At 68.0% G+C, this 57,077-nt stretch carries 50 protein-coding genes and 1 riboswitch (1 of these 51 running past the window's edge); of the genes, 38 read left to right on the top strand and 12 right to left on the bottom strand.

The window, feature by feature from the left end; genetic code table 11:
* Nucleotides 1–227, top strand: the 3' end of a protein-coding gene (locus EFAMC2_RS04565) for a type I phosphomannose isomerase catalytic subunit (RefSeq protein WP_154027515.1). It extends 709 nt beyond the left edge of the window; only the last 227 of its 936 coding nucleotides appear in the window; the start codon falls outside the window, past its left edge; it ends in the stop codon at nt 225–227.
* A 216-nt stretch (nt 228–443) separates the two neighbouring features.
* Here the strand turns inward: EFAMC2_RS04565 and thiE are convergent, their stop codons facing one another.
* Genes thiE through thiS form a run of 3 tightly spaced genes read right to left on the bottom strand, consistent with a single transcriptional unit; the run spans nt 444 to nt 3,388 of the window.
* Complete coding sequence (thiE, locus tag EFAMC2_RS04560; RefSeq protein ID WP_154027513.1) at nt 444–1,097, bottom strand: thiamine phosphate synthase; 654 nt, start codon at nt 1,095–1,097, stop codon at nt 444–446.
* Nucleotides 1,098–1,142: 45 nt separating this feature from the next.
* Nucleotides 1,143–2,387, bottom strand: a complete 1,245-nt coding sequence (thiH, locus tag EFAMC2_RS04555; protein WP_222838521.1) for a 2-iminoacetate synthase ThiH — start codon at nt 2,385–2,387, stop codon at nt 1,143–1,145.
* A 5-nt stretch (nt 2,388–2,392) separates the two neighbouring features.
* A complete protein-coding gene (gene thiS / locus EFAMC2_RS04550; RefSeq protein WP_154027511.1) occupies nt 2,393–3,388 on the bottom strand; it encodes a sulfur carrier protein ThiS in 996 nt (331 codons plus the stop codon).
* An 84-nt stretch (nt 3,389–3,472) separates the two neighbouring features.
* Nucleotides 3,473–3,575, bottom strand: a riboswitch (TPP riboswitch).
* Between the two features lie 392 nt (nt 3,576–3,967).
* Between thiS and EFAMC2_RS04545 the strand changes: the two genes are divergently transcribed.
* Genes EFAMC2_RS04545 through EFAMC2_RS04525 form a run of 5 tightly spaced genes read left to right on the top strand, consistent with a single transcriptional unit; the run spans nt 3,968 to nt 7,475 of the window.
* Entirely contained in the window at nt 3,968–4,282 is a 315-nt protein-coding gene (locus tag EFAMC2_RS04545) for a hypothetical protein (RefSeq protein ID WP_222838520.1), read from the top strand.
* Nucleotides 4,283–4,303: 21 nt separating this feature from the next.
* Nucleotides 4,304–5,341 (top strand): selenide, water dikinase SelD, encoded by a 1,038-nt coding sequence (selD, locus tag EFAMC2_RS04540; protein WP_154027509.1) that lies wholly within the window; start codon nt 4,304–4,306, stop codon nt 5,339–5,341.
* Between the two features lie 36 nt (nt 5,342–5,377).
* Nucleotides 5,378–6,004: a sulfurtransferase-like selenium metabolism protein YedF gene (gene yedF / locus EFAMC2_RS04535; protein ID WP_154027507.1), complete on the top strand. Its 627-nt coding sequence runs from the start codon at nt 5,378–5,380 to the stop codon at nt 6,002–6,004.
* A 60-nt stretch (nt 6,005–6,064) separates the two neighbouring features.
* Nucleotides 6,065–6,319: a DUF3343 domain-containing protein gene (locus EFAMC2_RS04530; protein ID WP_154027505.1), complete on the top strand. Its 255-nt coding sequence runs from the start codon at nt 6,065–6,067 to the stop codon at nt 6,317–6,319.
* A 7-nt stretch (nt 6,320–6,326) separates the two neighbouring features.
* Nucleotides 6,327–7,475 (top strand): aminotransferase class V-fold PLP-dependent enzyme, encoded by a 1,149-nt coding sequence (locus tag EFAMC2_RS04525; RefSeq protein WP_154027503.1) that lies wholly within the window; start codon nt 6,327–6,329, stop codon nt 7,473–7,475.
* A gap of 22 nt (nt 7,476–7,497) precedes the next feature.
* On the opposite strand, the gene EFAMC2_RS04520 is transcribed toward EFAMC2_RS04525, so the two are convergent.
* Nucleotides 7,498–8,391, bottom strand: a complete 894-nt coding sequence (locus EFAMC2_RS04520; protein WP_154027501.1) for an aldose 1-epimerase family protein — start codon at nt 8,389–8,391, stop codon at nt 7,498–7,500.
* A 271-nt stretch (nt 8,392–8,662) separates the two neighbouring features.
* On the opposite strand from EFAMC2_RS04520, the gene EFAMC2_RS04515 reads away from it, so the two are divergent.
* From EFAMC2_RS04515 to cobA, 16 genes are all read left to right on the top strand, one after another.
* A complete protein-coding gene (locus EFAMC2_RS04515) occupies nt 8,663–10,492 on the top strand; it encodes an NAD(P)-binding protein (protein ID WP_154027499.1) in 1,830 nt (609 codons plus the stop codon).
* Entirely contained in the window at nt 10,486–12,354 is a 1,869-nt protein-coding gene (locus EFAMC2_RS04510; protein ID WP_154027497.1) for a [FeFe] hydrogenase, group A, read from the top strand. The genes EFAMC2_RS04515 and EFAMC2_RS04510 overlap by 7 nt, the downstream gene beginning before the upstream one ends.
* A gap of 217 nt (nt 12,355–12,571) precedes the next feature.
* Entirely contained in the window at nt 12,572–13,624 is a 1,053-nt protein-coding gene (locus EFAMC2_RS04505) for an ABC transporter substrate-binding protein (protein ID WP_261980070.1), read from the top strand.
* 86 nt (nt 13,625–13,710) lie between these two features.
* Nucleotides 13,711–15,249 carry an ATP-binding cassette domain-containing protein gene (locus EFAMC2_RS04500; protein WP_187325147.1) on the top strand — a complete coding sequence of 513 codons (1,539 nt, stop codon included), beginning with the start codon at nt 13,711–13,713 and terminating at the stop codon, nt 15,247–15,249.
* Between the two features lie 53 nt (nt 15,250–15,302).
* Entirely contained in the window at nt 15,303–16,004 is a 702-nt protein-coding gene (locus tag EFAMC2_RS04495; RefSeq protein WP_154027493.1) for a peptidylprolyl isomerase, read from the top strand.
* 291 nt (nt 16,005–16,295) lie between these two features.
* Nucleotides 16,296–17,900: a phosphoenolpyruvate carboxykinase (ATP) gene (gene pckA / locus EFAMC2_RS04490; protein WP_154027491.1), complete on the top strand. Its 1,605-nt coding sequence runs from the start codon at nt 16,296–16,298 to the stop codon at nt 17,898–17,900.
* Between the two features lie 277 nt (nt 17,901–18,177).
* Complete coding sequence (locus EFAMC2_RS04485; protein WP_154027489.1) at nt 18,178–19,422, top strand: PocR ligand-binding domain-containing protein; 1,245 nt, start codon at nt 18,178–18,180, stop codon at nt 19,420–19,422.
* 10 nt (nt 19,423–19,432) lie between these two features.
* Nucleotides 19,433–20,509, top strand: a complete 1,077-nt coding sequence (locus EFAMC2_RS04480; RefSeq protein WP_154027487.1) for an AraC family transcriptional regulator — start codon at nt 19,433–19,435, stop codon at nt 20,507–20,509.
* Nucleotides 20,510–20,548: 39 nt separating this feature from the next.
* Nucleotides 20,549–21,688, top strand: coding sequence for a 1-propanol dehydrogenase PduQ (locus tag EFAMC2_RS04475; RefSeq protein WP_154027485.1), 1,140 nt, complete (start codon nt 20,549–20,551; stop codon nt 21,686–21,688).
* Between the two features lie 489 nt (nt 21,689–22,177).
* Entirely contained in the window at nt 22,178–22,465 is a 288-nt protein-coding gene (gene pduA, locus EFAMC2_RS04470; RefSeq protein WP_154027483.1) for a propanediol utilization microcompartment protein PduA, read from the top strand.
* Between the two features lie 36 nt (nt 22,466–22,501).
* Nucleotides 22,502–23,317, top strand: coding sequence for a propanediol utilization microcompartment protein PduB (pduB, locus tag EFAMC2_RS04465; protein ID WP_154027481.1), 816 nt, complete (start codon nt 22,502–22,504; stop codon nt 23,315–23,317).
* 314 nt (nt 23,318–23,631) lie between these two features.
* Nucleotides 23,632–24,687, top strand: coding sequence for a glutamyl-tRNA reductase (locus EFAMC2_RS04460; protein ID WP_154027479.1), 1,056 nt, complete (start codon nt 23,632–23,634; stop codon nt 24,685–24,687).
* Nucleotides 24,688–24,755: 68 nt separating this feature from the next.
* Nucleotides 24,756–25,739, top strand: a complete 984-nt coding sequence (hemB, locus tag EFAMC2_RS04455) for a porphobilinogen synthase (RefSeq protein WP_222838519.1) — start codon at nt 24,756–24,758, stop codon at nt 25,737–25,739.
* Complete coding sequence (gene hemL, locus EFAMC2_RS04450; RefSeq protein WP_154027477.1) at nt 25,739–27,037, top strand: glutamate-1-semialdehyde 2,1-aminomutase; 1,299 nt, start codon at nt 25,739–25,741, stop codon at nt 27,035–27,037. The genes hemB and hemL overlap by 1 nt, the downstream gene beginning before the upstream one ends.
* 60 nt (nt 27,038–27,097) lie before the next feature.
* A complete protein-coding gene (gene hemC / locus EFAMC2_RS04445; RefSeq protein ID WP_154027475.1) occupies nt 27,098–28,024 on the top strand; it encodes a hydroxymethylbilane synthase in 927 nt (308 codons plus the stop codon).
* Nucleotides 28,008–29,564 carry a uroporphyrinogen-III C-methyltransferase gene (cobA, locus tag EFAMC2_RS04440; protein ID WP_154027473.1) on the top strand — a complete coding sequence of 519 codons (1,557 nt, stop codon included), beginning with the start codon at nt 28,008–28,010 and terminating at the stop codon, nt 29,562–29,564. The genes hemC and cobA overlap by 17 nt, the downstream gene beginning before the upstream one ends.
* A 26-nt stretch (nt 29,565–29,590) precedes the next feature.
* Here the strand turns inward: cobA and EFAMC2_RS04435 are convergent, their stop codons facing one another.
* Nucleotides 29,591–30,694 (bottom strand): DUF1015 family protein, encoded by a 1,104-nt coding sequence (locus EFAMC2_RS04435; protein ID WP_187325146.1) that lies wholly within the window; start codon nt 30,692–30,694, stop codon nt 29,591–29,593.
* 146 nt (nt 30,695–30,840) lie between these two features.
* Here EFAMC2_RS04435 and cobM point away from each other — a divergent pair, with 146 nt between their 5' ends.
* From cobM to cobK, 14 genes are all read left to right on the top strand, one after another.
* Nucleotides 30,841–31,656 (top strand): precorrin-4 C(11)-methyltransferase, encoded by an 816-nt coding sequence (cobM, locus tag EFAMC2_RS04430; protein ID WP_154027469.1) that lies wholly within the window; start codon nt 30,841–30,843, stop codon nt 31,654–31,656.
* A 9-nt stretch (nt 31,657–31,665) separates the two neighbouring features.
* Complete coding sequence (locus tag EFAMC2_RS04425; RefSeq protein WP_154027467.1) at nt 31,666–32,484, top strand: sirohydrochlorin cobaltochelatase; 819 nt, start codon at nt 31,666–31,668, stop codon at nt 32,482–32,484.
* Nucleotides 32,474–33,805, top strand: a complete 1,332-nt coding sequence (gene cbiD / locus EFAMC2_RS04420; RefSeq protein ID WP_154027465.1) for a cobalt-precorrin-5B (C(1))-methyltransferase CbiD — start codon at nt 32,474–32,476, stop codon at nt 33,803–33,805. The genes EFAMC2_RS04425 and cbiD overlap by 11 nt, the downstream gene beginning before the upstream one ends.
* 42 nt (nt 33,806–33,847) lie before the next feature.
* Complete coding sequence (cobI, locus tag EFAMC2_RS04415) at nt 33,848–34,606, top strand: precorrin-2 C(20)-methyltransferase (RefSeq protein WP_222838518.1); 759 nt, start codon at nt 33,848–33,850, stop codon at nt 34,604–34,606.
* The gene (locus EFAMC2_RS04410; protein WP_154027463.1) at nt 34,603–35,667 is read left to right on the top strand and encodes a cobalt-precorrin 5A hydrolase; all 1,065 of its coding nucleotides are present in this window, start codon (nt 34,603–34,605) and stop codon (nt 35,665–35,667) included. Before cobI ends, EFAMC2_RS04410 begins: the two co-directional genes overlap by 4 nt.
* Before the next feature lie 107 nt (nt 35,668–35,774).
* Nucleotides 35,775–36,515: a precorrin-3B C(17)-methyltransferase gene (cobJ, locus tag EFAMC2_RS04405; protein WP_154027461.1), complete on the top strand. Its 741-nt coding sequence runs from the start codon at nt 35,775–35,777 to the stop codon at nt 36,513–36,515.
* A 9-nt stretch (nt 36,516–36,524) separates the two neighbouring features.
* Nucleotides 36,525–37,880, top strand: a complete 1,356-nt coding sequence (cbiT, locus tag EFAMC2_RS04400) for a precorrin-6Y C5,15-methyltransferase (decarboxylating) subunit CbiT (protein WP_154027459.1) — start codon at nt 36,525–36,527, stop codon at nt 37,878–37,880.
* Nucleotides 37,877–39,265, top strand: a complete 1,389-nt coding sequence (locus EFAMC2_RS04395; protein ID WP_154027457.1) for a cobyrinate a,c-diamide synthase — start codon at nt 37,877–37,879, stop codon at nt 39,263–39,265. Before cbiT ends, EFAMC2_RS04395 begins: the two co-directional genes overlap by 4 nt.
* Nucleotides 39,262–40,236, top strand: coding sequence for an adenosylcobinamide-phosphate synthase CbiB (gene cbiB, locus EFAMC2_RS04390; protein ID WP_154027455.1), 975 nt, complete (start codon nt 39,262–39,264; stop codon nt 40,234–40,236). Before EFAMC2_RS04395 ends, cbiB begins: the two co-directional genes overlap by 4 nt.
* A gap of 8 nt (nt 40,237–40,244) precedes the next feature.
* Nucleotides 40,245–41,594 (top strand): pyridoxal phosphate-dependent aminotransferase, encoded by a 1,350-nt coding sequence (locus EFAMC2_RS04385; RefSeq protein ID WP_222838517.1) that lies wholly within the window; start codon nt 40,245–40,247, stop codon nt 41,592–41,594.
* Nucleotides 41,587–43,098, top strand: coding sequence for a cobyric acid synthase (locus EFAMC2_RS04380; protein ID WP_154027453.1), 1,512 nt, complete (start codon nt 41,587–41,589; stop codon nt 43,096–43,098). Before EFAMC2_RS04385 ends, EFAMC2_RS04380 begins: the two co-directional genes overlap by 8 nt.
* Entirely contained in the window at nt 43,095–43,616 is a 522-nt protein-coding gene (locus EFAMC2_RS04375) for a cob(I)yrinic acid a,c-diamide adenosyltransferase (protein WP_154027451.1), read from the top strand. The genes EFAMC2_RS04380 and EFAMC2_RS04375 overlap by 4 nt, the downstream gene beginning before the upstream one ends.
* Nucleotides 43,616–44,278 carry a precorrin-8X methylmutase gene (locus tag EFAMC2_RS04370; protein ID WP_154027449.1) on the top strand — a complete coding sequence of 221 codons (663 nt, stop codon included), beginning with the start codon at nt 43,616–43,618 and terminating at the stop codon, nt 44,276–44,278. Before EFAMC2_RS04375 ends, EFAMC2_RS04370 begins: the two co-directional genes overlap by 1 nt.
* Nucleotides 44,275–45,057, top strand: coding sequence for a precorrin-6A reductase (gene cobK, locus EFAMC2_RS04365; RefSeq protein WP_154027447.1), 783 nt, complete (start codon nt 44,275–44,277; stop codon nt 45,055–45,057). The genes EFAMC2_RS04370 and cobK overlap by 4 nt, the downstream gene beginning before the upstream one ends.
* Nucleotides 45,058–45,383: 326 nt before the next feature.
* Here the strand turns inward: cobK and pta are convergent, their stop codons facing one another.
* A complete protein-coding gene (pta, locus tag EFAMC2_RS04360) occupies nt 45,384–46,364 on the bottom strand; it encodes a phosphate acetyltransferase (protein ID WP_154027445.1) in 981 nt (326 codons plus the stop codon).
* 168 nt (nt 46,365–46,532) lie between these two features.
* Here pta and glf point away from each other — a divergent pair, with 168 nt between their 5' ends.
* Complete coding sequence (gene glf / locus EFAMC2_RS04355) at nt 46,533–47,735, top strand: UDP-galactopyranose mutase (protein WP_154027443.1); 1,203 nt, start codon at nt 46,533–46,535, stop codon at nt 47,733–47,735.
* A gap of 23 nt (nt 47,736–47,758) precedes the next feature.
* Nucleotides 47,759–48,793, top strand: coding sequence for a glycosyltransferase family 2 protein (locus EFAMC2_RS04350; protein WP_154027441.1), 1,035 nt, complete (start codon nt 47,759–47,761; stop codon nt 48,791–48,793).
* A gap of 60 nt (nt 48,794–48,853) precedes the next feature.
* On the opposite strand, the gene EFAMC2_RS04345 is transcribed toward EFAMC2_RS04350, so the two are convergent.
* The 6 genes from EFAMC2_RS04345 to ppk1 form a co-directional block, all read right to left on the bottom strand.
* The gene (locus EFAMC2_RS04345; RefSeq protein ID WP_154027439.1) at nt 48,854–49,690 is read right to left on the bottom strand and encodes an HAD-IIB family hydrolase; all 837 of its coding nucleotides are present in this window, start codon (nt 49,688–49,690) and stop codon (nt 48,854–48,856) included.
* 345 nt (nt 49,691–50,035) lie between these two features.
* Entirely contained in the window at nt 50,036–51,067 is a 1,032-nt protein-coding gene (locus EFAMC2_RS04340; protein WP_154027569.1) for a P1 family peptidase, read from the bottom strand.
* Nucleotides 51,068–51,135: 68 nt separating this feature from the next.
* The gene (locus EFAMC2_RS04335; RefSeq protein ID WP_154027567.1) at nt 51,136–51,720 is read right to left on the bottom strand and encodes a Maf family protein; all 585 of its coding nucleotides are present in this window, start codon (nt 51,718–51,720) and stop codon (nt 51,136–51,138) included.
* 57 nt (nt 51,721–51,777) lie between these two features.
* On the bottom strand, nt 51,778–52,329 hold the full coding sequence (locus tag EFAMC2_RS04330) for a DJ-1 family glyoxalase III (protein ID WP_154027437.1): 552 nt from the start codon (nt 52,327–52,329) through the stop codon (nt 51,778–51,780).
* Between the two features lie 105 nt (nt 52,330–52,434).
* Nucleotides 52,435–53,751, bottom strand: coding sequence for a 23S rRNA (uracil(1939)-C(5))-methyltransferase RlmD (gene rlmD / locus EFAMC2_RS04325; protein WP_154027435.1), 1,317 nt, complete (start codon nt 53,749–53,751; stop codon nt 52,435–52,437).
* Nucleotides 53,752–54,202: 451 nt separating this feature from the next.
* The gene (gene ppk1 / locus EFAMC2_RS04320; RefSeq protein WP_154027433.1) at nt 54,203–56,929 is read right to left on the bottom strand and encodes a polyphosphate kinase 1; all 2,727 of its coding nucleotides are present in this window, start codon (nt 56,927–56,929) and stop codon (nt 54,203–54,205) included.
* Nucleotides 56,930–57,077: the final 148 nt, after the last annotated feature.

The following is a 57,077-nucleotide window of genomic DNA, read 5'->3' as shown; positions in this document are numbered from 1 at the left end:
GCGCCACACTGCTCAACTCCAACGACCGCTATACCGTGGAGCGCGTGCGCATCGAGGGCGGCAAAGTCCTTGCGCAAGACCACGACTTCATGTGTGTGAGCATCATCGAGGGCGAGGGCTCCGTGAATGGCCACGAGCTGCACAAGGGCTCGCACTTTGTGGCACCGGCCGAGAGTGGAGACCTCAAGTTCGAGGGCGACATGACCCTCATGTGCTCCTGGGCGTAACTTCGGTCCTGAAGGACGGCGGGCCGCACTCCTGCTTTTTGCGTTCGGGCAGCCCTGGGCTCGCACGGAGGCGACGTTTAGCCGCCTCCGGCTCGTGCGGAATCTCGCGCGCGACGCGACAGGCACGGCCCGCCTGCCAGCTCCTCGTAACGTCGGATGACCTAGATTTTGGCCCCGTCGCGCCTTTCATTTGAGGGCGCGACGGGGCCAAAAGCGTTAGCGCTGGCCTGCCGCAAGCTGTTCGCGGATGGCGGCTACCTTGGCGGGGATGTCCTCGGTACCGACGACGTCGGAAACGAGGCAGACGCAGCGGGCGCCGTGGGCCGCCACCTCGGCCACGTTGTGCTCCTTGACGCCGCCGATGGCCACGAAGGGAATCGTGAGGTGGGCGACGGCCCAGTCGAGGTATTCGAGGCCCACCGGCGCGCAGACATTGGCCTTCGTGTGCGTGGCAAAGAGCGGCCCCACGCCGGCGTAGTCCGCGCCGTCGGCCATGGCCGCCAGGCCTTGCTCGGGTGCGTGCGTGGACACGCCCACGATGCGGTCTCCTACAACATGGCGTACGGCGCCAACGGGCAGATCGTCCTGCCCCACGTGCACGCCGTCCGCGTCCACGGCCACGGCGAGTGCCGCGTCATCGTCCACGATGAGCAAAGCATTCGCCTCGGCCGTGATGCGCCGCAGCTCCAACGCGGTCTTCCAGCGCTCGCGCTCGGTCTGCTCGGTCTCGTTGGGACGCGGCTTGTCGCGGTACTGCACCACGCGAATGCCTGCTGCCATCATGGCTCGCACGTCGGCCACGGTGTCGTGCGAGCGGGAGAGCCAGCGGTCCGTGATGCCGTAGAACGTCGCAGGAGCGCAGCACCTCAAGTGCCTGGGTGCGCGGCATGCGGGAGCGAGCCATATCACCCCAGCTCACGACGCCCTCCTCGCCAGCGACTCCCAGTCCTTGTAGACCGGCTGGTAGCCGCGGGCGCTCACGGCGGCGGCAAACTCGTCGATCTCGCGCGGGTCGCTCGTCTCGAACTGCCCCTCGGTCTTGGCCGCATCTGCGTGCCCGCCCACCTCGGTGACGGAACCGGCGCTCATCTTCGTGACGCCCAAGCCGATGATGTTGCTCCTGAACTCCGGCGTCTCGCGCGTGGACACGGTGATGCCCAGGTGTGGCAGGCACAGCCTCAGCGCCACCATCGCCTGCACGATGGACGGGTCGTCGACGGGATGGTGGATGTGGAAGTTCACCTGCCCCGCGCACGGTCGTATGCGCGGCAGCGACACGGCCACGTCACAGCCCGGGTAGTTCTCGATGAGGTAGCGCGCGTGCATCATCGTGAAGAACGCGTCGTGGTGCCAGTCGTCCAGCCCAAGCAGGGCTCCGATGCCCACGGAGTGCATGCCGGCCCGCGCCGCGCGCTCGGGCGTGTCCAGGCGCCAGCGGTAGTCGTGCTTAGGGCCAATGGGGTGCAGGTCGGGGTAGATGTCCTCGTTGTACGTCTCTTGGAACATCGTGAACCCGTCAACGCCGGCGCGCCCCATCATGCGGTACTCGTCCTCGGTGAGCGAGTACACCTCCACGCAGATGGAGTCGATGGTCTCCTTGAGGATGCCCGCCGCCTCGGCGATGTAGGCGGGCGGCGTGGCGCGGCGGCTCTCGCCCGTGAGGATGATGATGTGGTGGAAGCCCTCGGCCGCTATGGCCTTGCCCTCGCGCGCGACCTCGTCTGGGCGAAGGATGGCGCGCGGCACCTTGTTGTCCTTGTTGAACCCGCAGTACACGCAGCCGTTGTCGCACACGTTGGCGAGGTAGAGGGGCGTGAACAGCGAGATGGTGCGGCCAAAGTTGCGTTCCGTGAGCGCGTGGGCCTCCCACGCCGTGGCCTCGAGCTGCTCCGGCGTGGCCGCGGCGGGGGAGATGAGCGTCAGGAAGTCAAGCGGGCCCTTGGCGCGCGCGGCACGGGAGCGCGCGACGTCTGCCGCCGTGCGGCTCGCGAGAAAGCCGTCGAAGTCGAAGCCCTTCCACTGCCGGTAGACGTCGTAGAAGCTCGTGGGCGCCGTGGATGAGGGGTCGTGCCAGGTGCCATCGGCCGCCTGCACGGGCGCCGTTGCCTGCCAGCGGGCCTCCATCTGGCGAAGCTGGTCTGCGTAGGTCTCGGATGCCACGGTGGCTACGCCTCCTTGCGAAGGAAGCCGGTGAGCGGGGAGCTTGCGCTTGCGTGCCCGCTCACGGCGCCGGGACCGGCAAGGTAGGCCTCTCGCCCGGCCTCGATGGCCTTCGCGAACGCGGCGGCCATGCGCACCGGGTCCGCTGCCGTGGCAACGGCCGTGTTCACGAGCACCGCGGAGGCACCTGCCTCCATGCACTCGGCGGCCTCGCTGGGCTTGCCGATGCCGGCGTCCACCACGATGGGCACACCCTCCAGCTCGTCGATCATGATCTGCACGAGCTCGCGCGTGCGGAAGCCGCGGTTGGTGCCGATGGGCGCGCCCAGCGGCATGACGGCGGCCGCGCCCGCCTCTGCCATGCGGCGCGCGGCATAGGGGTCGGGCAGCATGTAGGGGAGCACGGTGAAGCCCTCGCGCACGAGTGCGTCGACGGCCTTGAGCGTCTCGTCGTTGTCGGGCAGGAGGTTGGCCGAGTCGCTCACCACCTCGATCTTCACCCAGTCGCCGCAGCCCGCAGCGCGGCCCAGGCGGGCGATGCGGATGGCCTCCTCGGCGTTGCGGGCGCCCGAGGTGTTGGGCATGAGGGTGCAGGACTTGGGAATCTGCTGGACGATGTTGCCCTGCGGGGCGCCAAAGTCCACGCGGCGCATGGCCACGGTCACCACGTCAACGCCGGCGGCCTTGACGCAGCACGGGATGAGGGCGTCGTTTCCAAACTTGCCGGTGCCGAGGAACATGCGGCTGCCCAGGCGCTTGCCGCCAATGACGAGGGCGTCGTCATTGGCGGCCGCGGCGCCCGAGCCGCCGCCCACGAAGTGCACCACCTCAACCTCGTCGCCCTCGGCAATCGCCGCGCCCGCGAACTCGGGCTCGCGCAGGATCGTACCGTTGAGCTCCACCACCACGGTCTTGGCGTCCACGCCCGCGTTTGCGAGCAGGCTCGCCACGGTGTGGACTCCCTCAAGCGAATGGTCCTTTCCGTTGAGCTTGACGTGCATCCGGTCTCCTCTCCGGACCCTCGGCGCTCTGCTTTGCCCCGAACGCAAAACGGGGGCACAGCCGCATGCGCAACCGTGCCCCCGCCTGAGGGTTTGCTTGCTTCCTACGACAGCGTGAACTGACAGGTTCAAAGGGTTGGGCGTCTGCCCTCTCAGCCCCCATGTGGGGACACCCCTGCAAAGCCTAGTGATGCACCAGACATGAGTGCCTGGCGCTTTTTTGTCAACGTGGGCACAAGCCACATCGTGTGACGATAGGACACCGAATCTCTCCTGTCCAGCTTCGATTCGTGTGTCGTCGCGCATACGCTCGCTTTGGCCTCTGGGTCCGACGATGGCGCCTGCTATGCGTTCGATCATGATTGGTTTCCCGTTGCGAGGCGGCTACCCGTTATCTGAGTGGCGAACAAGGGGCTGCCGTCTCTTTACCGTTTGCAGGTTGTTGTATGCCTCCGGGCATAACGAGTACCAAACAAAAAATAAGTATGTCAAACCAAATGCTATGGTTGATGAAATGCCCCTCGAGGTCGGAGTTGGTGGGCCGCGAGGACGTCGGCGCGGAGAGGCGAGGGAGAGACAATGGCCGAAAAGCTGGCGCCTGAGATAGGGGCTGGTAAGGGGTGCCTTCAGCGCATCTTCGAGAAGCTCTACGAGGAGCGCAGCGCTCAGGCGGCGGCTGGTGAGTCCACAGCTGACCCCAAGGCCGAAGGCGTGCACGAGGTGGCTACCGGCTACGGGCGTGTGGCGGAGCCGTGCTTTCTCACGGGCGGGCTCTGCGACAATGCCTATGTCGTGGAGCGGCTGTTCGCGGCGCTGGGATCGCAGGTTGCGACCTGTCCCGAGGCGCGCTATGCGGGTGCGTTCGGAGCGGCGCTCATGGCGTCGGAACTCTAGGGGGGCTAAGGGGATATGGACATGACGGGCGTGCGACTCACAGAGCTTGTCGAGGCGGCGGGATGCGCGGCCAAGCTGCCGCCAGAATCTCTCGCCAAGGTGCTCGCGGACCTGCCCAGGCTCGAGGACGAGCGGCTCGTCGTGGGCTTCGACGCCTCCGACGACGCCTGCGTCTACGACCTGGGTGACGGCCGCGGCCTCGTGGAGACCACGGACTTCTTCCCACCGATGGTGGACGACCCGTTCCTGTTCGGCCAGGTGGCCGCCGCCAACGCCCTTTCCGACGTCTGGGCCATGGGAGGTGCGCCTACGCTCGCGCTCAACCTGCTGTGCTTTCCCAATTGCCTCGGCATAGAGGTGGCGGGCGAGATCCTCGCCGGCGGCGCGGACAAGTGCCGGGAGGCGGGCTGCATCGTCGCGGGCGGCCATTCCATCAACGGCCACGAGCCCAAGTACGGCCTTGCCGTCACGGGCTTCGTCGAGCTCGATCGCCTGCTTGCCAGCGGTGGCGCGCACGTGGGTGACGCCCTCGTGCTCACCAAGGCCCTGGGCACGGGCATCCTCACCACGGCGCACAAGGCCGAGCTGCTCGACGATGCCGGCGTGAGGGTGGCGACCGACTCCATGACCACGCTCAACAAGGCGGCGGCCGAAGCCCTGCGCGACCTCGACGCCCACGCGGCAACGGACGTCACGGGCTTCTCGCTCATGGGGCACGGCTGCGAGATGGCCGAGGCGAGCGGTGTCACGCTCGAGGTGGACGCGACGGTCGTCCCCGTCATGGCGCGCGCCCGCGAGATGGCGCGGCTCGGTCTCATCCCGGCGGGCGCCTACCGCAACCGCGACTTCTTCGGCCCGCGCGTGAGCCTGGCACCCGGGCTGCCGCTCGACCTCGCCGATGTGCTGTTCGACCCGCAGACCTCGGGAGGCCTGCTCGTGGCCCTGTCCGAGGCGGATGCCGAGGCGTATGTGGCGAGGTTGCGCGACGCGGGCCATCCTGCCGCCCGCGTCGGCACGGTTCGCCCGCGTGGCACAGCATCTGTCATCGTGGGGTATTAGGCTGGGAGTACCGCATCCAACCGGAGGGAGCTTTCCATGTCCGAGAACAAGCTTGTCGTCGATGCGCGCGGCGATGCGTGCCCCATCCCCGTCGTGAAGACGCTCAAGGCCCTCGGCGCGCTCGAGGGCGCCGGCGAGGTCGAGACGATCGTCGACAACAAGATCGCCGTCGAGAACCTCACCCGCATGGGCGAGAACAAGGGGTGCACGGTCGCGGCGGACCAGACGGCCGAGAAGGAGTGGCACGTCACCGCGAGCACGGACAAGGCCGTCGGGGTTGCCGAGGGCGAGCCCGAGGCCGTCACCTGTGACGTGCCTGCCGGCCCGCGCCGGGTGGTCGTGCAGGTGGCCTCGGATGCCATGGGCATCGGCGACGACGAGCTGGGCCACAAGCTGCTCAAGGGCTTCATCTACTCGCTCACGCAGCTCGACCAGCTGCCCGCCACAATGCTCTTCTACAACAGCGGCGCCCGCGTGACCTGCGAGGGCTCTGCCTCGCTCGAGGACCTCAGAAACCTGGCCGACGTCGGCGTGGAGATCCTCACCTGCGGCACCTGCCTCGACCACTACGGCCTCACCGACAAGCTGGCCGTGGGCGAGGTCACCAACATCTACGTGATCGCCCAGAAGCTCACCGGTGCCTCTGTCGTCGTGAGGCCCTAGCGTGACAAGTAACCGTATCGTTTGTCACAGTTTCCAAGCGCGGCGGCGGGGAGACACGCCATGAGGCGCGAGCGGAGGCCGGCGCTCGTCATCACCTTTCCGACGACGAGCGCGGCCATGGCGTGCGAGGAGACCTGCTCCAAGCTCGGACTTCCCGGTCGCATGATTCCCGTCCCCGGCGAGATCTCTGCCGGCTGCGGGTTGGCGTGGAAGGTCTCGCCTGCCGATCGAGACGCGCTCTCATCCGGTCTCGAGGCAGACCACGTGCCGGTGGAGGCCATGACCGTCATCGACATGATCGAGTTCGTGAGGTAGGGACCCTATGATCTATCTGGACAACGCCGCCACCACGATGCGCAAGCCGCAGGAAGTCATCGACGCCGTCGTGGGGGCCATGGGGTCGTTGGGCAACGCGGGCAGGGGAGCGGGCGCCGGCGCCATGGGCGCGGCCCGCGTCGTCCACGGTTGTCGCGAGCTCGTGGCAGGACTCCTCGGATGTCCAGATCCCGACCACGTCGCCTTCGCGCCCAACTCGACGGCCGCTCTCAACACGGCCATCAACGGGTTCGTGCGTCCTGGCGACCGTGTCGTGACGACGGTGCTCGAGCACAACTCGGTCCTGCGCCCCCTCAATCGCCTGGCGGCCGAGCGGGGCGTCCGCGTGGAGCATGCGGGTTGCGACGAGCTCGGCAACCTCGACATGGATAGTCTCGCCCGCCTTCTCGAGCATGGCGCCCGCGCCGTGGTGGTGACGCACGCCTCTAACGTTACGGGCAACGTCGTGGACGTGGCGGCAGTGGCCCGCATAGCCCACGAGGCAGACGCCCTCTGCATCGTCGACGCCTCGCAGACTGCCGGTGCCATCCCCATCGACATGGGGGCCATGGGCCTGGACGTCGTGTGCTTCACGGGTCACAAGGGGCTCATGGGCCCCCAAGGCACGGGCGGTCTCGCCGTGGCAGCGGGGATCGACGTGCGCCCCTGGAACGTGGGTGGCACCGGCGTCCACAGCTTCGACCCCCTCCAGCCCGAGGAGTGGCCCACGAGGCTCGAGGCCGGCACGCTCAACGGGCACGGCATTGCGGGCCTTGCCGCCGGCATTGACTTCATCGGGCACGAGGGCGGGGTCGAGCGGGTCGGTTCCCGTGAGCTCGCCCTCGCACGGCGTCTCTACGAGGGCGTTCGCTCGCTTCCCGGCGTGCGCGTCTACGGGGACTGGCGCGAGGGTGTTCGGCGCACGGGTGTCGTCGCGCTTAACATAGGGGATCTCGGCTCCTCCGAGGTCTCGGACGCCCTCATGGACGGCTGGGGCATAGCAACGAGGCCGGGCGCACACTGCGCGCCGCTCATGCACGATGCCCTGGGGACGCGCAAACAGGGCATCGTGCGTCTGAGCACGGGTTTTTTCACTACAAAACAGGAGGTTGAGGCAGCCGTCTCGGCAATTCACGAGATTGCGCTCGCGTCGTGAGCCGAGGCAGCCGTCACCTCGCCTACAGCAGCGTCACACGGAACGTGCGCGTCACGGTCTCGCCGGGGGCGGCCGTCAGGCAGTTCTGCTTGTGTTCGAAGACGTCGTCCTCGTCGGTGCGCGTGGCCGTGCCGCACCAGGGCTCCAGGGCCACGAACGGCGCGGGGACGCCCTCTGCGTCGGGAGCCGCGCTCCACACGCCGATGTGGTCGAACTCGGCAAAGTCCACGCGCACGCCGTGGCCGGCGGGGCCCGCCATCGTGAGCGTGCCGCCCGGCACGCCCTCGAGCACTAGGGCGTCGCTGGCGAAGAGCTCGTGGGTGAGTGGCAGGCGGTCTGCGTCCTCAAGCAGCGTCACGGGCGATCCGTAGTCCAGAAGGCCGCCCTCGGCGATGACGGGGCTCGTGGCCGTCCAGGGGCGCTCGAACGCGAGCGCGTAGTCCTCGAACGCCTCGCCCTCGACAAGCGGCGCGTTGAAGGCAGGGTGGCCGCCCAGGCCAAACGGCATCGGCGCCTCACCTGTGTTCGTGACGGCGAAGGTCTGGGCGAGGGTTGCCTCGCCCTCGAGCGCATAGGTCATCTCGAGGCGGAAGCGGTAGGGGAACTTGGCGAGCGTCTCGTCTGTGCTGTCCAGCCGGAAGGTGACCGAGGCGCCGGTGTTCTCCACCGGCTCGTGGTCGTAGTCGCGCGCGAGGCCGTGGCGTCCCATGTGGCAGGTGCCCGCCGCGCATGTGGCGGTTTCCGCGCGCAGCGACCCCACCATTGGGAAGAGCACCGGGGCAGACTTGCCCCACCAGCGCGCGTCTGCCTGCCACAGGTACTCGCGCCCGTTAAGCGCAAGGCTCCTGAGCTGGGCCCCGTGGGGGTCTATCGCTGCGGTGAGCTTGCCGGCCTTGATGGCCTGTACGTCTGCCATGGCTACTCCTTCGTGTGAGAACGTCACCTGGCAACGATTCTAGTCGCTGCCTTGCCGTGGCCCTGCGGGTAACGTTTACGTGTCGTCGCGCGACACTTTGGCCCTTTGGCCGGAAAGAGGTTTACAGATGGTCGCACTCTATGGCAGCTTGAAAAGTTGACTACAAATTAGTAGGCATTTGAAGCTGGCCTTCGGCGTTCCGGGGAGGACGTCGTCGGATCGGAGAGGGGTCGCGCGCATGGCGCCGGCCAAAACCAGAAGGTGGTGACCCATGGCACGACTGCATGTGATGGAGCGCAGCCATGCCCAGGCCGTCATGGACGACCTGCACGATGCGCTGGGGCGGCGTCTGGCGGTGAGCTCGCTCGCACCCTGCCCGGTGGAGTTCGCGGCGGCCCTCGTCAACCTCTGCGCCACGCAGAGCTGTGGCAAGTGCACGCCCTGCCGCGTGGGGCTCAAGGCGCTCTCGGGCCTGCTCGAGGACGTGCTCGAGAACCGCGCCGAGGACTCGACGCTCGACCTCATCGAGCGCACGGCCGAGACGATCTTCCTGTCGAGCGACTGCGCCATTGGCTACGAGGCGGGCTCCATGGCACTCATGGCCATCCGGGGCTTTCGCGACGACTTCGAGCACCACATCCACAAGCACAGCTGCGGCTTCGACCGCGCCGAGCTCGTGCCCTGCGTCAGCGGTTGCCCCGCGGGCGTGGACATCCCCGGCTACATCTCGCTCGTCGAGGCGGGGCGCTACACGGACGCCGTACGCGTCATCCGCAAGGACAACCCGCTGCCCGTGGTCTGCGGCCTGGTGTGCGAGCATCCCTGCGAGATGCACTGCCGCCGCGGCATGGTGGACGACCCGATGAACATCCTCGCGCTCAAGCGCTACGCAACCGAGCACATGGAGCGCGAGTACCGTCCCTGGATCGCCGAGGAGACGGGCAAGCGCGTCGCGATCATCGGTGGTGGCCCCGCCGGCATCTGCTGCGCCTACTACCTTGCCCTCATGGGGCACAAGGTCAAGGTTTTCGAGGCGCGCAAGCACCTCGGCGGCATGCTGCGCTACGGCATCCCCAGCTATCGCCTGCCGCGCGAGAGGCTCCAGGAGGAGATCGACTGGATCTTGGACTGCGGCATCGACGTCGAGCTCGAACGCTGCGTGGACGGGCCCGGACTCGAGCGCCTGCGCGGGGAGTACGATGCGGTCTACCTCGCCATCGGCGCCCACAACGACAAGAAGCTCGGCCTGGAGAACGAGGGCGCGCCCGGCGTGGAGAGCGCCGTCAGGATGCTCCGTGCCATCGGCGACGAGGAGCCCCCGGATCTCACGGGCCAGCGCGTGGTGGTCATCGGCGGCGGCAACGTGGCCATGGACGTGGCGCGCTCGAGTGTGCGCCTGGGGGCGGAGAAGGTCTCGATCGTCTACCGCCGCCGCACCGCGGACATGACGGCCCAGGATGCCGAGATTGCCGGCGCCCAGGCCGAGGGTTGCGAGGTCCTTGAGCTCACGGCGCCCATGGGCATCGAGGTGGGCGAGGACGGCCGCGTGCACGGCGTGCGCGTGCAGCCGCAGATCATCGGCGGCCCGCGCCGCGGGCGCCCCGCACCCCGCGCGGCAGATGAGCCCGAGCACGTCATCGAGTGCGACCGCGTGTTCGTGGCCATTGGCCAGGACATCGACTCCGCGCCCTTCGAGGCGATGGGCATCGCCTGCAAGTGGGGGCAGATCCAGACGGCCGCCGACGGCTCCGTGCCCGGCTTCGACGGCCTGTTCTCGGGCGGCGACTGCCAGACCGGCCCCGCCACCGTCATCCGCGCCATCAACGCCGGCAAGGTGGCAGCGGCAAACATCGACCACTACCTCGGCTTCGACCACAAGGTCTCGCTCGAGGTGGAGCTGCCGCCCGTGAAGTTCAAGGGCAAGCGCCCCTGTGGCCGCTGTGAGCTGGGCGAGCGCGAGGCGGGCGAGCGCATCCACGACTGGACGCTCGTTGAGCAGGGCCTCACCGAGCAGGAGGCGAAGCAGGAGGCGTCGCGCTGCCTGCGCTGCGACCACTTTGGCCTGGGGGCGTTTCGCGGGGGAAGGATCACGCAATGGTAGACGAGCTCATCGCCGAGGGCGGCGGCAGCCGCGTCGTGACAATCGTGGGGGAGTCCGTCTCCGCCGCCATCCCCGGGGTCGTGCGCCTCATCATCGACGACCACAAGGTGGACGTGCCCGAGCACACCACCATCCTGGACGCCGCCCGCATGGCTGGCGTTCAGATTCCCACCCTGTGCTACCTGCGCGGCCTCAACGAGGTTGGCTCGTGTCGCGTCTGCGTGGTGGAGGTGGAGGGCATCGACCAGCTGGTGGCTGCCTGCAACAACTACGTGCTGGACGGCATGGTGGTGCACACCAACAGTGCCAAGGTCCGCGCCACTCGGCGAATCAACGTGGAGCTCATCCTCTCGCAGCACGACTCACAGTGCACGAGCTGCGTGCGCTCGCAGAACTGCTCGCTCCAGAGCCTCGCCAACGACCTCAACATCTACTATTTGCCCTACGAGAAGCGCCTGCCGCACGACGAGTGGGACCGCAACTTCCCCCTCATTCGCGACAACGACAAGTGCATCAAGTGCATGCGCTGCATCCAGGTGTGCGACAAGATGCAGGCCACGGGCGTGTGGGACCTCGTGAGCCGCTCGAGCCACTCGGCGGTGAACGTGGCCGGCATGCGGCCCATCGCCGAGACCGACTGTGCCCTCTGCGGCCAGTGCATCACCCACTGCCCGGTGGGAGCGCTTCGCGAGCGCGACGACACGGAGCGCGTCTTTGACGCCATCGCCAACCCCGAGAAGATAACCCTCATCCAGGTGGCACCGGCCGTGCGCGCCGCCTGGGGCGAGGAGTTTGGGCTGCCTCCCGAGGTGGCTACGGTGGAGCGCCTGGCGGCGGTGCTGAGGCGCATCGGCTTCGACTACGTGTTCGACACGGACTTCTCGGCTGACCTTACCATCATGGAGGAGGGCTCCGAGCTGCTCGAGCGCCTGGGCAAGGTTGCCGAGGCAAAGGTGGCGGAGGCTGCAGGCGAGGCCGTGCCTGGCGCGCCGCACGGCCCCATGTTCACTTCCTGCTGCCCGGGCTGGGTGCGCTACGTGAAGGCGCATCACCCCGAGCTCGTGGACCAGGTGTCCACCTCCAAGAGCCCGCAGCAGATGTTCGGAGCGGTGGCCAAGACCTGGTACGCCGATGCCCTGGGCGTAGAGCCCGAGCGCATCTACTCCGTCTCCGCCATGCCGTGCCTGGCCAAGAAGGCAGAGGCCGCACTGCCCACGATGGTGGGGGAGACGGGCGAGCCCGACGTGGACGTGGCGCTCACCGTGCGCGAGGTGGTGCGCATGATCCGCGCCTCGCACATCGACGTGGCGAGCGTGGAGCCCGAGCCGCTCGACACGCCGCTGGGCTTTGGCACCGGCGCCGGCGTGATCTTTGGCGCCACCGGTGGCGTGATGGAGGCAGCCGTGCGCACGGCCTACTACCTCGTCACCGGCAAGGCGCCAGACCCCGAGGGGTTCACCGACGCCCGTGGCCAGGACGGCTGGAAGGAGGCTACCTTCGACCTGGACGGCACGCCGCTGCACGTGGCGGTGGCTCACGGCCTTGCCAACGCCGAGCGACTCATCCAGGCGCTCGAGGCAGGCGAGGTCTCCTATGACTTCGTGGAGGTCATGGCCTGCCCCGGCGGCTGCGCGGGCGGCGGTGGCCAGCCCATCCACGACGGCCAGGAGCTGGCAGAGGCCCGCGGCGAGGTGCTCTGGTCGCTCGACCGCGGCGCCAAGCTGCGCGCCTCCTACGAGAACCCGAGCGTCAAGGCCTGCTACGAGGAGTTTCTGGGCGAGCCTTTGGGCGAGCTTGCGGAGGAGCTGCTCCATACGGACCAGCACGCCTGGCAGGTGCCGGGGGAGGTTGCGCGGGCGTAGGCGCAGGGCCGGTTGTCGTCGCGCGTTGGGCCTCGTGGGCTTGCCGCCCGCGGGGCCCTTTCTGTTCGGTCCTGCTCGCGCGCGGCGGGTCTGGCCGTGCGATTTGGTGCCTGGCCCGGGCTGGAGGCTGCGCACGGAAATCGGGCGTCAACGTGGGCGGCGGAGCGGCCCGGCGGGGCTACTATCAGTCTGTCAATCGTCATGATGGAGGTATCACATGAACGGAAACATGCATCGTCCCATCTCCCGACGGGCCTTCCTCGGCGGCTCGCTCGTGGCCCTGCTCGGCCTGGGGCTCGTGGGTTGCGGCGGCTCGCAGCCGGTCGCCTCGGGCGAGTCGTCTGCCACCACGGCGGCCACGCCTGAGGCCGTGAGCGTCCGTGTCGCCTCGCTCAAGGGCCCCACGTCCATCGGGCTCGTCCAGTTCATGGACCAGGCCAACTCGGGCAAGACCGAGAACTCCTACGAGTTCTCCATCTCCGGTTCCCCGGATGAGGTCACGCCCAAGCTCATCTCCGGCGACGCCGACATCGCGCTCGTGCCATCCAACGCGGCGAGCGTGCTCTACAACAAGACCAAGGGCGCGGTCGAGGTCATCGACATCAACACGCTCGGCGTGCTCAACGTGGTCACCGGCGACGCCACGGTCAAGACCTTCGACGACCTCGCCGGCAAGACCATCTACCTCACGGGCAAGGGCGCCACGCCCGAGTACTCCATGAACTACCTGCTTGGGCAGGCCGGCATCAAGGACCAGGTGACGCTCGAGTTCAAGAGCGAGGCCACCGAGGTGGTCTCCGTGCTGGCAAGCGACCCCACTGCGGTGGGCATCTTGCCCGAGCCCTTCAAGACGGCCGCCCTCGCCAAGAACTCCGCGCTAGCCTCGCCCGTCGACCTCACGGACGTCTGGGACGAGTTTGCCGGCGAGTCTGGCTCCAAGCTCATCACGGGCGTGACGGTGGTGCGCAAGGAATTCGCCGAGCAGAACCCTCAGGCGGTGCTGGAGTTCCTCTCGGGTCACGCCGCAAGCGTCGAGGCCGTGAACGCCGACCCCGCCACGTGGGCCCAGGCCGTGGTGGACGCGGGCATCGTCGACAGCGCCGCGGTTGCCGGGAAGGCCATTCCGGGCTGCCACATCGTCTGCACCACGGGCGACGACATGAAGAAGGCCCTCTCCGGCTACCTGAAGGTGCTCTTTGACGCCGACGCGAGCTCCGTGGGCGGGGCGCTGCCCGCAGACGACTTCTACTACGTGCGGCAGGGCGCCTAGGCTTGGGGTGGTGTCCGTATAGGGGGTGCGGCTTGGCCGAGTGCTCGGATGGGTACCCGGATTCGACGGGTGCGGGGGAGCGCGGCGTGAGTGGCGGGGAGGCTGCGCATCCCGCTGTGCCCCCGCATCCGGCGGCGCCCCCGCGCTCGGCCTCGCCTCGCCGGGGAAAGGTACTTTCCTTTGCCGCCGCGGCCCTCTGGCTCGCCGTGTGGCAGCTCGCGAGCTGGGCTGTGGCCCAGCCGCTGCTGCTCCCCGGGCCGGTGGAGGTCGCGCGGGCGCTCGTCGCGCTTGCCACGGAGCCGGCGTTCTGGGGCAAGGTGGGCTTCTCGGCCGCCCGCATCACGGGCGGCTGCGCCCTCGCGTATGCGGCGGCGCTGCTGCTTGCGGCCGCCTCGCGTGCCTCGGGCGCGTTCGAGGTGCTCGTGCGCCCGCCGCTCGTGGCCATCAAGTCCACGCCGGTGGCGTGCTTCGTGGTGCTGCTGCTCATGTGGCTTGGCGCGTCCAACGTGAGCATGGCGGCGGTGTCCCTCATGGCGCTGCCTGGCGTGTACTTTCCCGCGCTCGAGGGGCTGACCGGCGTCGACGCGGGCCGCTTGGAGATGTTGCGCGTCCACGGGGTCCGGGGCGCGCGCCGCCTCCTGGCGCTCACCTGGCCCGAGGCTCTGCCGTTCCTCCTGGCCGCCAGCAAGACGGTCTTGGGCATGAGCTGGAAGTCCGGCGTGGCGGCCGAGCTCATCGGCATGCCGCTCGGCAGCATCGGCGAGCGCATCTACCAGGCCAAGCTCCTGCTGGACACGCCAAGCCTCTTTGCCTGGACGCTTGTGGTGATTGCCCTTGCCACCGTGTGGGAGCGTGCGTGCCTCTGGCTGCTTCGGGCGAGCGGGCCCGCGGCCATTCGCCTTGCCGTGCGGCTGCGTCCGAGGGACGAGGCTGAGTTAGGGTTCGGCGTCGCGGCCCGGTCCGGCTTTTGCCCTGGCGGAACCGGGGGCGCGGTCGAAGCCGGGGACGACCTCCCAGGGGGAGTGCCCGAACCTGGGGCCGACGCCTCGAGGGGTGCCATTGTCGCAGACGGCCTCGTGTTGCCGCATGGTGCGGCAGGGGGTTGGCCGGTCTTGCTCTCGGTTGTGCCGGGCGGCCGCCTCTGCCTCATGGGGCCCTCGGGCGTGGGTAAGACCACGCTGCTCCGCGTGCTCGAGGGATTGGAGACGCCAATCTCCTCCGAGCGCCTCGAGGTTCCCGCCCGCATCTCGGTCGAGTTTCAGGATGCCAGGCTCATCGAGGGTGCCTCCGCGTTCGCGAACTGCGCACTTGTCGCGGCCCCGGACAGGTCAGACGCGGAGATTCGCCGCCTGCTCGAGCGGGCCATCCCGGGCATCGACCCTTGCGTGTCTGTTAGCGAGCTCTCCGGTGGGCAGCGCCGGCGTGTCGAGCTCGTGCGTGCCCTGCTCGCGCCGGGGGACTGCATCATCCTCGACGAGCCCTTTGCCGGCCTGGACGATGGGGCCCACGCGGCCGTGTGCTCCCTGGTGCGCTCCGAGCTCCGTGGCCGTTCCCTAGTGATTGCCACGCATGACGCTCGCGATGCCGGGCTGCTGGGCGCCGCGGTCTATCATGTGGGCACTTGAGCGCCGGGTGCTCGGTGCCAGACTCATCACACGACCAACCGGAAGGCACTTCCATGAAGCTCGCTCCCATGTCCCGTCGCACGTTCCTCGCCGCCGCCCTCGGTGCCGCCGGCTCGCTTGGCCTCGCCGCATGCGGCAGCGCTCATTCCGACAAGTCCGCGTCGACCGCCGCTGCCACGAGCGCTGCCTCGGCCTCCGCTTCTGCCACCACGGACGCCGATGCCGCCACCTCGGCCGAGACCGGCGTCGACTACTCCCGTGGCACGCACCACGCCACCCTCGAGATTGCCGACTATGGCACCGTCAAGCTCGAGCTCTTTGCCACCAACGCGCCCAAGACCGTGGCCAACTTCGCCAAGCTCGTCAATGAGGGCTTCTACGACGGCCTTACCTTCCACCGCATCATCAAGGGCTTCATGATGCAGGGCGGCGACCCCAACGGCGACGGCACGGGCGGGTCCGGCGAGACGGTCGAGGGCGAGTTCTCCTCCAACGGGCATCCCAACCCCATCTCGCACACGCGGGGAACCATCTCCATGGCCCGCTCGAGCGCTCCTAACTCCGCCAGCTCGCAGTTTTTCATCATGCAGGAGGACTCCGTCAATCTCAATGGCAACTACGCCGCCTTTGGCCACGTGACGGACGGCATGGACGTGGTGGACGCCATCTGCAACTCCGCCGAGCCCACGGACAGCAACGGTACCATCGCAAAGGACAAGCAGCCCAAGATTTGCTCGCTGCGCATGGACGACTAGCGCTCAGCCCCCTCGTTTGGTAGCGGGGCTCCGGCGGTGGAGCTGCCGTTTGCCTGGGCCACCGGGGTTGTTGGGTAAAGGCAGATGGCAGCAGAGCCTCCCCATGAGGGGAGCTCAAAAGGTGCCCTACCACGTTTTGCTGCATTTTGCCTGCACGCTCCACCCACACGCTCAGGCCCACCGTCCGCCGATTATTGTCCGCACCATTCACGGAAGTGCGGGCTCCGGGCGGTGGGCTTGCGGTATGACCTTCTTGTCGGAGATTGGAAGAACCACGACAGGAGGTCCATCATGCGTCACGCGTTTACGAAGAAGCTCCTCGCACGTGAGAATGTGACCGGCGGCCCGCAGATCTACGAAGATCTTGCACCTGCCAAGCTCGTCGAGGCCGCCCTTGCCAATGGCGAGGGCGTTTTGGCGTCTAATGGCTCGCTGGTAATTGACACGGGCGAGCGCACGGGTCGCTCGCCCAACGACCGCTTCGTCGTGGATGACCCCGCCATTCATGACAACGTCTGTTGGGGCAAGACGAACGTCCCCATCGACCGCGAGGTCTACGAGAGCATCGTCCATGGCGTCTCCGGCTACCTTTACGGCCGCGACCTCTACGTCGTCCACGGTCTTGCCGGCGCCAACCGCAACCACACCCGCAGGGTCTGCGTCGTGTGCGAGCGCGCCAGCCAGGCGCTGTTCATCCGCCAGATGCTCATCCGTCCCACAGCCGAGGAGCTCGCGAACTTTGGCGAGCCCGACATCTGCATCCTCGCTGCCCCCGGCTACCACCCCGACCCCGAGGACGACCACGTCAACTCCGACGCGGCGGTCATGCTCGACCTCGCGGGCGGCTGCATCGTGGTTGCCGGCACCGGCTACTCCGGCGAGATCAAGAAGGGCGTCTTCTCCTTCATGAACTACCTGCTGCCGGTCGAGGACGACGTGCTTTCGATGCACTGCTCCGCCAACGTGGACCCGCAGACGGGTGAGACGGCCGTGCTCTTTGGCCTCTCCGGCACGGGCAAGACGACCCTCTCCGCCGACCCGACGCGTCAGCTCATCGGCGACGACGAGCACGGCTGGTCCAAGCACGGCGTCTTCAACATCGAGGGCGGCTGCTACGCCAAGACCATCGACCTCTCTCCGATCACCGAGCCCGACATCTACAATGCCATCCGCTTCGGTGCCGTGTGCGAGAACGTGGTCCTGGACAAGGAGACCCGCGAGCCGGACTACTCCGACGGCTCCAAGACCGAGAACACGCGCGTGGCGTATCCGGTCGAGCACATCAGCTCCGTGCGCCTCGACGGCCGCGGCGGCGTGCCGAGCGTCGTGCTGTTCCTCACCTGCGACGCCTTTGGCGTGCTCCCGCCGATCTCTAAACTCTCCCGCGAGGGCGCGATGTACCACTTCATCACCGGCTTCACCTCCAAGGTGGCCGGCACGGAGGAGGGCATCAAGGAGCCCACGCCCACGTTCTCCGCGCTTTTTGGCGAGCCGTTCATGCCGCTTGACCCGATGGTCTATGCCGACATGCTTGGCAAGCGCATCGACTCCACGCACTGCCGCGTGTACCTCGTGAACACCGGCTGGCAGGGTGGCGGCTATGGCGTGGGCGCCCGCTTCAGCCTGCCCGCGACCCGCGCGCTCGTCTCCGCGGCGCTCTCCGGCGAGCTCGATGCCGAGGGCTACACGCACGACGACCGCCTCAACCTTGACATCCCCGTTGCCTGCCCGGGCCTGGACGCCAAGGTCCTCAACCCGCGTAACAGCTGGACGAGTGGCGAGGCCTACGACGAGGCCGCCGAGAAGCTGGCCGAGATGTTCGCCAACCACGCCGCCGAGCGCTTCGCCACCGTTGACGAGAACGTGCTTGCGGCCGGCCCGCATCCCACGAAGTAGCACTTTTTTGCCCACCTTGGGCGAGGACGGCTGTGCGGCATGCGTCGTGCAGCCGTCCTTTTTTCGTAGAAACCTCTATATAGCGCGTCTAATCGACCTATAGTGTTCATACATTGTGGGTTACCACCAGGAAGGGTCCCTTAGTTGTATTGGTCTAACGTGGCATTTTTTTATTGACAGCAAATATTTACCCGTACCATACTTTTGAGTAATGGTTTTCTGTGCGTTCGTTAACACTTGAAACCAGGTTTACATCTCACGCGAAGGGAACCTCCACATGGCCGGGACGAAAGCCGGGGGCATCACCGACTACGTCGATACTGAACATCTCCAGAAGGTTATGGACGCCTGTTCCAAGGCTTTTGGCGTCGCCCTGGTTGCCGTTGACTATCACGGCACGCCTATCACGCGCAGGAGCGGCTTTACCGAGCACTGCCGCATAGGACGCAGCAACCCCGAGTTCTGTGCCATGTGCGAGCGCTGCGACGCCTTCGGCGGCATTCGCTCTGCGATGTCGTCGGAGCCCTGCATCTATCGCTGCCACGCAGGGCTCGTCGACTTCGCGGTGCCCATCGTGGCGGGCGACACCTATCTCGGCGCGGTGCTTGCCGGCCAGGTCAAGGTCATCGATGAACCCGACGGCGGCATTCAGAGCGTCGTCCCGGAGGACCGCGAGGTCTACAGCTCCGTCGAGCTGCTCGCGGCCAGGGACCAGATTCAGCCCATCGAGTTCGACCGGCTCGTTGCCATCGCCGAGACCGTGCGCAACATCATCTCCTCCATCGTCGGCGGTGAGCTCGCGAAGACCGCGGCCGAGCTCGACGAGGTCGTGCGCGACAAGGACCAGGAGCTTATGAGCCTCCATGCCCAGCTTGGCGACGCCCAGCGGAGGCTGCGCAGCAGGGTCGAGGGCGCACGGAGGCTCGAGGAGGTCTTCCGCTGCTTCTTCCCCGTTCTAAGCGAGCTGCACGCCATGGCCATCGAGGAGCAGGCCGCGTCCACCGACTCCTTGCTGCTCGACTTCGTCGACGCCTCGCGCTACGTGCTCGAGACCGAGTGCTCGCTCGTGACGCTGGGGGAGGAGACGGCGCACGTCAAGATGCTGTTGCACCTGCTGTCGACGCGCCTGCCGACCCCCATTGACTATGCCGTGCGCTCTCCCGAGCGCCTGTCGCTCGTGCCGTGCCCCTTCATGGTCTTGCGCCCCATCATCCTAACCGCCCTCGACGACCCTTGGGACGCCACGGCCGAGAACCCTTGTATCGTGCTCGTTGACTGCACCGAGGGCGACAAGTGCGTCGAGGTGCGCGTCGCCCAGAACCGCATGGGCGTCTCAGCCATGCGCCAGGCCATCGACGGCAGGCTCGAGGGTCTCAACCTCAGTTTCACGCTCGTCGACGCCGACCGGCACCTGCGTGACCTCGGGCTCGGGGCCTCAGGCTTCGTCGTCTCTCCGAGCGCCAATGACGATGAGCGCGGGTGTGTCGTGAGCTTCAAGTTGCCGCTTTCGAGCGGGGAGTGAGGTGGCTTCGATGAGTAGCGTCCTGCTGTTTGCCGAGAACCCGCGCGAGCTTCGCTTGATGAAGAACACCCTGACGCCGTCGCTTGAAGACAACGCGCCCGCGTGTGCGGACACCTTCGACCATGCCTACGCACGTCTCAAGCTCAACGGGGCCGATCTGCTCGTTGCCGATGTGCCCTGCTTCACCTATGCGTACTGCACGTTCCTCTCGAAGTGCCTCAAGCTCTGCCCTGGCATGGCGGTGCTCGTCACCTCAGCGGCCGCCAACAAGGAGGTCTCGAGCAGCGTTTGGCGCCTGGGCGCCACCGACTACCTGCTCAAGCCCTACCGGCCCGACTGGCTCGTCGCGGCCGTGCACGTCATCCTCTCCAAGCCCGGCAGCGACATCCAGGAGTCGCGCATGGACTGGCGCCGCGAGCGCAGCGTTCGCTGGATAGGCGAAAATTTGCGAGCGTATAAGTACAAAAAGTGCTTTCAAGCCACAAGAGAGTACGTTGATTCGCTCTACGACAGCTTGGAGAATGCTCAAGAAATAGCGGATAGCATGCTTGCCTTCGCGGCAGGTGTCGTGGGACTCGCGGGTGAATATGGGCCTACGTGCGCCTACGACGCAAAGACCTACCTCGGGCGCGCGACCTTCCGCTTCGAGCAGGTACAGATGGGATATCGCTACGATGCGTACGCGGTGTTCGAGAAACTCATCGGCAGGTTGTTCGACCTTGTGGAGAAGGAGGGGCTTTCGGGCGTGAGCCCGATGCAGCGGATCGTCACGAAGCTCGACCGCAGCGTCCATGTCGACTTCACGCTTGTGGAGGCTGCACGCTACGCGAGCATGTCTCCGAGCTACTTCAGCAAGTACTTCAAGCGTGAGACCGGCGTGAGCTTCGTGAACTATATGACCGAGAACAAGCTCGAGTACGCAAAGCTCATGCTGAGCGAGAGCGACGCCTCGGTCACGGTCATTGCGCGCGAGCTCTCCTACAACGGGGCCAACTACTTCAGCAAGGTGTTCAAGAAGCACCTGGGCATCACGCCGAGCGAGTATCGAGAGCAGAACGGCACGCACAAGAGATTGTCCTTGGATTAGACATCGGCTGCGACGCAGCCAGGCTCGAGAGGGGACAGAATGCAGGATTGCAGCGTCAAGACGAGCGTCTACTTTGGTTCGGGTGCGCTCGGCAGGCTTGCCGATATCAGTGACAAGCGGGTGCTCATCGTCACGGACGGCTTCATGGCGAGCTCTGGAACGGCGGACAAGGTTGCGTCCCACCTCACCAACTGCACCACCAAGGTTTATGACAAGGTTGTGCCCGAGCCTCCCATCGACGTTGTCGCCCAGGGCGTCAAGGCGCTCGAGGAGCTCGACGCCGAGGTTATCGTTGCGCTTGGTGGCGGCTCGTCGATCGACGCCGCGAAGGCCATCCGCGCCATCTACCGCGATGCCTCCGGCGCCGCGGAGCAGCTGCCCCTCATCGCTATTCCCACCACGAGCGGCACGGGCTCTGAGGTGACCGACTACGCGGTCATCACCAACCCTGCCCAGGGCGTCAAGTACCCGCTGGCCAACCCCGACCTCGCGGCCACCGAGGCCATCCTCGACCCCGAACTCACCGAGTCGGTCCCGCCGGCGATCACCGCCGACACGGGGCTCGACGCGCTTACGCACGCCATCGAGGCCTACGTCTCGACCGACGCGAGCGACTTCACTGACGCTTGGGCCGAGAAGGCCGCCCAGCTCATCTTCGAGTACCTCCCGCGCTGCCACAAGGACGGCAGCGACCTCGAGGCGCGCGAGAAGATGAGCAACGCCGCCTGCCTGGCGGGCCTTGCGTTCAACCGCGCGGGCCTCGGCGTCAACCACGGCGCCGCCCACGCCATTGGCGCTCGCTTCCATCTGCCTCACGGTCGCTGCTGTCAACTGCTTCTGCCCCATGTTATTGCGTTCAATGCCGATCTTGAGGGCGCACGCAATGGGCAGTACAGCCGTGCGGCCATCAAATATGCCCACCTTGCGAAGATTCTTGGGTTTAGCGCGGCAACCGTCCGTCTGGGCGCGAGTAGCCTTGCCCGCGAGGTGGACAGGCTGTGTCGTTCCGTTGGCGAGCCTGCGACCCTTAAGCAGTGCGGTGTCGACGTTGCCGAGGCAAAGGCACAGCTTCCCGAGTTGGCGAAGCTTGCCGTGGCAGACCCCACCACGGCTACCAATCCTCGTGATGTAAACGAGAATCAGGCTTCTGCTTTGCTCGAGAAGCTGTTGGTCCGATAGTCCCTCTCCTGCTATCGTACCTCACGACCTAGACGGTCCTTGCGTGTTTCTCTGCTATTCAGGGCCCTTTGCCCGTGGCCATGCGTTCGCCCGCATAGCCACGGGTTTTTTGCATTGGCGCCCGCTCGCGGCGTCCGTCGACGACCACGTGCCGTCTGACGGCAGCCGCCCGCCATCTACCGGATGCCATACCTTATCCACTGGAGACCACGTGTCGGTCATACGCCATCTGCTGGCGCCTGTGCCCCGTCAACCCCTGGAGCCGTGGGTTTTATACCGTCTCCCCTTGCCCTTTCGAGGGAGCGGGATGACAAGGGGTACTTTCATGGCACAAAATGACACTCTTATGCGCCAGAAGTTGCCCTGTGGCGACAAATTTTCCAAGTGGTTACAGATGCAAACTTATTGGTGAAGGGACCTGTGCCTTGGGGACGCGAGAGCGACGGAGGGCGCGGGTAGGTATTGGTGCATGTCACAAGGAGGTTCTATATGCAGAGTGAAGCTCTGGGCATGGTCGAGACCAAGGGTCTCGTCGGCGCCATCGAGGCCGCCGATTCCATGGTCAAGTCCGCCAACGTCTCGCTGGTCGGCTACGAGAAGATCGGCAGCGGCCTGGTGACCGTCATGGTCCGCGGCGACGTGGGCGCGGTCAAGGCTGCCGTCGACGCCGGCTCGGCCTCGGCCGAGAAGGTTGGTCAGGTCGTGTCGACGCACGTCATCCCGCGCCCGCACACTGACGTCGAGAAGATCCTTCCGCACCCTGAGGTCCAGGCCTAGCACATGGCTTATCGCCTTTCTTAAGAAGGGAATGCAATGAACGAAGAGCTTGTAAACAAGGTCATGGCCGAGGTCGCCAAGCAGCTTGGCTCCGCCGCCCCCAACACCGCCAGCAGCTCCACGGTCGCCAAGGGCGCCCCGAAGCCGGCCGGCGCCTGCAACCTCACCGAGTTCGTGGGCACCGCCATCGGCCACACCATCGGCCTCGTGATCGCCAACGTCGACCGCCAGGTCCACGAGAAGTTCGGCCTGGACCCGAAGTACCGCTCCATCGGCATCGTCGGCGACCGCACCGGCGCCGGCCCGCAGATCTTCGCGGCCGACGAGGCCGTCAAGGCCACCAACGTCGAGGTGCTCAAGATCGAGCTGCCCCGCGACACCGAGGGCGGCGCCGGCCACGGCTCGCTCATCGTCTTCGGCGCCGAGGACGTCTCCGACGCCCGCCGCGCCGTCGAGGTGACGCTGGCCGACGTCGAGCGCACCATGGGCGATGTCTACGGCAACTCCGCCGGCCACCTGGAGTTCCAGTACACCGCCCGCGCCTCCCACGCCCTGGCCAAGGCCTTCGGCGCCCCGGAGGGCAAGGCCTTCGGCATCACGGTGGGCGCCCCGGCGGCCATCGGCGTGCTGCTCGGCGACACCGCCGTCAAGGCGGCCACGGTCGACGTGGTCTCGGTCTCCAGCCCCGCCCACGGCACGAGCTTCTCCAACGAGGTCATCACGACCTTCTCCGGCGACTCGGGCGCCGTCAAGCAGGCCATCGTCGCCGCCCGCGAGGTCGGCAGGCAGGTGCTGGGCGCCATGGAGCCCTCCGAGCCGCTCGAGAGCACCACGACTCCGTACATCATCTAGGCGATCACCGCCGCCGGGCCGTGCGTGCCCGGCGGCGCCCGCACCAGAGCAGCCACGGCCGGCCGTCGCATTGCGCCCAATGCGCCGGCCGATTGTGACTGCTTTTGCGTTAATCCGTCAAAATGAGACGTGTGCGGGTAATAATATGTCGCCCTCTCGGGGGAATATCGTGCTCTGGTACCCGGTAGAATATAGTTTTCGAAGATTGTGAACCTAGTAGCCCGAGGTGTCGGCGCGTCTGGTGCCGCGCCTCGGTCTTGTCTTGACTCTAGGTCGTCTGGCGGGCCAAGGGTCCGAGAAAGCGAGGTAGTGCGGTGGTTGTGGCTGTTGGCATCGACTGGGAGTCGGCCTCCATGGAGGTGCGCGAGCTGTTCGCCATCCCCAAGTCGGCCGAGACTACCTTCATGGAGGCGGCCATCGCTCGTCTCGGCGCGCGCGGATGCGTGCTGCTCAAGACGTGCAACCGGTTCGAGACCTACTTCGACATGCCTGCAGGTCAGGACTTCACCGACGAAGCATTTCTCGTCAGGGCCACTACCGCCGTGCGCGACCTGGCCCTCTCGCTCCACGGCGAGACGCAGCGGCCGATGGTGCCCAAGCTGTTCGCCCTCGCAGGCGCCGAGGCCTGCAGGCGGCTCATGACCATCTCCTGCGGCCTGCGCTCCCAGGTGCTGGGGGAGGACCAGATCATCTCTCAGGTGCGCCGCGCCCAGACGGCGGCGCGCGAGGCCGGCTGCATAACGCCCGAGCTCGAGACCCTCTTCCGCCTCGCCGTGACCTGCGGCAAGGCCGTACGAACGCAGGTGCAGTTCCACCAGGAGGGCACATCGTGCGCCCGCACCGCCATCGACCTCGCCGAGCGCGAGCTCTCGGGCCTGCGCGGCCTGCGCGCGCTCGTGATTGGCAACGGCGAGATGGGACGGCTTGCCGCCGAGCTGCTCGTGGCGCGCGGTGCCGACACCGCGATCACCCTGCGCACCTACCGCCATGGCATCACCCTGGTTCCCCGCGGCTGCAAGACCATCTCCTACGACGACCGCATGTCGTTCATGGAGGGCTGCGACCTTGTTGTGAGCGCCACCAGAAGCCAGCACATCACTGTGTCGCGCGCGGCGTTCGAGGCGCTCGCGACGCGCCCCCGTGCCCTCGTTGACCTCGCCATGCCCAGGGACATCGAGCTCGCCTGCGGCGAGGTGGAGGGCGTGCGCCTGTTCAACCTCGACGACATGCGCGACGGCTCCGAGGCCGACCTTAACGCCTCCGCGCGCAATGCCGCCCATGACCTCATCAAGGAGCATCTGACAGACTTCGAGACCTGGTGCAGCGAGCGTGCCCGCCGCCTTGGGCAGGCCCAGGCCATCTCAGCCTGAGGCACCAGTCGTCCCGTCCACCCGGGGCCCGCGACATCCCAGGACCCCTCGGCTGAAAGAAGGATTTTGTGATAGAGCCCATTCGCCCGCGCCGCCTACGCCGTACCCCCGCCCTTCGCGCCCTGACGCGCGAGACGCGCCTGTCGAGCGCGAGCCTCATCTACCCGCTCTTCGTCGTGGAGGACACCAACGTCAAGAGCGAGATCACCACGCTCCCGGGCCAGTACCACTACTCGCCCGACCGCGTGTGCGAGGCCGTCGAGGAGCACCTGGCGGCCGGCGTCGACAAGTTCATCCTCTTTGGCCTGCCGGCCCACAAGGATCCCCTCGGCCGCGGCGCCTACGACGAGAACGGTGTCGTGCAGCAGGGCCTGCGCGCCATCCGCGAGCGCTATCCCGAGGTCATGCTCATCGGCGACGTGTGCCTGTGCGAGTACACGAGCCACGGCCACTGCGGCGTGCTCGTGGGGGATGCCCCCGACAACGACCAGACTCTGCCGCTGCTTGCACAGACCGCCGTCTCCCAGGTGGCGGCCGGCGCCGACATGGTGGCTCCCTCGGCCATGATGGACGACCAGGTGGCGGCCATTCGCTCCGCTCTTGACGAGGCGGGCTACGACCAGGCCCCGATCATGAGCTACTCGGCCAAGTACGCCTCGGCCTTCTACGGTCCCTTCCGAGGCGCCGCGGACTCCGCGCCGGCGCACGGCGATCGCAAGGGCTACCAGATGGACCCGCACAACGTGCGCGAGGCCGTCAAGGAGAGCCTCATCGACGCCGAGCAGGGCGCCGACATCCTCATGGTCAAGCCCGCGCTTGCCTACCTCGACGTCATCAGCCGCGTCAAGGAGGCCACCGACCTGCCGCTTGCCGCCTACTCGGTGAGCGGCGAGTACGCGATGGTGAAGGCCGCTGCCGTGGCCGGCCTCGTGGACGAGGACACAATCGTCTCCGAGAGCGCCGTGTCGATCTTCCGCGCCGGCGCTGACATCCTCATCACCTACTACGCCAAGCGCATCGCTGGCGCCATCGCCGAGGGAAGGATCGGATAATGAGCCTCACCTACGAGACATCGCATCGCCTGTTCGCCGAGGCTCGCCAGGTGCTTCCCGGGGGCGTCGACAGCCCGGTTCGCGCCTACCAAAGCGTGGGTCTTGAGCCGCCGTTCATCGCTCGTGGCGAGGGGTCGCACATCATCGACGTCGACGGCAACGACTACGTGGACTACGTCGACTCGTGGGGCCCGCTCATCCTGGGGCACAACCACCCCGCGATTCGCGAGGCCGTGATCTCGGCCGCCTCGCGCGGACTGTCCTTCGGGGCGTCCGTGGCTGGTGAGGCTGACCTCGCCAGGCTCATGTGCCGCATGGTGCCGGGCCTGGAGATGGTGCGCTTCGTGAACTCCGGCACCGAGGCCGTCATGAGCGCCCTGCGCCTCGCGCGCGCGGCGACGCGCAGGGACAAGGTCATCAAGTTCGAGGGCTGCTACCACGGCCACGTCGACAGCATGCTCGTCAAGGCCGGCTCGGGCGCCCTCACCGGTGGCGTGCCCAACTCGCCGGGCGTGCCCGCGGCCGTGACGGCCGACACCCTGCTCGCCACCTATAACGACCTCGAGAGCGTCGAGCGCCTGCTTGCCGAGAACACCGGCGAGGTGGCCTGCGTCATCGTCGAGCCCGTGGCCGCGAACATGGGTGTCGTACCGCCCGAGGCGGGCTTTCTCGAGGGCCTGCGCAAGCTGTGCGACGCGTCTGGCGCGCTGCTCATCTTCGACGAGGTCATCACGGGGTTCCGCCTGGCTGCGGGCGGCGCCCAGGAGCGCTTCGGCGTGCATGCCGACCTGGTGACCTACGGCAAGGTCATCGGCGCCGGTATGCCCGTGGGTGCCTACGGCGGCTCGCGCAAGCTCATGGAGCTCGTGGCGCCGGCCGGCCCGGTCTACCAGGCCGGCACCCTCTCGGGCAACCCCGTGGCCATGGCTGCGGGCGCCGCGCAGCTCGAGATCATCTCCTCCGACGCCGGCTTCTACGACCGGCTCGACGAGCGCGCCGCGCGGCTGACGCAGGGGCTTGCCCAGGCATGCGCGCGCGCCGCCGTCGTGCAGGGCGTGGGCTCGCTGGCCTGCGTGTACTTCAGCGCGGGAGAGCCCGTGCGCTGCTACGCCGACGCTCTTGCCTGCGACACGGACGCCTTCTCCGCCTACTTTGCGGGCATGCTCGACCGCGGCGTCTACCTTGCCCCCTCGCAGTTCGAAGCCTTGTTCGTCAGCGCCGCCCACACCGACGCCGACATCGACGCGACGATCAACGCTGCACGTGAGGTATTTGGAGGACTTCGTGAGCGCGACTAAGATTCGCATGCCACGCGCCTGCGCCGTGTCCGCCGCACCGGCCGAGGGGGTGGGCGAGCGGTGACGACCCTACGCATCGGAACCCGGGCGAGCACCCTCGCGCTCGCCCAGGCTCAGCTGTTTGCGCGCTCGGTCGTCACGGCCGACCCGAGCATCACGTGTCGGCTCGTGCCCATCACCACGACGGGCGACCGCATCCTCGACCGACCACTCACCGAGGTGGGCGGCAAGGGCCTCTTCGTCCGCGAGCTCGACCGTGCCCTGGCCGCCGGCGAGGTCGACGTGACGGTTCACAGCTGCAAGGACCTCCCCATGGATACACCCTCCGAGCTGCCGCTCGTTGCCTTCTCCGCTCGCGAGGACCCACGCGACGCCGTGGTGCTCCCGGCTGGCGTCGACGCCACGGCACCTGGCTTCGACCTCGAGGCATACCTGCGCGAGAGCGAGGCTCCCGTGGGCTGCTCGAGCCAGCGGCGCCAGGTGCAGCTTGCCGGCGTGTTTGGCGGCGTGCGGGTGGAGAGCGTGCGCGGCAACGTCAACACGCGCCTCGCCAAACTTGACGCTGGAGAGTACAGCGCCCTGTTGCTCGCCGCTGCGGGCCTCGAGCGCCTCGGCCTTGCCGAGCGCATCGCCCGCTGCCTCTCCGTGAGCGAGATGCTGCCCGCGGCAGGCCAGGGCATCATCGTCGCGCAGGCTCGTGCTTGCTCTGACGTCTCGTGGGCGCAGCCCTTCGACTGCCTCTCGTCGCGCGCCTGCGCCCTGGCAGAACGCGCCTTCGTGCGGGCGCTTGACGGCGGCTGCACCAAGCCCTGCGCCGCCTATGCCACCTACGACGCGTCGACCGGGGGCGTAGCCCTCACGGGGATGTATGCGAGCGATGACGCGACCTCCGTCGCCTACGGCGCGCGGGAGCTGGGTGCCGACGACATCGAGAGCGCCGCTGCGGCGCTCGCTGTGGAGGTGAGAAGCGATGCCAACAGAGGCTAGGCTTGCTGAGAGAACGCTGGGCATGGTCGCGCTCGTGGGTGCGGGCCCCGGCGACCTCGGACTGCTCACACGCCGCGCGGCCGAGCTGCTAGGCCGCTGCGACGTGGTGGTCTACGACCGCCTCATCAACGACGAGCTGCTGGGCCTGTGCCCGCAGGCGAAGCGCATCTACGTTGGCAAGCGGGTCGCCTGCCACCCCGTTCCCCAGCACGAGATCAACCAGATCCTCGTGCGCGAGGGGCTGGCGGGCAGGCGCGTCGTGCGTCTCAAGGGCGGGGACCCCTACATCTTCGGTCGCGGGGGCGAGGAAGCGCGCGAGCTCGCCGCCGCCGGCGTGCCCTTCGAGGTGGTCCCGGGCGTCACGAGCGCCGTTTCCGCGCTGTCATACGCGGGCATCCCGGCAACCGACCGAACCTGCGCCGCCTCGGTCCACCTCGTGACGGGGCACCGGCGCGAGAACGGCGAGCTTGGCATGGACTTTGACGCGCTCGCGCGCGTTGGCGGCACGCTCGTGTTCATGATGGCCGTCTCGACCACGCCCGAGATCGCCCGCGGCCTGCTCGCCGCGGGCATGGACCCCTCGACGCCGGCGGCCATGGTCGAGCGCGGCACGACGGCGCGCCAGCGCCGCGTCGACGCCACCCTTGCCACCGTTGCCGACGCCTCCCGCGACGCCGGCGTTACGAGTCCGGCCATCCTCGTGGTGGGCGAGGTCTGTGCGTTCGCCGAGACCCTCGACTGGTATGACAAGCTTCCGTTGCGCGGCCTCACCGTGGCCGTGACGAGGCCGGCCGATCGCTTGGGAACGCTTACGAGGCGCTTGCGCGAGCTGGGTGCCGACGTCATCGAGGCTCCCTGCATCGAGACGCGGCCCGTGCCGAGCGAGACGCTTGTGGGCGCCATCGAGGGCCTGCGTGAGCATGCTTGGGTGGTCCTCACGAGCACGGTGGGCGTGCGGTGCCTCTTCGACGCGCTGCGCTGCGCCGGCCGGGACGCTCGCTGGCTCGCCGGTGTGGGCGTTGCCGCCATCGGATCCGCCACGGCCGACGAGCTCAGGCGCCACCAGATCGAGCCCGACCTCGTGCCCGACGTCTTCGACGGGGCGCACCTCGCCGTCGACATCGCGGCGCGCAGCAGGGCCGGCGAACGAGTCTTGCTGTTCCGCTCCGCCATCGGCTCTCCCGAGCTATCCGAGGGACTTGTCCAGGCTGGTCTTGTTGTCGACGACGTTGCCTGTTATGAGACGGTGCTCGTCGGCGACGCCGTTGACGAGCACGAACGCGCTCGTATCGAGGCAGGCGAGGCCTCGCTCGTGACCTTCACAAGCGCGAGCACCGCCGACGGTTTCACCAAGGCGTTCCCCGAGCTCGATGCGGCGGTGCTTCCCGCCGTCTGCATAGGTCCCATGTGCGCCGCCGCGGCGCGCGCCCATGGGTTCTCATGCGAGGTGTCGGCGCGGGCCACGATCGACAGCCTCATTGAGGCTGTGGTTGCGCGCTGGCGCGAGCTGCGTGGACCCGTGACCCCCGAGAGGCCCTAGGAAGCCCCATGGGTTCGCGCAGGTGGCTATATGAGGCGGGCGAACAGGCCCCCTCTGGGCTTGGGCTCGAACCAGGTGGACTTGGGCGGCATGACGAGGCCCGCGTCGGACACGCAGAGCACCTCGTCGATGTTGGGGGGTCGCAGCGCAAAGGCAACGTCATGCGTGCCGCAGGCCCGCTCGAGGCCTGTGAGGCCAAAGATGCCTCCCACGAACGCCATGCGCGCGTCGCGGCGCGGGTCGTCCACGCCGAGGACGGGCTTGAGGACGCGGTCTTGGAGGAGCGTGGCGTCCAGCGCGGCGAGCGCGCCTCCTGCCGGCGCGGGCCCAAGGCACACGTCAAACCACGCGCCCTCGCACAGGACGCTCGCATGGCCCCTGCGCTGTGTGGCAGGCCTGCCGGGGAGTTCCGTGACGCCGAGCCTCGCCGCGCGGAGCTTGCCTACGAGGCCGTCGGCTGCGCCGCGCACGATGCGGTTGCAGGAGAGCAGCGTGAAGTCGTGCGCGTCGAACAGCGCCGCGAGGAACGCCCCCGCGCCGCCGGCCTCGCCTCGTGCGCGGCGCGCGCGGGCGACGGAGGCGCTTGCTGCCATGCGGTGGTGGCCGTCGGCGATGTAGGCACGGGCGACGTGCGCAAACGCCCGCAGCACCGGCGCCTGGTCGCTCGGCTCCTCGAGACGCCAGACACGGTTGCGCGCTCCGAGGGCATCGGTGAGGTCGAGCTCTGGCGCACCCTGGGCAATCACGCGGCCCACCGCGGCGCCCACGTGGGCGCTGGGGCGGTGGGCGAGCAGCACCGGCCCGGTCTGCGCGCCCAGGGCCTCGATGTGCGCCGCGCGCGTCTGCTCCACCGCGGTGCGCGTCTGCTCGTGGCGGCGTATGACGCCGCCCAGGTACTCGTTGACGTCGCAGCACCCGACGACCCCGGTGAGGGCGCCTCCCTCGGCCGCGTCGATGCGATAGACGTACAGGCAGGGGCGCTCGTCGGCCACGAGCTCGCCATTCGCGAGGCGGCGCGCGAGCTCGCGCCGCTCGCCGGCGCCCGAGCCGTGTGGCCAATCGATGCCCGCCTCGTGCCGCTCGTGCTCTGCGGCCGGCGCGAGCGCGAGGTCCTCGTAGGGCAGCGTCATGAGCGCTGGCGCGGAGACGGCGGTTGGTCGCAGGCATGTAAAGGGGAAGAGTTTCATGCCGCCCAGTATACAGACAGCCGCCGGGTGGGGAAACATCACAGCATGACCGAGCGCCCGCATGCGGCGGGCGAGGAAGCGAGGAACGCATGATCCACTTCGTTGGCGCCGGCTCTGGCGCCCCCGACCTCATTACCGTGCGCGGACAGCACCTGCTCTCCGAGGCCGACGTCGTGATCTGGGCCGGAAGCCTCGTGAACCCACAGCTGCTCGAGGCCTGCAAGCCCTCCTGCGCCATCCATGACAGCGCGCGCATGACGCTCGAGCAGGTCATCGAGGTCATGGCGGCGGCTGATGCCGAGGGCAAGGAGGTGGTGCGTCTTCACACGGGCGACCCCTCGATCTACGGCGCCCACCGCGAGCAGATGGACGAGCTCGACCGCCTTGGCATCTCCTATGACGTGTGCCCGGGCGTCTCGAGCTTCTGCGGGGCGGCAGCGGCGCTGCGCGCCGAGTTCACGCTCCCGGGCGTGAGCCAGAGCGTCATCCTCACGCGCCTCGAGGGCCGCACGCCCAAGCCCGCCGGTGAGGCCACGCGCGACCTCGCGGCCCACGGCGCCACGATGGTCGTCTTCCTCTCGGCGAGTATGCTCGACAAGCTCCAGGCAGAGCTTTTGGCGGGCGGGGCATACACGCCCGGCACGCCGGCGGCCATCGTCTACAAGGCCACCTGGCCCGACGAGCGGGTGCTACGCTGCACCGTGGGCACGCTCGCCCAGACCGGCGCCGACAACGGCATCCGTCTCACGGCGCTCGTGGTGGTGGGCGGCGTGCTCGCGGGGCCCCACGACCGCAGCAGGCTGTACGACCCCACCTTCACCACCCTGTTCCGCAAGGCGAGCCACGCTGCTCCGGCGCAGGGCGAGGCCCCCGGGGACGCGGGCGTGGCGGACGACGACAACTAGGAGGAGACCATGCGCGGCATCCTGTTTGCGAGCTTTGGCACGAGTCACGCCGACGCCCAGGCGAGCTGCCTGGACGCGGTGGCCAACGCGCTCTTAGAGGCCGAGCCTGACGCCCTGCTCGGCCAGGCCTACACGAGCTCGATCATACGCCGCGTGCTGCGCGGGCGCGGCCAGGACGTCCCCGACGTGCGGCAGGCACTCGTGCGTATGGCCGCCGCCGGCGTGGACGACGTGACTGTGCAGCCGGGCCACCTCATGCCCGGCGAGGAGTTCGACAAGCTGCGCAGCCAGGTCGTCGATTGCGCGGCCCTGTTCGACCGCGTCTGCGTGGGCGAGCCCCTGCTGTCGGGCACCGCCGCCGCCGAGCGCGTGATGCGCGTGATGGCCGGGCACTACCAGACCGAACAAGGGCGTGCCGTCGTGCTCATGGGACATGGCACCGACCGCTTCTCCAACGTGGTGTACGCGGCCATGAACTTCCACGCCATGCTGCTGGGCCGCACCGACCTCTACGTGGGCACCGTCGAGGCGCAGCCCGACCTCGACTGCGTCATGGGCCTTCTGCGCGAGCGCGACTACTCCCGCGTGACGCTTGCGCCCCTGATGCTCGTCGCCGGCGACCACTCGAAGAACGACATGGCCGGAGACGGCGAGGACTCGTGGGCGAGCCGCCTGCGCGCCGCGGGCTACGAGGTGACCTGCAACCTCGAGGGCCTGGGCCAGCTCCCCGACATACGCGCCATGTACGCCGAGCATGCCCGTGACGCCGAGCAGCTCACGGTTGCCGCGCCGCGCGAGCTCAGGCGAGGGGTGCGCCATGCGGCCTAGTGACGAGCCGGGGTCGGTGGCCGGGGCGCCGAGGCCCCTGGGCCCCGCGCCGTCTGCCGCCGACGACGCGCTCGCCGAGACGCATGCGGCCGGGACCTCGCAGGCAGACGCCGCCGGCAGCCACTACATCTTCAACGGCACGAAGCGCCTGCGCTGCGGCTACACGACGGGCAGCTGCGCGGCCATGGCCGCGCAGGCGGCAACGCGGGGCCTGCTGAGCGGCTCCGTTCCTGCGCGTGTGGGCCTCGTGACCCCGAGCGGGCTTCGCGTCGACGCCGACGTGCTTGACGCGGACGTTGCCGAGGGCGGCTCGGCCGCCCGTGCGGCCATCCGCAAGGACGGGGGAGACGACGCCGACTCCACCGACGGGATGCTCGTCTACGCTCGCGTCGGGCGCGCCGCGCGCGCGGAGGGCGAGCCTCGGGTGCGCATCGAGGGCGGGCGGGGGATAGGCATCGTGCGCAAGCCGGGCCTCGACCAGCCCGTGGGTGCGGCAGCCATCAACTCCACGCCGCGGCGCATGATCGCCGAGGAGGTGGTGCGCGCCTGCGACGAGCTCGGCTACGACGGGGGCATCGACGTCGTCATCTACGCCCCCACGGGCGCCGAGGTGGGGGCAAAGACCTTCAACCCACACATGGGCGTCGAGGGCGGCATCTCGATCCTGGGCACCTCGGGCATCGTGCGGCCCATGAGCGAGCGGGCGCTCGTCGCCAGCATCGAGCTCGAGATCCGCCAGAAGGCCGCAGAGGGCGCACGCGACCTCGTGCTCGTTCCCGGCAACTACGGGGCCGACCATGTGCGCGAGCTCGCCGAGCTCGACGGCCTCGCAGAAGTCTCGTTCTCCAACTTCCTCGGCGAGGCGCTCGACGCCGCGGCCAACCACGGCTTTCAGCGTGTGCTCGTGGTGGGGCACTCCGGCAAACTCGCCAAGGTTGCCGGCGGCGTCATGAACACGCATTCGCGCGTGGCCGACTGCCGCTGCGAGATCGTCTGCGCGCACGCGGCGATCGCCGGCGCCTCGACGGCCTGCTGCCGTGCGATCATGTCGGCGGCCACCACCGATGCCTGCATGGGGATTCTGGCCGACGAGGGCCTGCTCGAGGCCGTATGCCGCTCGCTCATGGACGCCATCGGCGAGCACATCGACCACAGGGCCGCAGGCGCCTTCGAGACGGGCGCGATCATGTTCTCGAAACGCTACGGGGAGTTCGGCCGCACGCGCGGCTGCAACGAGCTCATAGCCGCCATGCGCGCCTCGGCCGGCCTGCCGCCCGTTGGCCCCACGCACCCCGCGTCGCCTGCCGCGGCCGCACAGTAGGCCGCCGGCAGCCCGCTCCACACATTCGCGAAAGGATACGCTATGGATATGGTTGAGACCCCGCTCGCGAGCCGCGCGGAAGCTGCTGCGCCCGCCGATCCGCAGGGTGGCGCCAAGGGAACGTTTTGGGGCGTGGGCGTGGGACCTGGCGACCCGGAGTTGCTCACCCTCAAGGCCGTGCGCGTGCTGCGCGAGGCAGACGTGCTGGTGGCGCCGCAGACCTCGGGCGGGGGCACCTGCGCCCTCGACATCGCACGGCGCGCCGTGGACCTCAGCGACAAGCGCGTGCTCGAGCTGCGCTTCGAGATGAGCCGCGATGCGGCCGTGCTGCACGCGAGCCACGAGCGCGCGGCCGCCGCCATTGCCGTCGAGCTTGACGCCGGTCACAACGTTGCCATGCCCAACCTCGGCGACGTCTCCATCTACTCCACCTTCAACTACATGAAGGAGCTGCTGGAGCCTGAGGGCTACGCGGTGAGCATGGTGAGCGGCGTGCCGAGCTTCTGCGCCATCGCGGCGCGTCTCGACACCACGCTCACGCCCTCGATGACGAGCCCGCTCACCATCGTCCCCTCGGGCTATGGCGAGCTCGCCGAGGCGCTGGCGCTGCCGGGCACCAAGGTGATCATGAAGGCCGGCAAAAGCCTGCCGCGCCTGCGCGACGAGCTCCGCAGTGCCGGGGTCTACGAGCGAACGAGTCTCGTGCAGGACTGCGGCATGCCGAGCGAGGTCGTTGCCGAGAGCCTCGATGACGCCCCGGAGCGCGGTGGGTACTTCACCACACTCGTGGTGCGGCCGTGAGCGCGCGAGCGAAGCGCATCGCCTGCATCGCGTTCACGCGGGCCGGCGAGCGCCTCGTCAACGACGTCATGGCGACGCTCATGAGCGGCGCGCTCGCGGCAGACCTCGACGAGCCCTGGTGCCACAGCGTCACGGGGTGCTACGGCGAGGGGCACGAGTCGCTCTCCGCCTGGACTGCCTCGCACTTCTCCTCCGACGACGCCCTGCTGTTCGTCGGCTCGACGGGGATCGCCGTGCGCGCCATTGCCGCCCACGTGCATGCCAAGACCTCCGACCCGGCAGTGCTCGTTATGGACGAGGGCGGCCACTGGGTGGTCTCCTTGCTCTCGGGCCACATCGGCGGGGCCAACCGCCTGGCTACCCTCGTTGCGGCCGCCGCCGGTGCCACGCCCGTGATCACCACCGCCACCGACAACCGCGGCCTGTGGGCCGTCGACACCTGGGCCACACGGGCCGGCCTCTCCATCCCCAACCCCCACGCCATCAAGGCCGTGAGTGGCAAGCTCCTGGCAGGCGGCACCGTGCGCGTGTGGGCGGACGAGGGCGTGCGGCTTGACGGCGCGCCGCCCACGGGCGTCGAGCTCACGCACGACGCCCGCGAGGCTGACGTCGTGGTGTCGCCCTGGGCGGTGCCTGCGGCGCCCCAGTGGGCGCTTCGCCTCGTGCCGCGGTGCGTGTCGGTGGGCGTCGGCTGCCGGAGGAACATCCCCGAGGCCGCGCTCGAGCGCGGCTGGGTCGGTGCGGCGCAGCTTGACGGGCGCACGCTCGACGAGCGCGCCGTCGTGTCCATGGGCTCCATCGACCTCAAGGCGCACGAGCCGGGGTTGCTGGAGTTCTGCGCACGCCGTGGCTGGACGCTTGAGACCTGGCCTGCCGAGCGGCTGCGCCAGGTGCCGGGATCGTTTACCGCGAGCACCTTCGTGTCGAGCGTCACGGGCGTCGATAACGTATGCGAGCGTGCGGCGCTTGTGGGCGGCGGCAGGCTCGTGGTGCCTAAGCGCGCCGGCGGGGGCACCACCTTCGCGCTCGCGCAGCGCCCCGTGTGCTATTCCTTCGACTAGCGCTCCCGGGGTCGCCTCCCCTCGGTTCTTCGGGGCGGGAGGGGCCCGCGGGGGATATGCACCCACTAACTTGACTGACGAGATTGACTGACGAGAGGACGGACACTATGAAGCTGGTACGCGTGGTGGGCATCGGGGCCGGCGGTGCCGAGGGCATGACGTTCGAGGCTCGTGAGGCGCTCGACGCTTGCGAACTCATCGTGGGCTACACCGAGTACATCCGCCTCGTGGAGCCGCTGTTTCCCGGCAAGCCCACGCTGGCTACGCCCATGATGCGCGAGGTCGAGCGCTGCCGCATGGCACTCGACCGGGCTCAGGAGGGCCAGAGCGTGTGCATGGTGTGCTCAGGTGACGCGGGCGTCTACGGCATGGCGAGCCCCATGCTCGAGCTCGCTGAGGAGTATCCCGAGGTCGACATCGAGGTCGTTGCCGGCGTGACCGCCGCGCAGAGCGGCAGTGCCGTACTCGGCGCCGCCCTCTCGCACGACTTCGCATGCGTCTCGCTCTCAGACCTGCTCACGCCCTGGGAGCTCATCGAGCGCCGGCTCGTTGCCGTGGCGCAGGCAGACTTCTGCCTCGCGCTGTACAACCCGCGCAGCAAGAAGCGCGCAGGCCACCTCGCCCGCGCGGCGCAGATCCTCATCGACGCCGGCAAGCCTGCCTCATGCGTGTGCGGCTGGGTTCGCAACATCGGCCGCGAGGGGCAAGAGAGCGGTCTCACGACCCTGGAGGGCCTCAAGACGCTCGACGCCGACATGTTCACGACAGTCTACGTTGGCAACGACCGCACACGTGTGGTCCGCGGCAAGATGGTGACGCCGCGCGGCTACCGTCAGATCGCCGAGTAGGAGGAAGCCATGGAGCAGGCCGAGACGATTGCGCCCGAGCACCGTGTGTGCATTGCAGGAATGGGCCCGGGCACCTCTTCGCTCATGACGGCCGAGGCCGCCCGTGTGGTGGCCGAGGCCGACATCGTAGTAGGTGCTCCGAGGCTCATCGAGGGGCTTGAGGTGGCCGAGCATGCCCGGCGCGTGCCGGCCGTGCTCTCGGCCGACATCGTGGCGGCGCTGTCCGAGGGCAGCTGGCGGCGCGCCGTCGTGGCTATGAGCGGCGATGTGGGCATGTTCTCGGGCGCCCGCGGGCTGGCTGCGCGCCTGCGCGACGCGCTTGTCGACGTCGAGGTGCGCGCGGTCCCGGGCATCAGCTCAATGCAGTGCCTCGCCGCGGCTCTCGAGCGTCCGTGGCAGGGATGGCGCTTCCGCTCCGCACACGGCGTGGAGCTCGACGTGGCTGCGGAGGCCCGAGAGGGCGGCGAGCTCTTCCTCGTGACGGGCGGCGCGCGCACGTCCGTCGGCGAGCTGTGCGCGCGGCTCGTGGACGCCGGCCTGGGCGACGCTCGCGTGAGCGTGGGGGAGCGACTGGGCTATCCAGAGCAGCGTGTGGTGTGCTCCACGGCGTCAGAGCTCGCGGGAGAGCCTTTCGACACCCTCTCGGTCATGCTCGTGGAGGCTGCGAGCCCCGGTACCGGCGCCGTGGAGGCCGGGTGGCCCTGGGCCACGCCGGGTATCCCCGACGAGCTCTTCGTGCGCGCCAAGGTACCCATGACCAAGCAGGAGGTGCGTGCTGCCGCCGTCGCGAAGCTGCGCGTCGCGCGCGGCGACACCGTGTGGGACGTGGGCGCCGGCACAGGCTCGGTCTCCGTGGAGTGCGCGCTGCTCTCGCGCACCGGCGACATCTGGGCCGTCGAGCGCAAGGCCGAGGCCACAGAGCTCGTGCGTGAGAACGCCCGCCGCTTTGGCCTGTCGAACCTGCACGTGGTTGAGGGCAGGGCGCCCCGGGCGCTCGAGGGCCTGCCCGCGCCCGACGCTGTCTTCGTGGGCGGCTCGGCCGGCACGCTCGCCGAGGTGCTCGCGGCCGCCCGTGCGGCCAACCCGCGCGTGCGTGTGTGCGTCTCGGCCATCACGCTCGAGACGCTGGCCCATGCCACCGAGCTGCTCGCGGGTGCGGAGTGGGAGGGCTTCGACGCCGCGCAGGTCCAGGCCTCGCGCGCCGACAAGATCGGGCCCTACCACCTCATGCGAGCGCAGAACCCGGTGTTTCTCGTGAGCGCCCAGGGCGTCGCGGGCGCGCCTGAGGCTGGCGAGGAAGCGCGGGGTGCCGCCTCGGCTGTTCCTTTCGAGGGCCAAGGGTCCCCAGAGGGGGTGTGCGCATGAGCACGAGCTGTGCGAGGCTCATGCTCGCCGCCGCCGCATCGGGCTCGGGCAAGACGACGCTCACGTGCGGGCTCGTGCGGCTGATTGCGCGTCGCGGCCTCTCGGTGGCTGCGCTCAAGTGCGGGCCAGACTACCTCGACCCGACGTTCCACCGACGCATGGCCGGTGCCCAGACGGGCAACCTCGACCTGTTCTTCTGCGACGAGTCACGCGTGCGCTCCCTGATCGCGCGCGACGCAGAGGGTTGCGACATAGCGGTGCTCGAGGGCGTCATGGGCTACTACGACGGCATCCTGGGCGAGGGGGCGCGCGCGAGCAGCTACGACGTGGCGCGCGCCACCTCCACGCCGTGCGTCCTGGTGCTCGACGCCCGTGGCGCCTCGGTCTCGCTCGCGGCACAGGTGAAGGGGTTTGCAACGTTTCGCACCCCCTCACAGGTGGCGGGCGTCATCCTGAACCGCTGCACGAAGGCGGTCTACGATGTGCTCGCCCCCATGATCGAGGCCGAGTGCGGCGTGGCCTGCGTGGGCTACGTGCCCTCAGACGAGCGCTTTGCCCTCGAGAGCCGCCACCTGGGGCTCGTCGACGCCGATGAGGTGGCAGACCTCGCCGCGCGCGTGGACGCCCTGGCCGACACGCTTGCCGAGACGCTCGACGTAGGGCGCCTGCTCGCGCTCGCGACCGAGGCTCCGGCCATGGCCGAGCCCCCGTTTGTGGTGGAGCCCGTGACGGACCGCTCGCCCGTGGTGGCCGTCGCGCGCGACGCCGCATTCTCGTTCTACTACACCGAGAACCTCCGACTGCTCGAGGACCTCGGCGCGCGCGTCGTGGCGTTCAGCCCACTTGCCGACGAGGCGCTCCCCGAGGGCACGTGCGCGCTCTACCTGGGCGGCGGCTACCCCGAGCTCCATGCCGCACGCCTAAGCGGCAACGCGGCGATGCGCACGGCCCTGCGCGAGGCCATTGCCTCGGGGCTCCCGACCGTTGCCGAGTGCGGCGGCTTCATGTACCTGCAGGAGTCGCTCGAGGATGCCGGCGGCGCGGCCTGGGACATGGTGGGTGCCCTGCCGGGGACCTGCGCCAATGAGGGCAAGCTGCGCCACTTTGGCTACATCGACCTCGAGCCTCGCGGCGACGGCCTCATCGCGCGGGCGGGCGAGCGCCTGCGCGCCCACGAGTTCCACTACTGGCACTCGACGCATGAGGGCGACTCCTTCGTGGCCTCGAAGCCCGGGCGCGCCCGGCGCTGGGACGCGGCCGTGAGCACGGCCACGCTCTATGCGGGCTATCCGCATCTCTTCTGGCCGGCAGACACGGCGCCGGCCGAGCGCCTCGTGCGGGCGGCAGCGCTCTGGCAGGAGCGCCGGGGCGGTGGGGCGGCATGACGACGATACTCGCCCTCGTCACCGGCTTTGTGCTCGACGCCGTGCTCGGCGACCCGCGCTGGCTGCCGCACCCGGTGGTGCTCATGGGGCGTGCGATCAGCGCCCTCGAGCCGAGGCTGCGCGCAGCCTTCCCGTCCACGCAGCGCGGCCTGCGCGCGGCTGGCAAGGTGCTGGTCGCCATTCTCGTCATCTCGACGTTCGTGCTCACGAGCGCCGTGCTGTGGCTCTGCGGGCTCGTGAGTCCCTGGCTGCGGCTTGCCGTGGAGAGCTGGCTGTCGTACCAGGCGCTTGCCGCGTGCGAGCTCAGGCGCCAGACCATGGCCGTGCGTGCCGAGCTGCTGCGCGGCGACCTGCCAGCCGCCCGCAAGGCGGTCTCGATGGTGGTCGGGCGCGAGACCGCCCGCCTTGACGAGGCGGGCGTGGCCCGCGCGGCCGTCGAGACGGTCGCGGAGAATGCGAGCGACGGCGTCATTGCACCCCTCGTATTCCTCGCCGTGGGCGGGGCGCCGCTGGGCCTCGCCTACAAGGCCGTGAACACCATGGACTCCATGATCGGCTACAAGAACGAGCGCTACCTTGACTTTGGCCGCGCAGCCGCCCTCACCGACGACGTGGTGAACTGGCTGCCCGCGCGCTTCGCCGGCGTCTGCATCGTTGCCGCCGCGCCCCTCGCGGGCCTCGACGGCGCGGGGGCCCTCAGGGTGTGGCGCTCCGACCGCCACAAGTCGGAGAGCCCCAACGCCGCCCAGACCGAGTCGGCCATGGCGGGTGCCCTGGGCATCCACCTCAACGGCGACGCCACCTACTTTGGCAAGGTTGTCCACAAGCCACAGCTGGGCACGGACACGCGGCCCATCGAGCCCGATGACATCAGGCGCGCCGCCCGGCTCATGTACGTGGCCTGCGCGCTCGCCCTCGTGGCCTGCGCCTGCGCGCGCATGGCCGTGCTCCTTGCCCTCGGACGCATGTGAGGTGTGACGTGACAACAGGATCAGTCATAGGCTCCCCCGACGCGCGCGTGCTGGAGGCGCTTCACGCCTCCGGTGCGCTTGGCGGCGCCGAGGTGGTCCCCGGGGAGCTTGGGCACGTGTGTGCGAGCGGGTTCGGTGCTCCGGACACCTTGCGTCCCTCGATGCCGCTCACGGCCCACGGTGGCGCCGTGGCGGAGTACGAGGAGCGCTTTGGAACGCACCCTCTCGACTTCTCTGCCAACGTGAACCCTTATGGCATGGCCCCCGCAGCCCTGCGCGCCGCTCGCGAGGCGCTCTCGCAGGCGACGGCCTATCCCGACCCGGAGAGCCGGGAACTCAGGCGTGCCCTTGGCGCTCACTTTGCGCTCGAGGCGTCCTGGGTGCTGCCCGGCAACGGCGCGGCCGACCTCATCTGGCGCCTCGCGGCCGCCTTGCGCCCCCGGCGCGCGCTCGTGCTTGCGCCCACGTTCTCGGAGTACGAGCTTGCGCTGCGTGGCTCGGGTTGTGGTGACATCCGCCACTATGCGCTCTCACGTGAGGCGGGCTTCGTGCCCGATGCGGGCTTGCTTGAGGCGGTTGCAGGGTGTGACGTGGCCTTTGTGTGCAACCCGAACAACCCCACGGGCGTGACAGCTCCCACGGAACTACTTGAGCGCCTCGTGCGACGCTGCCGTGACGTGGGGTGCGTGCTCGTTGTGGACGAGTGCTTCAACGGTTTTCTGGACGACCCGGGCGCTCACACGCTGCGGCCCCTCCTCGGTGAGCTCGACAACCTTGCCGTGCTCTCGGCGTTCACGAAGCTCTACGGCATGCCCGGCCTTCGCCTCGGCTACCTGCTGAGCTCAAACGAGCGCCTGCTTGCGCTCGTACGTGCCGCCGGCCAGGCCTGGCCCGTCTCCAATGTGGCACAGGCCGCCGGCGTGGCGGCGCTTGGGGAGGGTGCGTGGGTTAGGCGCACGCGCTCGGCCGTGTCCCGGGAGCGCGCGCGCTTGCGGGCGGAGCTTGCGGGGCTTGGCCTTGCCGTGCTTCCGGGCGAGGCCAACTACCTCTGCTTTTCCGGGCCCGCCGGCCTGTACGAGGCCATGGCCCAGCGCGGTGTCATCATCCGGGACTGCCGTGCCTACGAGGGGCTCGACGAGGGTGACTATCGCGTCGCGGTTCGCCTGCCCGACGCCAACGACCGACTCGTGCGCATCCTGCGCGACGCGCTCGGGGCTCTGAGGGCCAACCAAGACCTGCCACGCAACTGGGAATCATCATGCAAGTCAGGCCCGCCGCGCAACCGGGAATCGTCACGCACTCCTGACCCGTCACGCAACCAAGACCCGTCACCTGAGGAGGGATCGCCACATGCCTAGGGCAAGGTCGATCATGGTCCAGGGGACCATGTCCAACGCCGGCAAGAGCGTGCTCGTTGCCGGCCTGTGTCGCATCTTTAAGCAGGACGGCTATTCCGTCGCCCCGTTCAAGAGCCAGAACATGGCCCTCAACTCCGGCGTCACCGCAGACGGCCTCGAGATGGGGCGCGCCCAGGTCATGCAGGCCCAGGCATGTGGCATCGAGCCCGAGGTGGGCATGAACCCGGTGCTGCTCAAGCCCGAGAGCGACCGCGGCAGCCAGGTCATCGTCGAGGGCAAGCCCGTTGCCACGATGCAGGCAACCGAGTACTACCGTTACAAGGGCCGCCTCAAGGCCGGCATCCAGCACGCCTATGACGACCTCGCGGAGAGGTTCGACATCGTCTGCATCGAGGGCGCCGGCAGTCCGGCGGAGATCAACCTGCGCCAGGACGACTTCGTCAACATGGGTCTTGCCCACATGGTTAAGTCTCCCGTGCTGCTTGCCGGAAACATCGACCCGGGCGGTGTGTTCGCCCAGATCTATGGGACCTACGAGCTGCTTGACGAGGCCGACCGCTCGCTCGTGAAGGGGTTCGTGGTCAACAAGTTCCGTGGCGACGTGGGCATCCTCAAGCCTGGCCTCGTCGACCTCGAGCGTCTGTGCGGCGTTCCCGTGCTGGGCGTCGTGCCCGTGATGCCGCTCGACCTCGATGACGAGGACAGCCTCTCACAGCGCCTCGAGGCCTCGCGGGGCGGCTCGGGCCTGCTCGACGTCGCGGTGCTGCGCCTGCCGAGGCTCTCTAACTTCACGGACTTCAACCAGCTTCAGCGCCACCCCCTCATCAACCTGCGCTACGTTCAGGAGGCTAGGGAGCTTGGGCGGCCTGACCTCGTAATCCTACCGGGCACCAAGAGCACCATGGCCGATCTCTCGAGTCTGCGCGAGCGGGGCCTCGACACCTGCGTACGCGCGCTCGCCGAGACGGGCACGCTGATCATCGGCGTTTGCGGGGGCTATCAGATGCTCGGCCAGCGCCTGCTCGACCCGCGGGGCGTGGAGGGCGGCGGCGAGGCCGAGGGTCTGGGCCTGCTTCCCTGCGAGACCACGTTTGCCGGCGACAAGTCGCTCACGCACGGCGTCGGCCACCTCGACCTCGCGGCCTCGAGTGCGTTTTCGTCGCTTGGCGCCCTCGCCCTCACGGGTTACGAGATTCACATGGGCCGCACGAGCCTCGTGCCGGGCGCCGAGACGGACGGGCGTGTGCGGGTGGGCGACCAGCGCTGCGTGGGGTACGTCTCGCAGAACGTGCTCGGCACCTACCTGCACGGCTTCTTCGACGCCGATGGGGTGGCCGACGCGCTTGTCAACCTCATGCTCGCCCGTCGCGGCCTGCCGGGCGTCGCGGCCATGAGCGAGCCCTACGAGGCCTATCGCGAGCGGCAGTTCGACCTTCTGGCCGACGGCCTGCGCAGCGCGCTTGACATGGAGGCGGTCTATCGCATCCTGGAGGAGGGCGTATGATCCACGTCTACTGTGGCGACGGCAAGGGTAAGACCACCTCGGCCATGGGGCTGGCCCTGAGGGCCCTCGGGCGGCACTGGCCCGTTGCAATCTGCCAGTTTCTCAAGGATGGCACGAGCGGCGAGGTGGGGATGCTCGAGCGTGAGGGCGCGCGCGTGTTCCACGTGACGCCGCCCGCCAAGTTCACGAGCCGCATGAGCGCGGCCGAGCGCGAGGCCGCGCGTCGGGAGCACGATGCCAACCTGCGCGAGGCCATCGGCCTCATGCGGGACGGCCACGCGCGGCTGGCCGTGCTCGACGAGCTTTGTGCCGCGCTGCGAGCCGACCTTGCGAGCCCCGAGCTTGCGCGCGAGGCCCTCGCCCTGGCCGCGGGCGTCGAGGAGGGGCCCGAGCTGGTCATCACCGGTCGAAATCCGCCCGAGTTCGTGCTCGACGCGGCCGATTACATCACTGAGATGCGCTGTGTCCGCCATCCGTTTGAGCATGGCGTCGTGGCGCGAGAGGGAGTTGAGTACTAATGGCACACGAGAGCCTTGCAAGCGACGTTGCCGGACGCCCTTCCGACATCGAGTCGCGCAGCTTCGAGACCATCACGCGGGAGCTCGCCGAGATGGGCAAGAGCGTAGACCCCGCCGTCGCGCACGTGGTGAAGCGCGTCATCCACACGACGGCCGACTTCAGCTTTGCCGACACGCTCGAGTTCAGACCGGGTGTCGAGGTGGTGGCCAAGACGACGGAGGCGCTGGCCACAGGCGGCGTCACAATCGTCACGGACACGAACATGGCGCTCGCCGGTATCTCGAAGCCGGCGCTCAAGAAGCTTGGCGACGCCGCCCTGTGCTACATGGCAGACCCCGACGTGGCCGCGGCCGCGAAGGCCAACGGGACCACGCGCGCCGTGGCGAGCATGGACAAGGCCTGCGAGCTCGAAGGACCCGTCATATTCGCCATCGGCAACGCCCCCACGGCGCTGCTGCGCATTCGCGAGCTCGTGGAGGCCGGCAAGCTTGACCCGCTGCTCGTGGTGGGCGTTCCCGTGGGCTTCGTCAACGTGGTCGAGGCCAAGGACGAGATTGCCGCGAGCGGCATGCCCTCGATCCTCGCCCATGGTCGCAAGGGCGGCTCCACGATCGCGGCGGCCATCATGAACGCCATGCTCTACAAGGTCACGCGGGCATGATGCGCCTAGCGGTGTTTGCAGGGACAACGGAGGGGCATGAGCTGCTCGCGCTTCTTTCGCGCCATGGCATGCCGGCAACGGCGTTCGTGGCGACCGAGTATGGTGCTGAGCTTATCTGCGACCTGCCGGGCATCGAGGTCCGACAGGGTCGGCTCGACGCCGACGAGATGCGCGTGGCGCTTGCCGACTTCGAAGTGGTGGTCGACGCGACGCATCCCTATGCCACGATCGTGAGCGCCAACCTGCGCGACGCGGCCCGACTCACGGACACGCGCTACATCCGCCTGCTACGCCCCAGCTTGCTTGACGAGGAGCTCGCGGACGCAGACGCCCCGCGCGTCATCGAGGTGGCCGACGCGCAGGAGGCCGCCGAGCGGCTCTCTGGGCTCGAAGGCGGCGTACTGCTCACGACGGGAAGCAAGGACCTCTCCATATACACGCAGGTACGCGACTATGAGGAGCGCCTGTTTGTGCGCATCCTACCCGTCGCGTCCGGTCTGGAGCGCGCGCTTGCGCTCGGGTATCCCGCGAAGCACATCATCTGCATGCAGGGGCCGTTCTCGCGCTCCCTCAACGTGGCCATGCTGCGTCAGGTCGACGCGCGTTGGCTGCTCACTAAGGACACCGGCGCGGCGGGCGGTCTTCCCGAGAAGCTCACGGCGGCCCACGAGGCTGACTGTGGCGTCGTCGTGATCAGGCGCCCCGACGTCAACGAGCGCGGCATCGGTGTGTCGGATGTCTTCGAGCTCCTGAGCTCGATCTCTTCGAATTGCTGCTGACGGCAGTGTGGCCGATTCCGCAACAACTCCGCGTGCGAATACCGGAGTCTGCCCCTATGTAAGGGATGGACTGACTCCAGCTTTCACACGCGGAGTTCATTTCGAGGCATAGCCTCGAAAAACTGCTTAAGCCATGGCTATAGGCACCCAATTCAGGCGCATGGCCTCGCAGCTTGTCGGTCTAGGGCTCAAACCAGAAGCGCCGCCGCCCTGTGCTCGTTGGGCGGCGGCGCTTACGTCAGAAGTTAGAAGCTCCCGTATTGTGGGGGCGCCCGTTGTGGCTACCCTGCGGACAGCCCTAGGCGCATCTCAGAACAGCAGACGGCCTACGCGCTCATCTGCTGGGCCTGGGCGCAGGTGATGGCGACGACGCCCACGATGTCGTCGGCAGAGCAGCCGCGCGACAGGTCGTTGACCGGGCGGGCGATGCCCTGGAGCAGCGGGCCGTAGGCATCGGCGCCGCCGAAGCGCTGCACGAGCTTGTAGCCGATGTTGCCGGCGGCAAGATCGGGGAACATCAGGACGTTGGCGTGGCCGGCAACGTCGGAGCCCGGGGCCTTGGAGGCCGCGACGGTGTCAACGATGGCGGCGTCGAGCTGCAGCTCGCCGTCGACGGCGAGCTCGGGGGCCTTCTGCTTGGTGAGCTCGGCCGCCTCCTTGGACTTGGCCGCGGAGTCGCCGCCCGCAGAGCCCTTCGTCGAGTAGGAGAGCATGGCGATCTTGGGCTCGGCGCCCACAAGGTTGCGGAACGAGTCGGCGGAGGACAGCGCGATCTCGCTCATCTCCTCGGCGGTCGGGTTGATGTTGAGGCCGCTGTCGGCAAAGATCAGCGTTCCATTCGCGCCAAACTCCGGCGTCTTGGTGCACATGACGAAGAAGGCGGAGACCAGCTTGGTGCCCGGGGCGGTCTTGAGGATCTGCAGGGCCGGACGGAGAGTGTTGGCCGTGGAGTGGCAGGCGCCGGAGACCAGGCCGTCGGCGTCGCCCATCTTGACCATCATGGTGCCGAAGTAGGTGTTGTCGTTCATCTGCTCGCGGGCCTGCTCGATGGTGACGCCCTTCTTGGCGCGGAGCTCGGCGAACTTGGCCGCGTAGGCCTCGTGCTTGTCGGAGGTCCTGGGGTCGATGACCTCGACGCCCTCGACGTCAATCTCGTCCGGGTTGCCCAGGATAACGAGCTTGGCCAGGCCCTCGGCCACGATCTTCTTAGCGGCCTCGATGGTGCGCGGATCCTCGCCCTCGGGAAGGACGATCGTCTTGACGTCGCGCTTGGCGGCGTCCTTCATGCGCTGCAAAAAATCGCTCATTTCGCTCCTTTTCTGGCGTTTTCAGGGCTTATGTTCACCCTGTGGCCATTATAGGTTCGGCTGATATAGAATCACCTAAAAGATTTGTCTGGCGCGTGTCCTCGCTGTGTACGTAGTGGTGGGTGCGCGCCTTCTGTGTGCTTCTGCAGGCGATTCGAGAGGATCCGTATGGGTATCGCAAGTGGGCTCCCCGCTGGCTTCAACGCCGATTCGTATGACATGCTCGTCGTCGGCGCGGGATACGCGGGGTCGGTCTGCGCCCGTCGCCTTGCCGAGGCCTGCGGGTTTCGCGTCGCCGTCTTCGAGCGTCGCGACCACATCGCTGGTAACGCCTACGACTACACCGACGACGCCGGGGTTCTCGTTCACAAGTACGGCCCGCACATCTACCACACCCAGAGCGACCGCGTGCACCAGTTCCTCTCGCGCTTCACGGAGTGGACGGACTACCAGCACAAGGTGCTCGCCAATATCCACGGCACGCTCATGCCGGTGCCCTTCAACCACAAGAGCCTGCGTCTTGCCTTTGGCGAGGAACGCGGCGAGGCCCTCTACCAGAAGCTCGTGGAGACCTTTGGCGAGAACAAGAAAGTGCCCATCCTCGAGCTGCGCGAGAAGAACGACCCGGACCTCCAGGAGGTCGCGGACTACGTGTACGAGAACGTCTTCCTTCACTACACCATGAAGCAGTGGGGCAAGACACCCGACCAGATCGATCCGTCCGTGACCGGCCGCGTGCCAGTCTTCGTGGGCGACGACGATCGCTACTTCCCGCGTGTTGCGCACCAGGGCATGCCGACGGAGGGCTACACGAAGCTCTTCGAGCGCCTGCTTAACCACGACCTCATCGACGTGTTCCTCGACGTTGACGTGCGCGACTTCCTCACCATCGACGGCGACTACGCGAAGGTCAACGGCAAGCCCTACGGCGGCGAGATCGTCTACACGGGCCCGCTCGACGAGCTCTTTGGCCTGGATTTGGGCGCGCTGCCGTATCGCACGCTCGACATGGTCTTCGAGACGTTGGATGAGGACCAGTTCCAGCCCGTGGGCACCGTGAACTACACCACGAGCGAGGACTTCACGCGCATCACGGAGTTCAAGAACATGACCGGCCAGGTGGTGCCGGGCAAGACCACCATCATGAAGGAGTACTCAAAGGCCTATACGCCCGAGAGCGGGGAGACTCCCTACTACGCGATCCTCGAGGACGACAACAAGGCGCTTTACCAGCGCTACCTCGACCGCGTGAGCCGCGTCACCAACTTCCACCCGGTGGGAAGGCTCGCGGAGTATCGCTACTACGACATGGACGGCGTCGTGGCGAGTGCGCTTGACCTGTCTGACGAGCTCGTTCAGGCACACAACTAGCGCCTCGCGGAGGAAAGGTGACAATGGGCAAGACCATTACGTTTGGCATTCCGTGCTACAACTCTGCCGCCTACATGGACCACTGCATCTCCTCGATCCTCGAGGGCAGCTACTATGCGGACGACGTCCAGGTTGTCATCGTCGACGATGGCTCCACGAAGGACAACACGCTCGCCAAGGCACTGGAGTGGCAGAATCGCTACCCTAACATCGTCAAGGCCGTGCACCAGGAGAACGGCGGCCATGGCATGGCGGTGCTCAAGGCACTCGAGAATGCCGAGGGCACGTACTTCAAGGTCGTCGACTCCGATGACTGGCTCGATGGCGAGGCCCTGCGCAAGCTGCTCGATACGCTGCGCGGCTTCCTCTATCGCGACCTGCGCGTCGACCTCGTGATTACCAACTATGTATACGAGCACGTCGAGGACAACACGCACAACGTCATCGACTACCGCTACGTACTGCGTCGCAACAAGATCATCACGTGGGACAAGATCGGCCACTTCAGCATGGCCCAGAACCTGCTGATGCACTCGCTGAGCTACCGCACGGACGTCCTTCGCGACGGCGGCGTGCCTATGCCGGCACACACATTCTACGTGGACAACATCTACGCCTACGTGCCGCTGCCGCGCTGCAAGACCCTTTACTACCTCGATGTGGACCTCTACCGCTACTTCATTGGGCGTGAGGACCAGAGCGTCAACGAGAAGGTCATGGTGGGTCGCATCGACCAGCAGCTGCGCATCACGCGCATCATGATGGACGCGTACCACCTCTATGATGACATCGAGAGCCCCAAGCTGCGTAGCTACATGGTGGGCTACTTTACCCTCATGATGGCTGCATGCTCCATCTTCTCGCGCATGAGCGACGCGCCGGACGCCATGGACAACTGCGAGGAGCTGTGGCGTCACCTCAAGGCGTATGACAAGCGCATGTATCGCCGCGCACGTATGGGCGTGGTGGGCATTGCCACCAACATGCCCACGAAGGTGGGCAAGAAGTTCACGCTGGGCATCTATCGCGTAGCGTCGAAGCTCGTGAAGTTCAACTAAGACGACAGGTAAGCCGGGGCGCCGCACTTCTAGGGCGCCCCGGCTCGTATGCGGCGACTGTTACCGCGCAGGCTCCACGAAGTGGGATATGACCTCGGGAAGCGCGCCTGCCATGCCGGTGGTCTCGAGTACGGCGTCGCAGCTCGGACGAACGTCGGGTGTCACGTTGGCCACGCCCAGGCCCAGGCCCGCCACCTCGATCATCTCGCGGTCATTGGCCGAGTCTCCCATGCCGATGGTCTCGGCCGCGGGAACGCCGAGTATGCCGGCGAGCTCCACGAGGCCCGTGCCCTTGTTGACGCCCGCGGGAATAACCTCGAGGTAGCGTCTGGAGGAGAACGTTATGTCCGCGGCGCCTGACATGCCGAGCTCCTCGAGTCGGGTGCCCACGACGTCAGCCCAGCCGGTCTGGACCCAGTCGAAGTCGTCGCTCATGAAGAGCATCTTTGAGACCTCGGGCAGGGCGGAGAGGGTCGGCTCGTCATAGGTCTCCACGCGCTTGAGGCTGGAGAGGTAGGCCATCTCGGAAGGCGGGCAGTCGCGCACGAGGACGCGGCCGTCCGGCGTGTAGGCGTGCATGCACACGCCATGCTCCACGCCAAGGCGCCACATGGCATCGGCGATCTCGTGGCCGAGGGCATGCCGCGTGAGCGGCGTGGGGTCACCAAAGCGATTGATGGTGCCGCCGTTGTAGGAGATGACGTAGGAGCCCTCCATGAGCGCCGGGTCTATCTCGGCAAAGTTGTCCATGATCGAGTCATAGCCACGGCCCGAGCTCGGCACGAAGAGGACGCCAAGCTGCTTGAGCGTGGCAAGCGCCTCGAGGTTGGCGGCTGGGATGCGGTGGGTCTTGTCCAGGAAGGTCTCGTCCATGTCCGAGGCTATGAGCTTGTACATGTGGCTCCTGTCGGTATGTCGCACGTTAACACCGCTCCTATTTTGCTACAGGTGCCGCGCATCTGAATGGCCAATCTTGGGATGGCTAAACCTCGCTGGCGCCCGTTATCCGGCTCCGATTTGTCCTGCCACGTGAGCCTTTCGGGGGATTGCAAGAGGTTCCGCCACCAATGGCGGTCTCATGTCCCCAACCCTTTCAGGAAGCTCGCAAGAGGCCCCACCACCAATGGCGGTCTCATGTCCCCAACCCTTTCAGGAAGCTCGCAAGAGGCCCCACCACCAATGGCGGTCTCATGTCCCTAGCCCTTCAGAAAGCTAGTGAAAGGGTCTGTCCCCAATGGCACCTTAGAGGGAGGCGGCGCCAGGGACACCGTGGAGGGTCTTGGCGCTGCGGCAGCCGTCGGCGATGGCGCGCTCGAGGGCGCGGGTGGCGAGGATGCCCACAACGTCGAGCGGCATTTCCACCTCGCCCGTGGCCATCACGAAGACGGTGTCGCCGTCGTTGGTGGTGTGCGTGGGGCGAATGGCGTGGGCGTAGGCGTCCGCCGCCATCTGGGCTACCTTGGTGGCCTGGGCCTTGGTGAGCTTGGCGTTGGTGATGACGCACGAAATGGTCGTGTTGGTGCGCGCCGGCGGCTGGGCGGCGCCGGGCGTGCCGGCGTCGAGCGGCATGTGGGCCACCATTCCAAGTGCCAGGGCGCACTCGTCCACGATGCCCGAGCCGTCCTGGGCTCGCATACCGGCGATGGCCTCGCCCGTGTCCGGGTCATAGACGTTGCCGCAGGCGTTCACGGCAGAGATGGCGCCGCAGGTGAGCGGACCCGCCTGCTCCACGTCGGTGCCCAGGCCGCCCTTCATGGCAAGGGTCGGGCTGCCGAGCTTGCCCACCGTGCAGCCGGTGCCGGCGCCCACGTTGCCGCGGGGAAGGGGGCTGGGGGCGTCGTCCAGGGCGAGCGCGGCCGCATGTGCGCCGTTCTTGGCCGTGGGGCGCACGGCGGGGTTGGCATAGGCGAGGTCGAACAGGCAGGCAGCGGAGACGATGGGCACCTTGCCAACCTGCACATCGAGGCCGATGTCGCGACGCTCGAGCTCCTCCGCCACACCACAGGACGCCGCGAGGCCAAAGGCGCTGCCGCCGGAGAGCACGATGGCGTGGAGCACGTCCACCGTCTCCTCGGGGCGCAGGAGGTCCGTCTCGCGTGTGGCGGGCGCGCCGCCGCGCACGTCCACGCCACCAGTTGCGCCGGCGGGGCACACGATGACCGTGCAGCCCGTGCCGTTCTCCTCGTCCGTGTAGTGGGCGATGCGCACGCCGGGAATCTGCGACACGTCGGAGATGGCCTTCGCGGGTGCCTGTGCCCTGGCGGCCTTGTCCATCGCGGTGCTGCCGCCAATCTGCCTCGTGCCGTCTGGCATGGGGTTTCCGTCTATCGACTTGGTCATGGTTACTCCCTCTCCTTGGCAAGCAGGCCGGAGAGCTCGCGCAGGACGCGCGCCACGGGCAGGCCCACTACGTTGTAGTAGTCGCCCTCGATGCCACTCACGAGCGCGCGCCCCAGGCCCTGGATGCCATAAGCGCCCGCCTTGTCCGCCGGCTCGCCGGTGGCCACGTAGGCGTCGATGTCGGGCTCGGTGAGGTCATAGAACGTGACCTCCGTGGTCTCCACGAACGAGATGGCCTGACGGGTGCTGGGGGTGCTGCCGGCAACGGCCAGGCACACGCCGGTGGAGACGTGGTGCGTGGCGCCCGAGAGCATGCGGAGCATCCTTCTGGCGTCCTCATCGCTCGCAGGCTTGCCGAGGTCCTCGTTGCCGATGGCAACGGTGGTGTCTGCCGCAACGACCACGTCGCCGTTGCGAGCGTCGTCGAGCGCCGAGGTGGCCTTGAGACGCGCCAGGCGCTCGACGAGCGCCTTGGGGGTTTCGTCGGGCTGCGGCGTCTCGTCAACGTCCTGCGGCACGACGATGGGCACGAAGCCCGCCTCGCGTAGGAGCTCGGAGCGGCGGGGCGAGCCGCTCGCGAGCAGCAGGCGCCCCTCGCGCGCGGAAAGGAGGGCGGGTAGGTCGAACAGGCTCATCGCACGCCCCTAGTCGATGACAAGCATGCCGTCAGCGACGCGCTCGGCGGCCTCGTCACCCTCGAGCAGGGCGAGGAGCTCCAGGCCAAAGTCCACCGCGAACGCGGGGCCGGAGGCCGTCACGAGGTTACCGTCCGTGTAGACGCCCAGCTCCTCGGGGCGAACGTCCTCGGGGAAGGCGCCCTCGCAGCCCGGGTAGCACGTAGCGACGCGTCCCTCGAGCAGGCCGAGCTCCGCGAGGATGGAAGGCGCGGCGCAGATGGCGCCCAGCTCGCGGCTCGCCATGAACTCGCGGGCAAGCTCGCAGACGCGCTCGTTGGCGCGCAGGTTGGTGGTTCCGGGCATGCCGCCGGGCAGCACCACGAGGTCGCAGTCTGAGAAGTCATAGGTTGCGAGCGTGGCGTCTGCGTCGATGCCGATCTTGTGGGCGGTGGTGACGTGCGGGGTGTCGTTGATGGTGACGAGCGATACGTCCTCGCCGCCGCGCCGCAGGACGTCGGCGGGGGCCAGGGCCTCGATTGTCTCGAATCCGTCTGCCAGAAGAATGGCTACCTTTGCCATAGGGTCCTCCTTGGTCTTGCCGCGCCCGGGGGCGCGTTGCACAGGGTCGGTCCCTATGGTACCCGTGTGGGGCACCCTATGGCTTGGAGCAGGGGATTATTGGGGCTAGCGGCGCTGCAGCTTCGTGACCGTCTCCACGTGGAAGGTCTGGGGGAAGAGGTCCACGGGCGTCACCGACACCGGGTCGAAGGCGCCTATCTCGCGGAAGCGGGCGAGGTCACGGGCGAGCGTGGCTGGGTCGCAGCTCACGTAGGCGATGGTGCGCGCTGGTTGCTCGGAGAGCTGACGCACCACGTCCTCGGCAAGGCCGGCACGCGGCGGGTCCACCACGATGATGTCCGCCTCGTCGTCCGGGAACTCGCGGCCGGCATCGCCGCCCACGGCATCCACGTTGTCCAGGCGGGCCTCTTCGAGGTTTCGGCGCAGGTCGCGCACGGCGGGGCCGTAGGACTCCACAGCGTCCACGAAGTCGCAGCGGCGGGCGAGCGGCAGCGTGAAGGTGCCGGCGCCGGAGTAGAGGTCCATGGCGACGTCTTCCTCGCGCGGCTCCAGCGCCTCGAGAACGAGTTCCACGAGGCGCTCCGCCCCTGCGGTGTTCACCTGGAAGAAGCTCGGGGCTGAGAGGCGCATGGTGCCGCCGGCAATCTTCTCAGACCAGCTGCCGGCGCCCGTGAGCCGTTCCACGCCGGCAACCTTGCGCGCCTTGGCGGGACCCTTGGTCATCACGCGTACGATCGAGCTCGCATGCACGGCGTCGAGCACGCGACGCGCCTGGGCGCGCGGGAAGGCGCCGGTGGGCGTCCAGATGGCAACCTCCAGGTCGCCGGTGCGGCTCGAGCGGCGGATGCCCACGCGCTCGATCTCGAGCTCGTGGGAGCCGGCGAGGTAGGAGAGGGCGCCGGATACGTTCTTGATGAGCTTGGCGTCGCGCCCCTTCTTGGGGAGGTCGAGCAGGGGGAATTCCTCCACGCGCACCACCGTCGTGCCGTCTTGGGCGTACATGCCGAGCGTGGCTTTACGGCCCTCGCGCATAAAGGCGAGCTCGGCCTTGTTGCGGTAGCCCCAGGGCTTGCCGGGGGCGTCGCAGGGGGTCACGAGGTCCTCGGCATCGGCGAGGTGGCCCACGCGGGTCAGGGCGTCGACCACGTTGGTCCGCTTGGCGGTGAGCTGGGCGGGATAGGCCATGGCCGCCCAGGGGGTGCAGCCGAGGATGCTCGCAAACGGCCAGGCAGGTGCGACGCGGTCCGGGGAGGCCTCGATGACCTCCGTGACCTTCACGCGTGAGAAGGACTTGCCGTCGCTCACAAGCTCGGCTTCCACGACGTCTCCGGCAACGGCGCCCGAGACGAAGACCGTCTTGCCCTCTTCAGTGTGGGCGATTGCGTCTGCGCCGTAGGTCATGCGCTCGATCTTGAGTCTCATGGGCTCCTCGTTCCGGTTCTCGGCGAAAGTGAAATCTCAAAATGGAAATAGGGGGCAGTTTTGAGTTCCTGCAAGGTCATGTGCCTGCCGGCGGGCCGCCTCCGTGCGTTTGCGGCCACTCATTATGCGGCGTTTGCGGCACTTTCTGCCCGTTGCGGTGCGGTCGAGCAGGAAAATGCCGCAAAAAGGAGCCTCCCGAAGGCCAATGTGCGGCTCTTCGGGAGGCTGCGGAGCTTAAAAGTGCCCCGTTATTATATTTTGAGTTTCTAGTGTTGCGCGCCTCGCTCGGCCCGTACCAGTTTGCGGGCGCGTATCCGCGCACGGGCGCTACTTGCGCTTCGGCGCGAGGCCGCGTGCGCGAGCGACACGGGCGCCGACTACGTGTGGGCGAACCGCCTACGCAGGCGCAAACGGTTCGAACTCGGTGACGGCTGCGGGCGCCTGGTCCCTGCTACCTGCGCTTCGGCGTGCCCCCAAAGAGCGTCTTGAAGCCCAGGCCAAAGAGGGCGAGCGCCGTGGACACGCGTCCGTGGGGCTGGCGCGCAATCTTAGCCACCACCGTGGTGGGATAGCTTGCCACCGGCTCCCTCTGGGGCGTGGGCTCCTCGATGACGTGCGCCTTGACGCTGGTTGCCGGCTGCGGCTCCTTGGACTCCTCCGCCTTCGGCGTCTCAGCCGTGGCGGCGGTCTCGGGCCTCTCGCCCGCTGGCTGCTCGGCGGTGGGAACGGTCTCGGTCACAGCCTGCTCGGCCTCGGCTTTGGTGTCGGGCGCCTCCGTTGCAACCTCGCCAGACGTCCACGTGGGCTCAGCCGCCACGCTCGAGACGAGGTTGTTCTGCTCGCCGGCGGCGCCGCTCCTGCCGCGCAGGCTCGTGGGCAGGCCCGTCGAGCCTGCGCGGGCAAGCACCGCGTCCACCACGCGCGCCGGCAGCGACGCGAGCACGGGGGACAGGGTCGCCGCGTCAACCTCCTGGCCGCGCGCGATGCGGGCCCTGGTGTGGGCAACGGCGATCAGCACCTCCTGGCAGTTGATCTCGGTTGCGCCCTCCTCGCGCGGCACGCGCTCCCAGGTGCCCTCGCTCGTGAGCCTGCGCGCCTTTACGTTGTCGGCCAGCTGCAGGTCCATGTACTGGATGACCATGTCGCGGCAGGTGGGGTCGAGCACCGGGTAGGCAATCTCCACGCGGCGTTCGGTGTTGCGCGTCATCATGTCGGCGCTGGAGAGGTAGATGGTGTCGGTCTCCACGCCAAACGCGTAGACACGCGCGTGCTCCAGCAGCCGTCCCACAATCTGGCGAATCTCGATGCCCCCGGTGCGCCCCTTTACGCCGGGGAGCATGCAGCAGATGCCGCGCACGATCATGATCACCTTGACGCCCGCCTGGCTCGCCTCGGCGAGGCGATCGATGACGTCGCGGTCCGTGAGCGAGTTCATCTTGAGGAACACCTGCGCGGGTTGGCCGGCGCGGGCGCGGCTGATCTCGCGGTCGATGCCGCGCATGACGAGCGGCTTCAGGCCTACGGGCGCCACGCCCAGGTAGCGGTAGGAGCCGCGGAGGTTGCCGAGCGAGAGGTTACGGAAGAAGGCATTGCCGTCCTCGGCGATGCCGGGGTGTGCCGTGAGCAACATGAAGTCGCTGTAGAGGCGCGCCGTCTTCTCGTTGAAGTTGCCGGTGCCGAGGCAGGTGATGCGACTGATGCCCTTGGAGTCGTGGTAGGTGATCTGGCAGATCTTCGAGTGGCACTTGAAGCCCTCGGAGCCGTAGATGACGGTGCAGCCCGCCTCCTCGAGGCGCTCGGCCCACTCGATGTTGTTCTGCTCGTCAAAGCGGGCGCGCAGCTCCATGAGGACCGTGACCTCCTTGCCGTTCTCGACGGCGGTCACGAGGCTCTCACACAGGCGGCTGTGGCGCGCCACGCGGTAGAGCGTGATCTTGATGGAGATGCAGTCGTCGTCGTTGGCGGCCTCGTGCAGCAGGCGCAGCAGCGGGCCCATGCCCTCGTACGGGTAGCACAGCAGCACGTCGTGGTCCTCCACCTGCGGGCGCATCGGCACCCCGGGCTTGACCATCGGCGACTCCTGCGGCTCGAACGGCGAGAAGGTGAGCGAGCTCTTGCGGGCGGGCGGCAGCTTACCCTCGATGGCGAACACATAGGAGAGGTCGGCCGGGGTGGTGAGGCGGAACACGCGGCGCTTCTCGAGCTCGAGCTCCTTGCGCACGAAGGTCACGAGGTCCTCGGGAAGGTCGCCCTCGAGCTCCATGCGGACGGGCTGGAGGCGGCTGCGCAGCTTCAGCACCTTCTTCATGTGCTGGCGGTAGTCCTCCTCCTCCTCGACGCCCTCGCCGTCAGGGTCGATGTCGGCGTTGCGGGTGACGCGCACCACGGCAGAGCTCGTGGGCACGTAGGTGCCGAAGCACTGGTCGAGGTTTGCGCGCACCACGTCCTCAACGAGTGTGTAGCGAACGTGGCCCTCGGGCGCCGGCAGCCACACGACGCGCTGCGCCGCGGGCGGCACCTCAACCACGCCGAGCATGCCCTGCTCGCTCTCGCCGTCGAGCGAGCACGCCACGTAGAGCACGTCGTTGCGCAGGTTGGGGAAGGGGTGGCGAGGGTCCACGATCATGGGCGAGAGAATCGGGGCTAGCGAGGTGGCGAAGCGCCGAACGGTGGCGAGACGGTCGGCCTCGGTGTAGTCCGCAGGCTTCACGCGCTCGACGCCCTTGGCGGCAAGCTGCGCCTCGAGGTCCTTGAGGCATCCCTCGCGACGGCGGTACATGCCGGGTAGCAGGTCAAAGAGTGTGGCGAGCTGCTCCGACGGCGTCTCGTTGGACTTGTTGTCCGCCGGCTGGTGCTTGAGCTCGGCGAGGTCGGACAGGCCGCCGACGCGAATCATGAACCACTCGTCCATGTTGGACTGGAAGATGGCGCAGAACTTGATGCGCTCGTAGAGCGGCACGCTCTCGTCGAAGGCCTCATCGAGCACGCGGTCATCGAAGCGCAACCAGCTCACCTCGCGATTCTGCGTGTAGGAGAAGTCGCGCTTGGCCTTGTGGGTCTTTGCGGCGGCCTCGGGGTCGCCGGCGAGCTGAGCTTCGTCGGCGAACTCGGCAGCCTTGCGGCCGAGCACCTTGTCCGTGGATTCCTTCGCATCGCTCTCGATCTTGTCCTTGCCCATGTGGGTGCGTCCTCTTTCGTCTCTTCCAAACGTAGTGCGATGGTACCAACCATAAGTATCGGCAGTATGAAGGGTGTCCACGTTCCAATGTTGTAACGGTTCGGTAAGGAAGTGCATAGCGGCGTAGACTAACTACATATATGTAGGG

It is taken from the genome of Olsenella uli, from assembly GCF_901212655.1.
GTDB lineage: Bacteria > Actinomycetota > Coriobacteriia > Coriobacteriales > Atopobiaceae > Parolsenella > Parolsenella uli_A.
The sequence above is the reverse complement of the archived record's forward strand: the minus strand, read 5'-3'. Positions and strand labels throughout refer to the sequence as shown.

Excerpts from the sequence above, each read along its gene's own strand:
- thiS (WP_154027511.1), bottom strand. The coding sequence starts at position 3,388 with ATGCACGTCAAGCTCAACGGAAAGGACCATTCGCTTGAGGGAGTCCAC.
- EFAMC2_RS04545 (WP_222838520.1), top strand. The coding sequence starts at position 3,968 with ATGGCCGAAAAGCTGGCGCCTGAGATAGGGGCTGGTAAGGGGTGCCTT.
- selD (WP_154027509.1), top strand. The coding sequence starts at position 4,304 with ATGACGGGCGTGCGACTCACAGAGCTTGTCGAGGCGGCGGGATGCGCG.
- yedF (WP_154027507.1), top strand. The coding sequence starts at position 5,378 with ATGTCCGAGAACAAGCTTGTCGTCGATGCGCGCGGCGATGCGTGCCCC.
- EFAMC2_RS04530 (WP_154027505.1), top strand. The coding sequence starts at position 6,065 with ATGAGGCGCGAGCGGAGGCCGGCGCTCGTCATCACCTTTCCGACGACG.
- EFAMC2_RS04525 (WP_154027503.1), top strand. The coding sequence starts at position 6,327 with ATGATCTATCTGGACAACGCCGCCACCACGATGCGCAAGCCGCAGGAA.
- EFAMC2_RS04520 (WP_154027501.1), bottom strand. The coding sequence starts at position 8,391 with ATGGCAGACGTACAGGCCATCAAGGCCGGCAAGCTCACCGCAGCGATA.
- EFAMC2_RS04515 (WP_154027499.1), top strand. The coding sequence starts at position 8,663 with ATGGCACGACTGCATGTGATGGAGCGCAGCCATGCCCAGGCCGTCATG.
- EFAMC2_RS04510 (WP_154027497.1), top strand. The coding sequence starts at position 10,486 with ATGGTAGACGAGCTCATCGCCGAGGGCGGCGGCAGCCGCGTCGTGACA.
- EFAMC2_RS04505 (WP_261980070.1), top strand. The coding sequence starts at position 12,572 with ATGAACGGAAACATGCATCGTCCCATCTCCCGACGGGCCTTCCTCGGC.
- EFAMC2_RS04495 (WP_154027493.1), top strand. The coding sequence starts at position 15,303 with ATGAAGCTCGCTCCCATGTCCCGTCGCACGTTCCTCGCCGCCGCCCTC.
- pckA (WP_154027491.1), top strand. The coding sequence starts at position 16,296 with ATGCGTCACGCGTTTACGAAGAAGCTCCTCGCACGTGAGAATGTGACC.
- EFAMC2_RS04485 (WP_154027489.1), top strand. The coding sequence starts at position 18,178 with ATGGCCGGGACGAAAGCCGGGGGCATCACCGACTACGTCGATACTGAA.
- EFAMC2_RS04480 (WP_154027487.1), top strand. The coding sequence starts at position 19,433 with ATGAGTAGCGTCCTGCTGTTTGCCGAGAACCCGCGCGAGCTTCGCTTG.
- EFAMC2_RS04475 (WP_154027485.1), top strand. The coding sequence starts at position 20,549 with ATGCAGGATTGCAGCGTCAAGACGAGCGTCTACTTTGGTTCGGGTGCG.
- pduA (WP_154027483.1), top strand. The coding sequence starts at position 22,178 with ATGCAGAGTGAAGCTCTGGGCATGGTCGAGACCAAGGGTCTCGTCGGC.
- pduB (WP_154027481.1), top strand. The coding sequence starts at position 22,502 with ATGAACGAAGAGCTTGTAAACAAGGTCATGGCCGAGGTCGCCAAGCAG.
- hemL (WP_154027477.1), top strand. The coding sequence starts at position 25,739 with ATGAGCCTCACCTACGAGACATCGCATCGCCTGTTCGCCGAGGCTCGC.
- cobA (WP_154027473.1), top strand. The coding sequence starts at position 28,008 with ATGCCAACAGAGGCTAGGCTTGCTGAGAGAACGCTGGGCATGGTCGCG.
- EFAMC2_RS04435 (WP_187325146.1), bottom strand. The coding sequence starts at position 30,694 with ATGACGCTGCCCTACGAGGACCTCGCGCTCGCGCCGGCCGCAGAGCAC.
- cobM (WP_154027469.1), top strand. The coding sequence starts at position 30,841 with ATGATCCACTTCGTTGGCGCCGGCTCTGGCGCCCCCGACCTCATTACC.
- EFAMC2_RS04425 (WP_154027467.1), top strand. The coding sequence starts at position 31,666 with ATGCGCGGCATCCTGTTTGCGAGCTTTGGCACGAGTCACGCCGACGCC.
- cbiD (WP_154027465.1), top strand. The coding sequence starts at position 32,474 with ATGCGGCCTAGTGACGAGCCGGGGTCGGTGGCCGGGGCGCCGAGGCCC.
- cobI (WP_222838518.1), top strand. The coding sequence starts at position 33,848 with ATGGATATGGTTGAGACCCCGCTCGCGAGCCGCGCGGAAGCTGCTGCG.
- cobJ (WP_154027461.1), top strand. The coding sequence starts at position 35,775 with ATGAAGCTGGTACGCGTGGTGGGCATCGGGGCCGGCGGTGCCGAGGGC.
- cbiT (WP_154027459.1), top strand. The coding sequence starts at position 36,525 with ATGGAGCAGGCCGAGACGATTGCGCCCGAGCACCGTGTGTGCATTGCA.
- EFAMC2_RS04395 (WP_154027457.1), top strand. The coding sequence starts at position 37,877 with ATGAGCACGAGCTGTGCGAGGCTCATGCTCGCCGCCGCCGCATCGGGC.
- cbiB (WP_154027455.1), top strand. The coding sequence starts at position 39,262 with ATGACGACGATACTCGCCCTCGTCACCGGCTTTGTGCTCGACGCCGTG.
- EFAMC2_RS04380 (WP_154027453.1), top strand. The coding sequence starts at position 41,587 with ATGCCTAGGGCAAGGTCGATCATGGTCCAGGGGACCATGTCCAACGCC.
- EFAMC2_RS04375 (WP_154027451.1), top strand. The coding sequence starts at position 43,095 with ATGATCCACGTCTACTGTGGCGACGGCAAGGGTAAGACCACCTCGGCC.
- EFAMC2_RS04370 (WP_154027449.1), top strand. The coding sequence starts at position 43,616 with ATGGCACACGAGAGCCTTGCAAGCGACGTTGCCGGACGCCCTTCCGAC.
- cobK (WP_154027447.1), top strand. The coding sequence starts at position 44,275 with ATGATGCGCCTAGCGGTGTTTGCAGGGACAACGGAGGGGCATGAGCTG.
- pta (WP_154027445.1), bottom strand. The coding sequence starts at position 46,364 with ATGAGCGATTTTTTGCAGCGCATGAAGGACGCCGCCAAGCGCGACGTC.
- glf (WP_154027443.1), top strand. The coding sequence starts at position 46,533 with ATGGGTATCGCAAGTGGGCTCCCCGCTGGCTTCAACGCCGATTCGTAT.
- EFAMC2_RS04350 (WP_154027441.1), top strand. The coding sequence starts at position 47,759 with ATGGGCAAGACCATTACGTTTGGCATTCCGTGCTACAACTCTGCCGCC.
- EFAMC2_RS04345 (WP_154027439.1), bottom strand. The coding sequence starts at position 49,690 with ATGTACAAGCTCATAGCCTCGGACATGGACGAGACCTTCCTGGACAAG.
- EFAMC2_RS04340 (WP_154027569.1), bottom strand. The coding sequence starts at position 51,067 with ATGGACAAGGCCGCCAGGGCACAGGCACCCGCGAAGGCCATCTCCGAC.
- EFAMC2_RS04330 (WP_154027437.1), bottom strand. The coding sequence starts at position 52,329 with ATGGCAAAGGTAGCCATTCTTCTGGCAGACGGATTCGAGACAATCGAG.
- rlmD (WP_154027435.1), bottom strand. The coding sequence starts at position 53,751 with ATGAGACTCAAGATCGAGCGCATGACCTACGGCGCAGACGCAATCGCC.
- ppk1 (WP_154027433.1), bottom strand. The coding sequence starts at position 56,929 with ATGGGCAAGGACAAGATCGAGAGCGATGCGAAGGAATCCACGGACAAG.